The sequence below is a fragment of the Bradyrhizobium sp. INPA03-11B genome (genome assembly GCF_040446015.1).
GTDB lineage: Bacteria > Pseudomonadota > Alphaproteobacteria > Rhizobiales > Xanthobacteraceae > Bradyrhizobium > Bradyrhizobium macuxiense_A.
The window spans coordinates 1-55,690 of sequence record NZ_JASGSR010000050.1; the positions used below are offsets into that span (position 1 = coordinate 1).

The following is a 55,690-nucleotide window of genomic DNA, read 5'->3' on the forward strand; positions in this document are numbered from 1 at the left end:
GCTGAAGAGCTCGATGAAAGACTTTTGCGATCTGCGGCGTGGGATCGACACCATAGAGATTGCGAAGCTTATGGGCTTCGTCGAGCACCAGCATGTCGAAGCGATCGTCGGGAATCTTTTCCAGATGCGAACGCGCCGAATGATAGGTCGTGATGACGGCCCCGACGTCGTCAGGCTCAGCCGAAACAAGTTTGCTTCCGGTGACAACTTCAGCGGGGATATCGAACTTCGTCCCAAGCTCGTCCTTCCACTGAGGACCGAGCAATTTGGGAGCGACAATCAGGATCCTGGCAACGCGGTTTCGGGCGATAAGCTCGCTCGCAACGAGTCCCGCGGATATGGTTTTACCGAGACCGACGTCGTCCGCGAGCAGGGTAACCGGAAGGCGACGGCAAAAGGTAATGAGGTTTTGAACCTGGTGATGGAATGGATCGAGGCGTTCCTTCCAGCGAAATTCCGATTTGAAATCGTCTCGGCTTTCAATGACGATCGGATCAGTCAGCCCCCATTCGAGTGCAGCCCGATAGACGGAATAGTCTTCTGGCGACTTCGCGCGCCGCAAAATCCTGGTCTTTAGCCCCTGCGCCGACCCCATGGCACTCGCCCCCTTTGCAACCAGAGTGACGCTAGGCCCAGCTTACCGCAAGCCCTTCTTTCGCCAAATATCCCAAAGGCTTAAGTGGGCACACCGTACATACTCGTCCATTTGCGACAGGCGCGGTCTGAGCTGCCCACTTGGTAACCCGCGGACCACTCGGCTTCTGAACTTCGGCCTCGCCTCTACCCAACGATGGGTATCACGCACCCCGTACAGATACCCACAGACCTGCACAAGGTCGCACACGGACGAATGCAACGTTGCCAAACCGACGCTTGAAGCCTTTCGGTACGCCGGCATTGATTTTCGATTGAACGAAAGGACCGGATTGCACATCCCATTGTCCCGACTACAGCGTGATCGTCTGCGCCAGTTCAAGGTAACGACAGAACGCATTCGCCAGTTGCATCTGGCGCGGTGTTTTGCATTCGGCCTCAAAGATTGCCGGAGACGCGACCATGATCGCGAGACATTTGGCGCGGGAAATCGCAACGTTCAGGCGATTGGCGCTGTAGAGAAACTCCATTCCTCGCGGCGCATCGGCGTACGATGATGTCGCTAGAGAATAGATCGCGATGGCCGCCTCTTGCCCCTGGAATTTGTCGACGGTGCCGACATGCGCCCCGGGAATGCGCTGCTGAACTTCAAAGACCTGCGCGTTGTACGGAGCGATGATGATAATGTCGGAAAGCTCCAGCTCTTTCGTTTTGCCGTCCCTGTCTGTCCACTGCGTTCGTGAAGACAGCAAGGAGGTCACAATTCGCGCAACCTCTTCGGCCTCTTCAATCGAACTGGACTGGTTTCCGGTGTGAGAAACCGGCACGTACCGCAGCCCCGTTCCGAAAAATACCCCTGTGGAGGTCACGTTCTGCTGCGCGCATTTGGGGACCGCGTGCAGTTTGGTCTCGTAAAACAGCTCCGAATTGAAGATAGTAATCGCCGGATGCATCCGCCAGGTCTCTTCAAGAAAGAGACCTTGATCGGGAACAATCGTCTGGCGACCGGCGAGGATGTGATGAAGCGCTGATACGCCGGTGCCGTCGGGATGCGATCCCTGCATGGGCTGATCCAGCTGCTGGGGGTCGCCGAGCAGAATCATCTGAGGAGCGGCCTGCGAAACGGCCAGAACGTTGGCTAGCGACATTTGCGCCGCTTCATCAACGAAGAGTACATCCACACTGTTCGCCACATCCTCACGCGCCCAGAAGAAGGGCGTGCCGCCCAGGACAGCGATTTCGCCGGAGCTGATCGCCCCAATCGCCTTCGGATTATCAAGATAAGTACGTACGGGATCGGTTTCAGAGCCTTTGTCAGGGCATCGATGACCGGCCCTGGCGGCCTGCCCCGCTTCCAGTGCCACTTTGATGGCCTTGTCGATCAGATTGCGAATGACCTTGTGGCTGTTAGCGGTGATACCGACGCGTTTGCCGTCCTTGAGCAGACGACAAATCATGTGCGCACCGGTGAAGGACTTCCCGGTGCCGGGTGGCCCCTGGATCGGCAGCACACCGCCTGAAAGCGCAGGGGTGATCCGAAGTGCGCCCTCAAGGGTGCTTTCGTGTTCGATATGCAGCTGCGCAGGACCAAGCCGTGGCGGCAATCGAAGGAGTAGGTCACGTGCAGCTTGGAATTCACCCAGCCCCTCGATGCCGTGATCAGCCACGTAGGTGCCAAGGCGCAGAAGCGATCCCTGTTGCTCCTTCGTGGGGATGTGCGTGTGCTCGAACACGGAATCCGGATGGATATCCGCCGTCCTTTTGGACTTCTTGATATCGATCGTACGATCATCCTGTGAGATAGCGATAACCGACCCGAACTTCTCGCCTCCCAGGACATGCAGGTCGGCTTCCTCGCGAATATCCGTGTCCTGCGAAGCAAATCTGTATCGATCTGTGGGAATGCCCTGTTTGCTTCGTTCGACCGTCCTCACGAATTCCAGGCTGCCGAGGCCCGCCTTTTCGTCAAGCAGATCTTCGGCCGTCAGCGCCGCCAACCGGAAATACTCCCACCAGTTCGCTTTCTCTTCCCTCCGATGCCAGTCGAGCGAATGCGCCAGAATAAAGCGACCATGCTGCTCCGGCGTACGTTCGACAGGGTCGATCGGAACATCGTGCGTTAAACGCTCGATCAACTCATTGATGCGCGCCTCGTGCTTGGCAATATCGTCGCTTGGACCATCGCCGCCTGGTACAGGCCGCTCAATTGCGGCACCATTTGCGATCGCCTCCGCGCGCAAATGCTCCAGCCAGTCCCGCAAGGCCGCCGTAGAATTACAGTCGTCCCGATTATACGCTGCCACGGCCTGACGTGCCGTCTCATCGATCGACTGGGCGTCATCCAGTTCCAGACCCGCCTGTATAGCTGCCAGCGCCAGGTTTGCATCCTGGAGCGGCATCACGCGCGTAAACGCGTAAAAGGGTTCCAGCTTCTTGATCGAGTAGCTCTCGACACCTGCGCGGATTGCATTGCGCACAACGGCATAGAGATCCACCATAACTTTACCGCGCAGGAGATCATCCACCTCGGTCTGCCGCGTGGCATAGCGCCCCATGAGGCGCTTCAGCGCGCCGGGCTCGTAGGGCGCGTAGTGATAGACGTGCATCTGCGGGAACTCGGAGCGCCTCGCAGTGACGAAGTCCATAAACGTCTCAAAGATCACCTTTTCGGACGCGCGGTTGAATGCCCACTGCGCTTCGTAATGGTTGCGGCCCACCGCGTCGCGATAGCAATAGCCGAACAGATATTCGAAACCGCCTTCGCCGATGAACGGGTCTCCCTCGATATCAAAGAAGACATCCCCCCGGGTCGGTGAAGGCAAAAGGTAGAGGCCCGTTCCAGGGATCAAATCGAGCAGTTCGTAGCGCAAAGTGCCCGTCTCACGCGCTTCGACCTGAACACGCGCCTGCTCCCGTGCCTTGATGTAGCTGGCAACTGACCCCCGCTTCGGCTTCCATGGCAGGGGAACGGGCATTGTAGAGAGCGTCTTTGCTGTCGCGATACCATTGGTGCGCAGCTCGTTCATCTGCAACGCGGACACGTTGGCCACCAGACAGAGATGGTCATCTGCGCGCCTGCGCGCATCGCATTGCGGCTCCCACCGACATACGTCACAATGGGTCTTCGGATCGGGATAGACGCTGTCGGCAATGTCGGTAGCGCCGTCCACCGCCGTCTGGGCGGCACGCTGCGCCTTGCGAAAAAACGCCATATAATCGGCAACACGGAATTGCTGTGGATGAAAGTCAGACCACGGCGCAACGAAGTAGACGAACTCCGGCTCTACGCCCTGCATGGCCCCGAGGAGCTGCGCGTAGAGGCATAGCTGCAAGACGGTGCCGCCCTTGGTTTCGCGGGCAAGCTTCGTATCAATGATCTCGTAGGACCAGTCCCCGAGGTCGCTCGGCGCCTCCACTCGCCGCAGAATGTCAGCGCGTCCCACCCAGCCCTGGTCACGCAAAGCTGCCTGGACGATGATCGCGCGACCAGCCTGCATCGCCTCACGCGTTTGAGTGACGGCAACATCCGTAACATCGACGCCCTCGATCACGAATGGCTCAAATCCATTCGCCTCGAGATGACCGAGGAAGGCCTGTTCGTGTTTCCTGCCGCGCTCGCGCAAGATATCCAGGAGCGGATCCCAGCGCGCAGGTTTGGGAAGCAATCCATGTGCGACCTTAAGGTCGACGTTTGTCAAATGCGCGCAGTAGAGATTGCCCACGAGATCGTGGGCGCTAAGCACTAATGTTGTGCCGACTTTTTGCACGATTCAAGCCCCTGAAAGCGCGAAGGCAATCGGACACCCGCCCGCGCTTGGCCACGCCGGTCCCGCTGCAGGCCGACTCCGGCCTGCCACTCATGAGACGCCCTCTTCAACGACAATCTCATCGCTGTGGCGCCGCACTGTAAATCCCGTGTCGTATGGCAATGAATTTGGAGAGAAGAAAAGTTCGTAGCCCATCGACACCACATCCGCCTCGCTTTCGCGGACAGGATAAAGCAGCAAAACCCCGGTGTGCGCTGACTCGAGCCCCCTGGTTTCCGAGTTTGGTGTCATAGGATTCTTGCTCTTTATTCCCGCAAGAAAGTCCGCGATGTCGCGGTGTCGAGGTTCGCCGAAAACCTGAAAACGGTCACTCTTGCCGCGGCCACGATGTTTTACCGCCAGCGCTCCCACACCATCAATCGAGACGGCTTTTCCGAACGACTTGCTCCGTTGCGGAGCCACGATCAGCCAGTTCGATATTTCATGCTTCTGCTTCGTCAAAAACTCAATCTGAAGATTGACATCAGCAGGTCTTTCGCTTTCCCCCTTGTACTCGGTCTCCACCCATTGATAGGAATTCAGAAGCTGGACCAGCGACTCGTTCGACGATTTGAAGACGAGCGCATCTGTCTCAAACTGCTTACCGTCGGAGAGCGAGCCACCGAGGGCCATCTGGCCGAGCGCATCTGCATTCCCAAGCAGAGCGGTAACGGCATCAATATTCGCCTTCCGTCTTGCCGGCGTTTCCGGGGTCATCGTCAGCATCGATCGACGACCGCCGAAATTCTTGTTTTTGATCTTCGCGTTGAACATCTTGTTGCGCGCCGTCGGCGGAAGACTTCCCGAGATCGCAATCAACGGCGGAATGTCTCTCGGAGTAATGCGCTTGACTCCCTCAATCCGGATGTATCGCTTGATCTCCTCCCGGAAGCGCTCCTCCATCTGGCAAACGTCCTTGAAGAGGGCGACGAGGTCCGTGTCACCCTTTTTGCCTTCCTTGACACCAAGGAAAACCCGGACAAGGTCGCGATATCCGGGCCGAAACCCGAACCAGCGCCCCATCTGCATCAGCGTATCAGCTGTGTTCGAAACGCGGCGATAATAGCTGACCGTGAGCCCCTCGACGGTGTACCCCCGGGAGAGCTTGTTTCCACCGATCAGTATTTTCCAGACCGGTCCCGCGCCAAAATCCGGCGCATCGTCGGTATCGCTATTAACAACACGGAATATACGATTGCCCTCTTCGATCCGCCCGATCGCCTCCGCAAGATGCCGCCGAAGCTCGCCGAATGAAGCAGGAACCCCCTCACCATCTCCGATCGCCTGGCTTACCTTCCGATGGTCAGCCTCCCACAACTCCTCAAGCTGGCGCAGTCCCTTGGGGCTGTTGAAGGCGCATTTCAGCCAGAGCTCCTCGACGCGACTTGCCGTCGTCACATGCGCCCCCTTGCTCGTAGACGTGTGCACCAGCATCGTGTGATGGCGGAAGTATTCGCTCTTGTATTGTTGCGGCTTTAGCGCGCGCCGGAATAACTTGATTCCTCCAGCCAGCACATAGCTGCGTAGCGCCTTCTGGAGATCGTCATCGTCCTGGTCAGGATCAGATTCGACCCGACGGATGTATGCAATTTCAGGCTGCCCAAAGTCATCCGGATCCAGATCCTCATAGGCAGATAGCGGGTCAAAGAAGTCGGCCACACCCATATATGCGGGCGGCCGATCCAGCGAGACGATGAAGTCCTTCGGGTAGAGGTCCTCGGGATCGTCAGGATCGACAAGCGCGTTGGCGTACGGTGTCGCCGTATAGCCCACGTACTGTCCGCGCGGAAAAAGCTTGAGAAGCTCAACGATGCCCTGATTGGTAGGTGCACGCTTCTTTCCGGTCGCGCGTGGATCAACTGTATTCAGACCGGCCTGGTCCGACTCGTCATCTATGATGAGGACCGGCAGCTCCGCGAGCGATGTACTCAGAAGCGCCAAGTCCTTGATCAGGCCGGAAAGGATGCCCGCGTGCTTCTTGATGACCAGAAGTTTGACAGGCAAGGTATGGAGATTTGACGGATCGTACAGCGGCGCGGCCTTGTTCTTCCTTTCGAATTCAAGGTTGTCAATCGCTTGTTTCAGCCTCTTCAGATCAATGTCAGGACGCGTCAGTCGCTGCCAGGCATAGTGGCCACGCTCCACAGGATCGCCGTCATGTTCAAGAAATTCATCCCAGTCAGACGGCGGCTGCTTTATGTAGGTCTCATCATTCTTGAGTAGCTCCTTGCCAAGGAGCTCCTTGTCCAGGCGCCGCTGCGTCTGATTCCGCAGGATGTTCCATGTGCCGGCGAGAACGATGATCAGACGGTAACCAGCATCCGCCGCGCGCGCGACAACACCGGCAAAGTTTGCAGTCTTTCCGCTCTGGACATAACCCATCACCAGCCCGCGCGACGCATAGGCTTTCGGCGATTCCGGGTTACCAAGACATTCAACGATCGCGCGCGTGCTGTTGTCGATCGTCAGGATCGAGACGTCATTCCAGTGACGTTTCTCTCTCAGATACTGAACATACTTGCTCCAGTAATAGTCCCGGATGCCGGCCTTCGGCTCGTACCAGTCCTGGTGCTTTTCGGAAACAATCAGTGGCTCTTCGAGGCTGTAGAATGGCAGCAACGCGTCGATGCGGCTCTCGTCCTCTGCGCTAGATTTGAGAAGTTCGTGAATTGCCTTCCGCCTGGCCGCGCTGTTTCGGGGGGTCTGTGTCCAGTCGGCGCTCTTTGCGTTGTCCCATGAGCGAAGAAGGTTCGAGAACCGGACGCGCGCCGGTTCGTTCGGATTGGTGGAAAGGAGCAGATCCAGCATCTTGTCAAGATCCGCTGCCGCGGCACTCTCAAAATCCGGACCGGGCTTCTCCAGATAGGCGCGAAGGCCACGAGGCCTGAGACTCATTGCTCCAAGCGCTGTTTCGATTCGCATATTGAAATCACTCATCAAAATATCTCTGCGTTGTCACGATGGAAGCGCCGATTCAAAGGCGGGGGTACCGTCCTCGTGTTCGAGACCTTCGACATTTACGTCGTAGCGCAGCCCCTCAATTCGGGAGGCAGGAGGCCCCAGAACGGCCTGAATTCCTGGACGAGTGATCGCCGGAAACGACGCATCGACATGGACAATTGCAGTCGGTCGCCTGATTGCAAACGAACGCGAGTAGTGCGCGCTGTCTTCCGGGCGAAAATCGTAGCCTTTCAACGCTGTGTTAAACTGCCCGAGCCGGGCCACATCACCGGCGAGAAGATCAGTCAATTCCGCTACCTTCTGAGTCAATGAAAATCCACCTCCAGCTCCTGGGGGCCCAAGGACCGTCGAGACCAGACAGAGCTTGCATTCCTCCGAAGGCAGGAGCTGCTCAATACCGTTGATGGTGTGGATGCGCTGCGCTGAAATGGTGGTCTTGACTTCGTATTCGAGATTGCCGAGACGAAAATCGTGGGGCTCCGGCCTCCAGCCAATCCACCCATCGACGGCACGCGTCCCGATCCTCTGGACCAGGCGCTCAAGAAACATGAGCTCTCCGATCAGACCAATCTGCCTCTCGAGCGCGAGCAGCGGCTTTGTCTCCAGCAGTTCGGCAAAGCAGCCGAGCTCCAGCGTAACCGCCTCCAGCGGAGGACGCTTCTCAACAATGATCCGCTCGGCCACTGCGACCGAAAAGTGATAGAACTGCCGGTACAGTGAGACGGTGGACGTCGCCACCTCGATGCAATTGCGACCGTTGTGGTTCAGCTCCCTCAGCGTCACGGATGCCAGCCTCGACAACTCGGCAGGAATTTCGCTTCCTGATGGTGTTTCCACCCAAAGGCCGATTTTGTTAGTGATCCCGTCTCCAAATACCTCAATAAGGGGAGCATCTGTCACGCGATGCACCCGCTCCTCTCCAGCGATCAGAACGGTGGATTTGAAGTTTTCCCAGGAGAGATATTTAGGCGCTGTCATTCAGGACACCTTTCGAACCGAACTGCACGCACCAGTATTCGATTGATCTGCTCAAGCCGCTCGCGCATCTTCGATCCCATCCGTTCAGACGCAAGCGCGTCTTCGAGCACCAGAAACAGCAGACACTTCAGAACCGGCACATCCGCCGACGAGCCAGCAAGGCCATGCTGCAGCTGCTTTCGATACGCCTGGTTTATGTAGAGGTTTCCTCCATCACGATCGATGTCAAAGAAGAGTCCGTTATCCAGTTTTCTCCAGCCGATCTTCAAGTCGTGATGCTTGGTGGTCGCCTTGATCCTGAGTTCCTTGTGCAAAAAGGTAACCAGGGTCGCAGGGAGGCCAGCCGAAGGGATCAGCGGCAGTTCGGCATCAGTGACGGCCCGCTTTCGATAGGCATCGTTTGCGAGTGAAAGGTACTTCTTGAAATCGATCCCTGTTGTGGTCTGTGCGCGAAGCAAGGCCTTTGCCAGATCAGGCGGCAGCTGGATCTCCATCTTCTTGACGTCAAGGCTAACGTCCACATCCAGCTCGGCTGCAATATCGACCTCAAGGCGCGCGAGAGACGAATGCGCCTCCGCTTCGCGAATGCCATTCCAGCCACCTGCCTGGATCAGGCGGTTGTTCCGGTAGAAATAGAACCCTTGCCGGCTATTGGCTCCGCCAGGAAGCCGGTAGGCAGGGGCGGTCGAATTTGGTGGCCAGATGTGTGCGATCACCTTGATCCTGTCGCTGTAAGATCCGTCTACCAACATCTGAAGCGGAAACGAGGAATTGCCGCTGCGGTCATAACCAAAGGGATCGAGTGGCCTGATCTGCACCGGCAGGCCGGCCGAGCCCGAGTGCTGATCAAACACGTCGAGAGTTATCGCGATTTTGCGAGGCCGGCCGGAAAGAAAGCGATGAAAGGCAATCGCAAGGAAGTTCTCGAGCCTCTTGAGAAGCTTTTGGGCGAACTCTTCGGCAGTATCCTGGTGACGTCGCAACCGATACAGATTTGACCATCTGACAAGGGTGCCGGAGCCCTCCAGTGGTCGCTCAGGTACCGCATCGCGGACCAGGTGGACGCATTCTTCCTCATCGAAGACCTTGCATACAAACCCCTGGGCGATGCCATGCTCCGGCCATTCGCGTCCCGAGATCTTTCCATCCTTGCGCGTGACCACCTGGACTTCGCGCGCCTGGCTGAGAGAGGCGAGTTTCAGACCAAGACCAAACTTGCCAAGACGATCGATGTCGTCCGAAACATCGGCGCCAAATCGCATTGCATCCCGGAGCGTGTCCGGATCCATACCGTGACCATCGTCCCAGACGAACAGGTCGAGTTGCCCGTCTCTTCTGATGTAGATCCGGACGAGAACGTTGGGTGCACGCGCGTCTATCGAGTTGTCGATTATATCGGCAACAGCGCTTTCGAACGTGTAACCAATAGACCGCAACGCCACTTCGAGCTTGCGGTTGATCGGCGGAAGAAGTTCTTCAGTACTCATGCAAATTCGGGGTTCAGTCTGGGAGTTGACTGGCAGTCAGGCCAGTGTGCGAGCGTGGGAAAGGCAATCCTTCAGGAAGAGGTTGATCTCATCCGTATCGAGCACCTCGAAAACAATTCCGCCGCCGAGCCTGTTCAGCGATTTCATGAAAATTCTGAAATTCTTCTCCGCGTCAGTAACCCACGGCTCTGACTTCATCAGCCCGAGAACTCCGGAAGCGATATTGCGGCGACTGGTCATCCAGATCCGCTCGACAAAATTGCTGCGAATGTCCGCGGTCTTCAGGATGAGCGACAGAGCTTCATCCGGATTATCGGGGTTGCAGGTGCGAGCAATCTGGTAGTTCCACCACAGCCGCGAGAGTGCGTGATCGTCACGGATCTTCGTTTGCCCGGATGCGAAGAAATGGTCCTCGACGAGCTTCGGAACAGCTTCGTCCCCGGTCTGCCCTATCCACCGGTCGCGCGCGTAGACGAATGCCTCAACATGCGACAGCCGTACCCAGACGCGTTCTTCGTTAGCGAGCGTAGGTGACAGGTTTGCCAGCGCTTTCCCGACAATGCGGGAATTTGCGAGATCTATTGCAGCAACAGCTCTCGGCATGCTGCGGTCGAGCGTTCCCAGCAGCCCGTCGTCGTACTCAACCCCGAGGCCGATATTCCAGCCGGGGTCATCCGCAAATTCCGGAAAGCCATCTGTCCTGTATCGCACAACATTGGCCGCCACGCCGCTCTTTAGCTGCGCCAGGGCCTTGTCAGAAAGGTATTTGAGCTGGGCGACCATCCTACATTGTCCCCACTACGGCTATTGATTTCCTGAGAGGTGCCCTCAGGAGCTTCTGGGCAATCATGAGGGGGGAGCCGTTACGGTCGGCAGGGTTGATGCCGAGATCATCGCACTTCGCCTTGAACACCCGATACCAGTTCATTCCGGTTGCGGCTGTGTCTCCGCTCTGCAGCAGCGCAAGAACGTCCATGACTGCCGGCATATAGACAGAACTCAGCAGGATGCTGCGACCGGCCGGCATGTTTCGCATGTCCGCCAGATCCTTGTGCGTCTTTGGTTCGGCGAGGATGGTGATACGGTCACGCAAAGGATCGACCTGGACCATGCCCGGTTCGATCCCATCACCCACCCCCAGTTCGAAGATGCTTTCAAATGGTTTGAATTTCTTCTTGTCGATAGAAAAACGGAATTCAGGTCCAAGGGCAACAACCGCCCCCTTCGGAAGACTAACCGACGCGCCGAATTCCTTGTGAATGAGCGGGCTACTGAAGTTGTGTACAGGGTTCAGCGTCCACACAGCCGGACGCAAGGTGACGGCGCCGAACAGCCTTGACCCGTCAAAATGCCTTTCGCTGCGTCCCAGTGGCGCTGATTGAAGAACGTTGAAGTAGGTACGACGGCAAACGACAAAATAGCCGGTCGCAGCCTGCTGGTCCTCGATCAGCTTCCGCAGCTCCTTGGAATCAAGGCTCAGCTCCGCAGTCAGCTTGAGCTCACCCTCTCCGGTCATTTGCTGAACGAAGGAGCATTTGAATTCACCGGTGACATAATCAGAAGAGAAATCGCTCAGGACAGGATGAGGATACCTCATGCTTTCGTTCAGCTTCATGAAGGCGCTCCGTTCGCGAGAGGCACGACCACGGCTGACGTCTCGATGGGGCCTGCGTATGAACTGTCAAACTCGATATCAAGCGCGACGCGTTCACCACGCTTGCAGGCAACCTCGATTTTTCCATCGTTCAGGGTGCCGCCCGAAACCGCTGTCACGACGAGCTGGTCCGGATTGCTGAGGCCTGTGGCCTCCACCGACAGGTTCACCGAGCCCGTAACAGGTGACGTGAAAAAGAGCCTCCGCTTCGTGCCTGAAGTGCCGTCCAGCAGCAGGTTGCGCTCGCCTTGCAGTTCAATGCTCCTCGCCTGCGGTTGCGGTCGGGGTGGCTTCGGGCCGGAGCCAGGATCAGAACCCGGATCGGATCCGGGCCCAGGTGCCGGCTCGGGAGGCAGTGGGCCCGGACCAGGAATCGGCGGGTCGTCATCCTCGCTCGCCGGACTTGCGGCCCGGCGGGGCCTTGGCGGCGATTTCTGGATCACAGTCGGCTTCAGAACGCGTGGGTCGGTTTCAGGGCCGGTATCGTCCCATTCACGGGCCGCGTCCGACGCAAAGAAATCATTCAGCTCGTCGAGCTCCATACTGCTGGTCGGCTCGGATTTCGCGAGCTCCCGGATTCGCTGGCGAATCTGTTTGGCCAACCGTTCAAAGGCCCGCTTTCCCTGCGCCCGGAGTTGAGGATCTGTGATGCGGTCTGCTGAAAGGTCGTCGTGCGCCGGATTCTCCAGTCGCTTGAACCATTCACTTTCACTTGTGCCGTCTGGTTCGATAACGACCGCAAATTCACGGTGCAGGGGAAAGCGCTTGAAGGGCTCGTTGAACTTGGCGAGATTGTCCGTGATGTACATGCCATTGCGGATAATCCCGATGGTGTAGCCGAGTCCGTCTCTCAGGAGCACACGCATCTGCACCTTGCCGAGGCCCTGGACGTCCAGCATGGCCACCGTGGTTTTTTCGTCGATGAGACATCCGTGCAGGGTCCTGGCGGTCTCGAAGGCAACGCCTGCGTTCGTCAGCCTGACGGCCTCGATCACCTTCGGGTTCTGGAAGAGGGATTGCAGGGTGTTCCTGTTGATCTTGATGGTGCCGTTGTCGATCTCGAATTCCATCTCCTGACGCTCGATGGCGCCGAAGAAGTTGATGATGATGGCTGCGGCCATCTCGTATTGCCAGTCAGCGTCATCATCGCGCACACATGCCGAGAAAATCGACGTACCCTGGTTGTCGCGAAGCAGCCACGCCGGGATCTCGGCCTGATTGTCCAGCGGCAGGTATCCGTCCAGCTTGCCCCAGTAGCCTTTGCGTCTCCTCGGATTTCCCTCTGCATCGGTATGAGAAATGAAGAGCGTTTTCCCCATGCACAGCACACGATCGGAACCGTCGGCGTCCCGGTAGCGAGTCGAGATAAATGCGGTCTGGATGTCAGAGACAGCGAGCGCCGCATTCTTGCCGATGCCGAATGAGCCTCCAGAGCCCGCATCCTCCTTGGCACTTACGCTGTCTGACTTCGCAAGCGCATGGAATGGATATCCTTCCTGACAGGGACCGCGAACACCCGTTGTGTTGAAGTCGGCAATTCTCAGAACCCTGATCTGCGGGGCCTCAAGGGCACGAACCGCCTGCTCGAAGAACCCCTTCTCCTTCTCGTTCTTGGGCCGGTCAGCCTTCTTGAGGCACAGTCGTGCGGCCTGCCGAAAGGCAGTGATTGAAGGAAAATCATCGGAGCTCATCGAAAGGACGTCGAAGGTAAGACGCACCGGCCTGGTGTGGTCCTGTCTCGCATCCCTGCTGTTCTGGCCGGTTTCGCGGGCCACAGCTGTAAATGGCTTGTCTCTGAAATTCTCTACGCCGGGATCACTGAGACCTTCGGACTCACCGCCCGTATTCAAAAGAAATTCAAGTCCAATTCTGGGCAACCCTGATGCTCCCCCTGCTCTCCGTGCTGTGCTCGGCCAGCAAATCTCTTTTGGAAACAATAAGCTGGCGCAACGCCCGGTTGCAAGACGCGATATCCAGGCATTTCGTCGGGATCGGCGCCGTACTGCGGATTTCCGTCAGCTTCCGATCCCGCGCTAGCGCCTACAGCGACCAACCAGTCGCGGCGTGAATTCACCGGCAGAAAGCGCGAACCATTCTTTCGACAGGTGAGCGCACACCCGCACTGGCCTTTCGTTCTTCCGGTAAAATGCTGCCAGAGTTGGTGAGGATGATCTGATCAACGTTGTGCGTGTGGTGTCGGGATATGCAGATGAACCGCGCGCAGATGCTCATTCGGCTGCCGCTCTTCCCCCGACCACGGGTCCGCTAATTTTCCTGTGCGCCATCACACAGATAAGAACAAATTAGGAACATTTTAATTGTTCGCTGGGAAGCTTTGTGTCACGGTGAGACTCGCTGACACAGAATCGGGGGACAAACGGTGGCCGGTAAACTGACGCGATTCACAACGTTACGCCAGCAGGCCGGACTGTCCTTCGACGAAGCCATTCACCTGATTGGCGTTTCTCGCAGCACCGGGTTCCGCTATCAGAATGGCAAAAACAGGCTCGAAGGCGCCGAGCTGAAACTACTGGAACAGGCTGCCGCAGCCCGCGTAGCCGACACTCCCGGCTGGTTTCGCTTCATAGACCTGTTCGCCGGCATCGGCGGCCTGCGGAAGGGCTTCGAGAGCATCGGCGGCCGATGTGTCTTCACCTCCGAGTGGGACAAGAACAGCCAGAAGACCTACGCCAACAACTTCCCGGACAATCACCCGATCGCCGGCGACATCCGCGAGTTTTCAGAAAAGCCCGACCTCGTCCCTGAGCATGACGTGCTTCTGGCGGGTTTTCCGTGCCAGCCCTTCTCCATTGCCGGCGTATCAAAGAAAAACGCGCTGGGAAGAAAGCACGGCTTCCTTGATGAGACGCAGGGCACTTTGTTCTTCGACACCGCGCAGATCATCAAGCACCATGGGCCTTCGGCATTCGTGCTGGAGAACGTCAAGAACCTCGAACGCCATGATGGCGGCAAGACCTTCAAGACCATCATCAAGGTGCTGGAGGAGGAGCTGGGCTACCATGTTCAGCATCGTGTCATCAGCTCGGAGCCGTGGGTGCCGCAGAAGCGGCAGCGCATCTTCATCGTCGGCTTCAAGGACCCGACCACATTCGATTTCAAGGCGCTTCAGTTGCCTTCGGCCGAGGATGGGCCGAAGCTCGGCAGCATCCTCGAGCCCGAGGTTGATCCGAAATATACCCTGACCCCCCACCTCTGGAAGTACTTGCAGGACTACAAGAAGAAGCACAACGCCGCGGGTAATGGCTTCGGCTATAGTGTCTTCGGTCCCGACCAGGTGACACGCACCCTTTCGCAGCGCTACTACAAGGACGGCTCGGAGATCCTCGTGAAACAGAAGGGCAATCGCCCTCGCCGCCTCACTCCGCTTGAATGCGCACGCCTGATGGGCTTCGACCGGCCAGGCAAGCCATTCATCCTGAAGGACGTGTCTGACACCCAGCTCTATCGGCAGTTCGGCAATGCCGTTGTCGTGCCGGTTGTTGAGTTCGTGGCCAAGGCGGTGAAGCCGCATCTCGTCGAGGCCGTCAAGCCCGAGCAGGACGCGCAGCGAGCGTTCGACCTTCGCGTCGCAAATGGCTGACGTCGTCTCTCCGGAGGTTCGAAGCCGGATGATGTCCGGCATCCGGGGGAAGAACACCAGGCCCGAGATCTTCCTGCGCAGGGCGCTCCACGCGAAGGGCTTTCGCTTCCGTATCCATGCGCCACTTCCCGGCAAGCCGGACATGGTCTTCCCGAAGTGGAATGCCGTGCTCTTCGTTCACGGCTGCTTCTGGCACGGCCATAACTGCCATCTGTTCAAATGGCCCTCCTCGCGCCCGGAATTCTGGCGGGCCAAGATCAACGGTAACGTCACGCGGGATGAGACCAACGTCACCAGGCTGCTGGAAGCCGGATGGCGGGTCGGGATCGTGTGGGAATGCGCCCTGAAGGGTCGCACGCGTCTTGACTCTTCGCGTGCAATCGAGAGTTGTTCGAGGTGGTTAAAGTCCAACAGGAAACGCTTTGAACTCGCCGGGGCATAGGATGCAGCGCGGGCTTTTGTCCGATTACTTCGAGGGAGTGGCCGTCAAACGCCTCAGCGCTGTGGAGGCCGACCCCAAGCGCTCGCACCAGCACGAATTCCAGGGCGGCCATATCCGCAAGCTTCTGGGCGATGATGACCGGCTGAAGATCCCTGCCCGCTTCATCTGGCTCAGTGACGAACAGGAAGCGATCTCCGAAGACAGCGTCGTGAGCTGGTACGACTCCCGGAGGAAGCAGGCGCACAGGTCCGCGGAGTACCGTCTCTACTATTATGCAAATGGCGTCACAGCGCTGATGGACGAAGGCGACACGTTCTTCGTGGCAATGCGTCCCGACGGGACGGCGATGATCATCATCACGCCGAAGGACAGCACAATCCAGAGCCAGCTCATTTATCTGTTCGGCCTTGAACAACAACCCGACTTCACGTTCAAGGTGAAGGAAATCCCGGAGGACCAGTCATCCCGGCTGGACTTCGCGGCACGATACATCCTTGACGAGCTTGGGATCGATGCCGAGGAGCCGGAAGCCGACAAGCTCGACAGCATCCTTGAGCCCTTTGGCATCAACTTCCCCGCCACGGCCGACTTCTCGAAACTGGCGCGGGACTCGCTGACTAACGTGAACGCCAGCGACAACGCTGACGCCGTCCTGATGGCCTGGATTGAACGCGAGGAGCTTCTGTTCCGGCGTCTTGAGCGACTCGTCGTGGCCGACCGCCTGCGAGCCGGCTTCCTGACCGACAAGGTCCCCGATGTGGACGGCTTCATCTCGTTTTCCCTCAGCGTTCAGAACCGGCGCAAATCGCGTGCTGGCAAATCGCTTGAGCATCACGTCGCCGCGCTGTTCTCCGCCCGCGAGCTGAAGTTCGAGCGTGGTGCCGAGACCGAGCTACGCAACAAGCCCGACTTCCTTTTCCCCGGTAAAGCCGCATACCAGGACATGAAGTTCAACGCCGAGAAGCTGACCATGCTCGGCTCGAAGTCGACATGCAAGGACAGGTGGCGACAGGTGCTGTCGGAGGCCGAGCGAATCCCGCACAAGCACCTGCTCACGCTGGAGCCCGGCATCTCGGAAAACCAGACCGACGAAATGCGCGCGAAAAAGCTGCAGCTTGTGCTGCCGGCCTCTCTACACGCCACCTACCGCGACGCGCAAAGGGGCTGGCTGATGAACGTCGAGGATTTTGTCGGCCTCGTAAAAGCGAGGCAGTCTTAGCCGCCCTTCTTGGCTTTTTTGGCCGTCTTTGCCTGCCTCGCAACGCTCTTCTTTTTCACGAGATTTTTCATATGCCAGGCTAATGCTCTCTTGTCCGGAGCCTTTGAGTGGTTCACAGGCTTTCGAAGCCTCTTTGTTGCGAACGCAGCCAGAGATGCATTCTCGGCGAGCCTGCTGATATCAGCCCGAACAAAGACGGCTCCGGAAGCCAATATGCCCCACATTCCCTTGTCGAAGGCCCAGTGGTGTGATCTGCACAGAGCCAGTCCATTGCGAGCGTCATCCTGTCCCCGCTTTCCGCGAGGTACGATGTGAGCCGCCTCAGCTTCGGACGCTCCACTCGCCGTGATCAGTCCCTGCCCGCACAGTGCACATCTCCCGCCGTAATAGTTAGAAACCAACCTTCTAAACGCGCTGGATCTCGCTAACCGGCGAGTTCGGGATTCATGGTACGGCGCGTTGGCATCGAAGAGGGCAAACTTCTCTTTCTCACGATCAAGCTGCTCACGCTGCGCTTGTTCAAGTTGTCTTTCTGTTACCGGCGATAGTCCCTCGGTCATCTCGCCAGATGGCCGTCCTGCAGAGACAGCATCGACATTCCGGAATTCTCGCGTGCCCTTCCTCAGAAGGGTCAGCCGGTACAAACTCCGGTCGAACAAGCTCCGTTCGATAACCAGAATGTCACCACCACGCGAGAGCTTGTGGAGTGGAGCGATACGTGTAACGCGATACTCGCCGCTCCTCTTGTTCCCTCTCGTCTGCATCTTGTAGCTGGCTGCAACCGTCTCCAGTTCTTTAGTCCCATCAACCAGGATAGCGGTGATCGGGACGGTCGACGACCCCTTGCGTACCGGCCGCGACAGCCTGGGAAAATAGGAGACAAGGTCCTCGGGGATTAGAGGGCCGCCCTGATTACCCTTCGCTTCTCCAGTGTCATTTTTGGCCAGCTTCTTAAAGACAGGCGCGTCAAATTCAGGCAACTCGTCCATTGGCAACTCCCCAGTTGCCAACGGGCTACCTGATTCTCCTCTCGCTGAGTCACGATGGTTGCATTGGTCATTAGTTCAACCCGATTGCTTCCCCCTGTCGGGAAAATCGATCGCGATCAGCTCGATCCACCCTCGGTTTCGGAGCACCGGTCCGTGATATCGGATGACGTTTCGATCAGGACTCCAACGGGACGCTGTCGACTCGCCTGTTCAACGCCAGCTTTAGCAGACGGTGCTCCACGCGATGACAATTCGCACAAAGACATTGCAGGTCTTCAAGCCTGGTCGAATGACTTTCTGCCATTTCCTCTACCTGCACTGAGTGGTGATGGACCTCAATGCACGCAGCACCATGCGCTCCTTTATAAATCACGACCGGGTCCATGCCGCAGCGCTCGCAGAATAGCTTGCCATGCGTACGAACAAACCAATCCTTCTTGGCTTGTGCCAGTCCCGACGCACGTTCTTTCCGCAGATGGGCGACAAGGCGAGGCTTTCCTTCGGTCCACGACCGATCATCTGGAGACTCGGGAACAACTATCGGTCGGCTTTCCTCTCCTTTTGCAACAATGGCGAAGCCGGCGCTCTCGAGAATTCGGAAGCATGGAGTGCCTCGTCCACCCGAGAAATGCTTGGGCAAAATCTCATAACCGAGAGCTTCTGTCGCGGCCAGGCCAAACACGGCTTTTGGCGGAAAGCGTTCTTCCGCATTTGTAATCAGATCAAAGTCGATCGAAGGACCGTATGCATGTCGGAAGTTCGGCTGACGCAATTTTTCCACTGCGTTCCAAACGTGCTCTGCTGTTACCCCGCGAAATGTCTCAGCGGGAAGCCTTTCTGCACTCCTCACATCTTCCTGGACTTGAATTGTCCGAAGCGCCGACTCCAGTTCTGACAACTTCACGTCTGCCGCAAACTGGATGCGAATTTTCTTCGTCGAATTGCCACCCGTTCGGCCTGCTCCCTGGCCCACCAACTTCATTCGCCTAGACATAAGTGTGAAGGCCGATGACCCCTCCGCATCAAGTTCGCCGCTGGACAGAATGATGCGTTGCTCGATAGGCAAGCGCTGAACGTCAAGACTGTCTACCCATGCGCGGTCAAACGGCAACCGAGCGGAGACGATACGCCGGAGAAGGAGACGAAGCGCAGGTCCATACTCGGCATTCGACACATTTCCCTTGGCGGTGCTGCCACCCCGACTAAACAAAGTGATGCCGCTCGTATCGAGCTCGGCGTGAGAGTCCATAGGGAGGCCATCGTCATTCAAAATTTGGTAGGTCATGCTCGTCTGCCACCTCTGATGCTTCCGATAAAATGCACATTGATCGTCCGGGGTATAGGCTTGCTGACAATCGTTCTTTAAGCGGCGCCCTCCTCGCGCAGGCATGATGCGTTTCCTGCTGCCGGCGCGCAAGCGAACTGGCTGCATCACCTTCATATCCGGCACTGCCAAACGTTTCTTTTCATACGACACGCTAGCCAGCCGGTTGCCGGGTGGGGCCCAGAACTCTAGTTGCACAGCACCTATTGGTCTCAATCGTCTGCAGGACAGCTCATGGCACGTCGGGAAATCGCACCCATCAAGCGCACCATCCGGCGAGACCAGCTTCGCGAGATGGTCCCGCTCGCCGACAGCACCATCTATGAGATGGAGCAGCGCGGCGAGTTTCCGAGGCGGTTCGCGCTTTCGGCCCGATGTGTCGTGTGGGACCTCGCTGAGGTCGAAGCCTGGCTGGCTGCACGCAGGTCAAGACCGCCAGCCCGCGCACCTCATCCGGACGTGAGGCAACGCCGGACCCGTCCGGTTAAAGGGCCGGGTCGGGTTGCAGGAGCGGCATCGAAGGCGGAATGAGGACCGGGATGTATTTCTGGCCACCGACCCAGGCATCAATAATGTTCGACCACTCCTGCATCATATGCCGACGCTGCACCTCGTACTCGGCCTTGTTGTAGACTCCCCGCGAGGAGCGACCATCCTCGTGTGCGAGACACTTTTCGATCCAGTCACTGTTGAATCCGAGTTCGTTCAGAAGGGTTGAGCCGGTTCTTCGCAGGTCATGCACTGTAAAGGCCTCCAGCGGAAGGCCGTTCTTGCCGGCTTGCTCGACCACGAGGTACGTCACGCGGTTGAAGGTTGCTCGTGACATTGGAGCATCGGCGTCGTAGCGCGACGGCAGGACGTACTTTGAATTTCCCGCGCAGGTCTTCAGCGCGATGAAGATATCGAGCACCTGGCGCGAGAAATACACGTTGTGCGCCTTTGAGCGCTTCATACGCTCCTTGGGAATTGTCCAGACTGCATTCTCGAAATCGACTTCATCCCATGTGGCATCAAGCAGCTCGCTCTTGCGGACCATCGTGAGCAGATACAGACGCATTCCCAGCCTGATGGTGGGCAGTGTCGCGACATGATCCAGTTGTTTGAGCATGACGCGAATTTCAGTCGGAGAAAGCGAACGGTCTCGCGGGACAAAGTTCGCGATCGACGCGGGCCCCACCTCGTCCGCCGGATTTGCAATCTTCTCGCCGTGCAAGATCGCAAATCCGTAGATCTGCTTCACAATATCGCGGACGTGGATCGCCGTTGCGGGAGCGCCGCGCTCAACGATGGCAGCGCAATGGGCACGAAGATCGTCCGGTGCGATCTCCTTCAGAAGGCGCTTGCGCCAAACGGGCAACAGCTCGCGTTCGAAGATCGATCGCCGCATTGCCCGGGTACTGTCGGCCATGGGTGCCGCGACAAGCCACTTCTCTCCAAGCTCGCCAAAACTCCTTGCTTCAAGAAGACGCCGTTTCTCGCGCTGCTTCTCGATAGCCGGTGACCGCCCCTCGCCCACTGCGCGCCTCGCATCGATGCACTTCTCGCGAGCGCGTGCGAGCGACAACCCTGTCGGGCCGTATTTTCCGAGAACTACAGTCTCGCGTCGACCATGCAGACGGTAGTCGAGCCGGAACGACAGCGTCCCGGCGGGCGATACAACCACGTACATGCCGTCGCGGTCGGTGACCTTGTATGATTTTTCCTTTGGTTTCAGCGCTTTAAGCGCAGCGTCTGTCAGCAAGGACTCCCCCTCCAGGCAAATACCGTCAGCCACTCTTGAGCAGCGTTTGACCAGAGATTTCCTTGTTTTGCAGATACTTAGGCAAAGAAAAATACCGTCAGACGCAGCATCGCGCATGACGGTATTGATCAGGATCGGTAGTTTCAATGGACGGCGGCACCGTCAGGCACTCCGTCAGTCAGGATTTATGCGTGCCGATAGATGTCGAACGTAGATGACGAATAAAGTCGTAAAATCAGTCTGTTAACTCGTGCAATTGGATAGAACGGGATAGTTCCGGACGGGCCCGAATTATTCCCACTCAATCGTCCCCGGCGGTTTGCTCGTCACGTCGTACACCACCCGGTTCACGCCCTTCACCTCGTTGATGATGCGCGTGGCGGTCTCGCCCAGGAATTTCATGTCGAACTGGTAGAAGTCGGCGGTCATGCCGTCGGTCGAGGTGACGGCGCGCAGGCCCACGACGTATTCGTAGGTGCGGCCGTCGCCCATGACGCCGACGGTCTTGACCGGCAGCAGCACCGCAAAAGCCTGCCAGATCGCGTCATAGAGGCCGTGCTTGCGGATCTGGTCGATATAGACGGCGTCCGCGTTGCGCAGGATGTCGAGCTTTTCCCGGGTGATGTCGCCGGGGCAGCGGATCGCAAGGCCGGGGCCCGGGAACGGGTGGCGGCCGACGAAGACTTCGGGCAGGCCGAGCTCGCGGCCGAGCACGCGCACCTCGTCCTTGAACAGCTCGCGCAAGGGCTCGACCAGCTTCATGTTCATGCGCGCCGGAAGGCCGCCGACATTGTGGTGCGACTTGATGGTGACCGACGGGCCGCCGGTGAAGGAGACGCTCTCGATCACGTCGGGATAGAGCGTGCCCTGCGCCAGGAACTGAGCGCCGCCGATCTTCTTCGCCTCCGCCTCGAACACGTCGATGAACAAGCGCCCGATGGTCTTGCGCTTCACCTCGGGGTCGGTGACGCCTTCGAGCTCGCCGAGGAACTGCTTCGACGCATCCACATGGACCAGCGGGATGTTGTAGTGGTTGCGGAACAGGTCGACGACGGTCTTGGCCTCGTCGAGCCGCAGCAGGCCGTGATCGACGAACACGCAGGTGAGCTGGTCGCCGATCGCCTCGTGGATCAGCACGGCTGCGACGGCGGAATCGACGCCGCCGGAGAGGCCGCAGATCACCTTGCCCTTGCCCACCTGGGCGCGAATTTTTTCGATCGCTTCCTCGCGGAAGGCGCGCATGGTCCAGTCGCCGGTCAGCCCCGCGACCTTGCGCACGAAGTTGCGCAGCAGTTTTGCGCCGTCGGGCGTGTGCACCACTTCGGGGTGGAACATCAGGCCGTAATACTTCCGCTTCTCGTCCTGGATGATCGCGAACGGCGCGTTCGGCGAGGTGCCGGCAACGGAGAAGCCGGGCGGCATCCTGGTGATGCGATCGCCATGGCTCATCCACACCTGGTGCTTCTCGCCGTGGTTCCAGATGCCGTCGAACAGCTGGCTGTCGGTCTTCACCTCGACATCGGCGCGGCCGAATTCGCGGTGATGCCCACCCTCGACCTCGCCGCCGAGCTGAGCCGCCAGGGTCATCTGGCCGTAGCAGATGCCGAGCACAGGGACGCCGGATTCGAAGATCAGCTGCGGGGCGCGCGGCGAGCCGGTCTCGTGCACCGATTCCGGGCCGCCGGACAGGATCACCGCCTTCGGCTTCATCTCCTTGAAGGCGGCCTCCGCCTTCTGGAACGGCACGATCTCGGAATAGACGCCCATCTCGCGGACGCGGCGGGCGATCAGTTGCGTCACCTGGCTGCCGAAATCGACAATCAGAATCTTGTCATGCGCCGAGGCCACCGAGGGCGCCGACGATTCACGGTCTGTGTGCTGGGCTGTCATGGCAAGCAGATACGCGACAGCGCCCGCCCCCGCAACCGCGGCCAGCGTTGCGCCCACATTCTTCTTTGGGCATGGACAAATCGATATAGGTCAGTATTATTGACCTAATTTGACCATAACCACCATGGAGGAAACCGATGCCCGATTTTCACGACCCGTCCCGCCTCACCGCGCTCGGCCATGACTGGGTCGCCGCCTGGAACGCGCGCGACCTCGAGCGCGTGCTGGCGATGTATTCGGAAGATACCGAGATGACCTCGGACCGGATCCCGGCGTTCGGCTTCGGCGCGTCCGGCACCGTGCGCGGCAAGGCCCAGCTGCGCGCCTATTGGAGTGCGGCGCTGGCGAAACTGCCGGAGCTGCATTTCGAGCTGATCGATCTCTATGTCTCGCCCGACAGCGTCGTGGTGTTCTACCAGAACGAGCGCGGCAAGAAGATCTGCGAGTATCTGCGGCTCGATGATCAGGGCAAGATCCGGCAAGGTTCGGCGAACCATCTGGTGCATTGAGGTGGTCACGTGCAGTCACCCGTCACCCTGAGGAGCGCGTAGTGCGTCTCGAAGGGCGACGGCCCGGCTCCAACCATCCTTCGAGGCTCGCCGAGCGCTGCTTCCGCACCGCTCGACGCGCACCTCAGGATGACGCCTGCGTTTGTGGATGCAAACGCGTAGAATGATCAAAACTTCAGGACAACGCTCCGATGAAAATCCCGACCCTGCCCTTCACCGTCACCGACTGGAGCAACGTCGAGCCTTCAGTACATCCCGGCGAGACCGGGCAAGCGCTGTGGCGCACGCTCAACATCGGCGATCTCCGCGTACGGATGGTCGAGTATTCGCCGGGCTATCTCGCCGACCACTGGTGCGACCGCGGCCATGTGCTCTACGTCGTCAGCGGCGAACTCGACACCGAGCTGCGCGACGGCCGCAGATTCACGCTGAAGCCCGGCATGAGCTACCAGGTCTCCGATTTCGGCGACGCCGCGCACCGTTCGTCGACGGCGACCGGCGCGACGCTGTTCATTGTGGATTGAAGCGGTACTTAAACTCTCTCCCGTCACCCTGAGGAGGTCGCGAAGCGACCGTCTCGAAGGGCGACAGCCCGACTCCATCCCCGTCATTGCGAGCAAAGCGAAGCAATCCATTTGTCCGCATATGCTGAACGATGGATTGCTTCGTCGCTTCGCTCCTCGCAATGACGTGGAGAGAGCTCGGCGCTCATCGCAGGCGCGCGCCAACTTTCTTCACCTTCGTATCCGCCCAGCCCAGCGGCTTGCCGCTCTTCGACGGCAGGACGAGTTGGCCGACCGCCTGCCCGGCCTGGTCCAGCAGCACCGAATGCGCCTCGCCGCGCGCGTAGAGATGCGCTTCGCCCCATTGCCTGAGACCCACCACGATCGGGAACAGGTCGTGGCCCCGCTTCGTCAGCACATATTCCTGATAGGCGCTGCCATCGGACGCCGCGACCTGCTCGAGCACGCCGAGCTCGATCAGCGTGCGCAGCCGAGTCGTCAACATGCCCTTGGCGATGCCGAGATTCTTCTGGAAGTCGCCGAACCGGCGCAGGCCGTCGAACGCGTCGCGCACGATCAACAGCGACCACCAGTCGCCGATCGCATCCAGCGCGCGCGCCACCGGGCAGTCCGCCTTGGCGAAACCGGTCCGCTTCATCGCGGCCCTCCTCCTCGATCACGATTCCGAACTGGTCTTAAAATAGGACTAGACAGCGTTCGACGCAACTGGTCTCATCATAAGACCAGATTGCAGATACAGCAGAGGCAAGATGACGAACCAGACCATGGCAGAGGCCTCACCGGCCAAGGAGGCCAACACGGCGGATGACAGGGCGGGCCACACGACGGCAGGCGCTCTCCCGCCCGCCGTCGTGCTGCTGTTCGCGGTCGCCTGCGGGCTCAGCGTCGCCAACATCTATTTCGCGCAGCCGCTGCTCGACACCATGGCGCGGGATCTTGCCATCACGCCCGCGGTGATCGGCGGCGTCGTGACACTGACGCAAATCGGCTACGCCTTCGGGCTGATGCTGATCGTGCCGCTCGGCGATCTCTGGGACCGCCGCAGGCTGATCGTCGGCCAGACCGTGCTGTCGGCGCTCACGCTCGCCCTCGTCGGCACCGCGCCGAATGCTGCCGTGCTGCTCGCCGGCATGGTGCTGGTCGGGCTGCTTGCGGTCGTGATCCAGGTGCTGGTCGCCTACGCCGCGACACTGGCGGCCCCCGCCGACCGCGGCCGCACCATCGGCACCGTCACCAGCGGCGTGGTGTCGGGTATCCTGCTGGCGCGTTTTGCCGCCGGCGCGCTGGCCGATCTCGCCGGCTGGCGCGTGGTCTATCTCACTTCCGCTGCGCTGACGCTGGTGCTGGCGGCGCTGCTGGCGCGCGCGCTGCCGCGGCATGCGCCGCAGCCGATGGCCGGATCGTCCTATGCAAAACTGCTGCGCTCGACGGTCGCGCTATTCGCCGAGGAACGGGTGTTGCGCGAGCGCGCGGTGTTCGCGCTCCTGATCTTCGCAAGCTTCAGCGTGTTCTGGAGTTCGGTCGTGCTGCCGCTCGCTGCACCCCCACTGTCGCTGTCGCACACCACCATCGGCATGCTCGGGATCGCGGGCCTTGCCGGCGCGCTGGCGGCGCGTAATTCCGGCCAGCTCGCCGATCGCGGCTGGGGCCAGCGCACCACCGGATTATCGCTGCTCTTGATGCTGGCCGGCTGGGTGCCGATCGCCTGCCTCAACACGTCGCTATGGCTGGTGGTGGTTGGTGTGCTGATGATCGACTTCGCGGTGCAGGCGATCCACGTCACCAGCCAGAGCCTGATCGTCGCCGCGCGCCCCGAGGCCGCGAGCCGGCTGGTCGGCGGCTACATGGTGTTCTATTCGATCGGCACCGGCTTCGGCGCGATCAGCTCGACGATGGCCTACGCGGCGACCGGCTGGATCGGCGTCTGCGTGCTGGGCGCCGCGATCAGCGCCGTCGCGTTGCTGTTCTGGGTGATCGTGGTGAGCAGAACGCCGGTGCGTGTGGGCACGTGCTCGGCTGCGTCATAGCAGTTGGCACACTGCCCGCCCCGTCATTGCGAGCCACCCGGTCGGCGCGAAGCGCCGCCGGATGACAGGCTCCGCGAAGCAATCCATCGTGCCGCATATGCGGAGCCATGGATTGCTTCGTCGCTTCGCTCCTCGCAATGACGGCGGAGAAAGCGTCACGCCTTCTTCAGCACCGAGACGAAGAACCCGTCCGTGCCGGTGCGGCGCGGCGTCATCAGCAGGCCTTCCGCTGATTGCAGCGCGGCCTCTCCAAACGCCTCGGCCTTGTCCCACAGCACCGATGCGGTCTGCTCCGGCGGCTGCGCGGAAAACTCCGGATGCCGCGCGATGAATGCCCTGACCTGCTCGCCGTTCTCCTCCGCCAGCACCGAGCAGGTGATGTAGGCGATGCGGCCGCCGGCCTTCACCAGCGGCACCGCGCGCTCCAGCACCTCGGCCTGGTCCTTCAGCCGCACCTCGAGCGCGCCGGGGCGCATCCGCCATTTGGCGTCGGGATTGCGGCGCCAGGTGCCGGTACCGGTGCACGGCGCATCGATCAGCACGAGGTCGGCTGAGGCCTTGATGTCGGACAGCACCTCCTCCTCGCCGCGCGGCGTGCGGACATCGCAATTGTGCACGCCGGCGCGCGACAGCCGTTCATGGATCGGCGCGAGTTGGCGCTTGTCGCTGTCGGTCGCGATCAGCCGGCCCTTGCCTTGCATCTGAGCTGCAATCGCCAGCGTCTTGCCGCCGGCGCCGGCGCAGAGGTCGATCACCTGCTCGCCGGGCTTTGCCGCCGAGAACAACGCGGCGAGCTGCGAGCCCTCGTCCTGAACCTCGATGGCGCCCTTGATGAAATCCTCCTCGGCATGGATGCCGGGATTGCGGGCGTCGGCGCCGAGCTCGATACGCAGGCCGAGCGGCGACCACGGCGTTTCCCTGGCGCCGAGATGCGACAGCCGCGGCAGCACCTTCTCGCGCTTGCCGCGCAACGTGTTGACGCGCAGATCGAGCGGCGCGCGGCTCGCCATCGCGGTCGCTTCCGCGGCGCGGTCATCACCGAACACCTTGGCGAGATGCGGGTCGAGCCAGTCCGGATAGTCGCCCGCGACGTGGGCCGGCGCATCCTTGAGCGTGCGCGAGGCCAATGCAGCCTCCTCGGCCGCGGTCAGCGGATCCGGCGCGAAGCGGCCGCCATCGCACAGCGCCGAGATGGTCGGGATATCCATGCCGCGCTCGAGCTTGAGCATGCCGAGCACACGCGACCGGGCGCTGTCGTCCTGCATCAACCAGGCCGCCGAGGATTGCCGGCGCAGCACGTCCCAGATCAGGCCGGAGATCGCGGCGCGATCGCCGGAGCCGGCATAGCGGTGCGCGGTGCCCCATTCCTTCAGCGCTTTCGCCGCAGGAATGCGCTGTGCGTCGATGGTGGCGATCAGTTCGATCGCGGCGGTGAGCCGGGCAGCGGGGGTCATTGATCTCTTTCGGTTGGGCGCATCAGATCAGCAGCAGCAGTCTGAGCGCGAAATACAGCCACATCGCCGCCAGCACCAGCACGCCGGCGAACCAGGCGAGCGAGCGCGGCCGCACGTCGTTGGAGGTGACGAACACCCCGGCATGGGCAAACCGCGTCACCACGAACACCCAGGACATCAGCACGATGAACAGATCGGCACGGCGCAGCGGCAGCGCAATGGCGATCAGGACATAGAACAGCACCGGCAGCTCGAACTGGTTGGCAAAGCAGTTGGCGAACTGGGTGGCGCGGGCGGGCCAGTTGGGCTCGCGCAGCGCGATATCCTTCATCCGGGTCTCGCCGCTCGCCAGCGTCCGCGTGCGCGCCGTCGCCATCGCGAACAACAGCGCGAAGGTCAGCCCAATCTGGATGAAGACCGGCAATAGAACCATTTGAACCGACATCGAGAATCTCCCTCGGCCGCGGGCACCCGGCCGCCCTCTTAGCCGCCGCCCGCGGCCCTGACAATGAAGCGTACGCGGTAACCCGTTGAACCATCATCCGAGCCCGGCTGACCAACTCCCGGGACCAATGGCGGTTTCAGTTCCCAGGGATGGCGCGATGCGCATCATCACCCCGATCCTCGACGGCGCGGCCCTGGCGGCGGCGTCCCTCGGCGATCTCCTCAGCTCCCTGCTGAAGGTGATCGACCCCGGCATCGGCTGGTTCGACGATTCGGCGGATGGCGGGCTCGGCATGGTGATGTCGGGGCTCGCCGGCGTCGCCGCAGCGCTCCTCGTCGCGGTCCTGTTCTCGGTCTATTTCCGCTGCGGTTATCGCTCGACGCGCGACATCGTCAGGCACTCCCTCGCCGCGGCGCTGCTGCTCGCCCTGCTTGGCTTTGCGGCCTACGACATGGGCCACGATGCGCTGGCCTATCTTGGGCTCGACGCACAGCCGGCCGTGACGGGAACAAATTCCAACACCGGACTGCTCGGAAGCCGCGTCGGTCCGGCTGCCGCGCCGACGCCTTCGATCATGCAGCTCGCGATCTAGGGCCGACGCCAACGCTTCAAGCAAGACTCTTCAAACAAGACATCAAACAACGCATCAAACGGGGTGGCGAATAAGTCGACGAAATCGTCATCGTTCCGACTTCGCGCCGACCTATCCTCGCGGCGAAAGGAGCGATGCATGCCCCAGTTTCGCCTGACCCAAATCTCCGACACCCACCTCGCGCGCCGCTTCAAGCCGCTCGTCGACAACTTTCATCGCGTCAGCGAGCACATCGATGCGACGCGTCCCGATCTCCTGCTCAACTCCGGCGACGTCTCGTTCGACGGGCCGACCAGCCGCGACGACATGATGTTTGCCAAGGAGCTGCACAACGCGCTGCCGATCGATTGCCTCTATCTGCCGGGCAATCACGACATCGGCGACAATCCGACCGCGGTCGGCCCGGTGCCGGCGCAACTGCCGACCGAACAAACGCGCGGCGCCTTCACCTCGGTGCTCGGCGAGGACCGCTGGCATTTCGACGCCGCCGGCTGGTGCTTCATCGGCCTCAATTCGCTGATCATGAACACCGGCCTCGACAGCGAGGCCGAGCAGTTCGACTGGCTCGCAGGCACGCTCGACAAGGCCGTCGGCCGGCCGGTCGCGCTGTTCGTGCACAAGCCGCTCTATCTCGACGTGCCCTACGATGCCGAGCGCGTCGAGACCGCGATCCGCTACGTGCCGCAGCCGGCGCGCCGCCGCCTGATCGAGATGTTCGGCAAGGTCGATTGGCGCCTGGTCGGCAGCGGCCATGTGCACCAGCGCCGCGACTACACGTTCGAGCATGTCCGGCACATCTGGACGCCCTCGGCCGGCTTCATCATTTCCGATGCGCGGCAGGAAGTGATCGGCGTCAAGGAAGTCGGTCTTGTCGAGTACCGCTTCCAGCCGGACAGCTTCGAGGTCCGCCACGTCAGGGCCAAGGGCCAGGTCGATGTCGATCTGGACATGCTGCTCGGCAAGGAGCCGGCCTAACGGCGAGACTCCTTGCCACCGTCATTGCGAGCCACCCGGTCGGCGCGAAGCGCCGCCGGATGACAGGCTCCGCGAAGCAATCCATCGCGCCGCAAGCGGGCAAATGGATTGCTTCGTCGCTTCAGCGCAAAATTGCTTTGCAATTTTGTCGCGAGCTCCTCGCAATGACGTGGATGGAGCGGTGTGCACCCGGCTCCGCGCATCAGCTCCGCGCGGCGTCGTGGAGGTCCCGCTTGATGACGGTGAGCAGCGCCTGCAGCGAGTCCTTGTTCGGTTGCGGCGCTGCCGGCGCGGGCCGCACGCGAGGCGTGGGTCGCATGAGGCGCGGCGGCTCGGCGGCCGGCTCCTCCTCGACGAATTTTCCATGCAGGACGTCGTCACGGCGGCCCATGACGAACATCGTCGCCCAATAGCCGACGGCGAGAATAATGACCCCGAAAACAATAGCTTCAAAAACCATGGCTACACCTGAAATATAGCCATATTGAATCAACTGCTCCGGGTCCCCGTCAAGCAAATGGGGGCCGGAATGCCCCCAAAAGCCCGCCAATGTTGCGTTTTTGATACTTTGTTGCGCGGAATGGGAGCTGGAAAGCCCCATTTTGACGCATTTTCTTGACGCGAAGCGGTACCCGCTTCGCTCGAAAACGCTATGCGCTCAAGCCTTGTCGGGCCCGACCCGGACCAGCTGCTTGCCGAAATTGGCGCCCTTGAGCAGGCCCATGAAGGCCTCCGGCGCGCTGTCCAGGCCCTCGGTCACGAACTCCTTGTACTTGACCTTGCCCTCGCGCACCCACTGCGACATGTCGCGCAGGAAGTCGCCATGCATGGCGGCGAAGTCGCTGACGATGAAGCCGCGGAAGGTCAGCCGCTTGGTCAGGATGTTGCGCATCATCGCGCCGGCCCATTTCGGCGCATGCGCTTCAGTGTCGTTGTAATGCGCGATCAGGCCGCAGACCGGGATCCGCGCGAACGCATTGAGCAGCGGAAACACCGCGTCGAACACCGCGCCGCCGACATTCTCGAAATAGACATCGATGCCCTTTGGGCAGGCCTCCTTCAGCTTGGCGGCGAGATTGGGATCACGATGATCGAGGCACTCGTCGAAGCCGAGCTCGTTCTTGACGTAGGCGCACTTATCCTTGCCGCCGGCAATGCCGATCGCACGCGCGCCCTTGATCTTGGCGATCTGGCCGACCGCCGAGCCGACCGCGCCGGATGCGGCCGCCACCACCACGGTTTCACCCGCTTGCGGCTTGCCGATCTCGAGCAGTCCCGTATAGGCGGTCATGCCGGGCATGCCAAGCACACCGACCGCAGTCGAGATCGGCGCGATCTTCGGGTCGATCTTGGCGAGGCCCTTGCCGTCGGACAGCACATGCGTCTGCCAGCCTGCGCGCGACAGCACGATATCGCCCTTGGCAAAGCCGGGATTGTTGGAGGCGATCACCTCGCTCACCGTGCCGCCCTCCATCACGCCGCCGACCGGCACCGGCGCGGCATAGGACGGCCCGTCGGCCATGCGGCCGCGCATATAGGGATCGAGCGACAGCCAGATGGTGCGGAGCAGGACCTCGCCCGCGCCCGGTGTCGGCGGCGCGTAATCTTCGAGCCTGAAATTGGCCGGCGTGGGCTCGCCATGCGGGCGCGAGGCCAGAACGATGCGCTTTCCTTGGGACATGATTTTTCCTCTTGAGGTAATTGTTCGTGGCGCACACGTAGTCATGCAATCCAGTTCCCTGCAAGGGAGATGGATTTGCTCTTTTCGTGCGCGCTTGTTTGAAACGCTGTTTGAAATACTTGCGCGGCTTGTTCGGGCATGCCCGAATGACGCCGTTTGCGTCAGCCTTCTCTGGCTTTGTGAAGCAGCCGTTCGATCTCCCGGTGCCATTCCGGATTGCGCGCCCTGAGGGGAGCAAGAATCGCCATGGGGTGGGCTGAGACCTGACGGGCGGCCGCCAGGCACTGTCGGGCTTCATTCGTCTGTCCGCTCGCGGCGCGACATATTGCCATGACTTCGAGCGTGAGACGCGAGTTCGGCCGAATCTTCAGGGCCTGCGTCGCAGCCTCGGCGGCACGGTCGATTTGGCCTGTGAACAGGTGCGCGAGCGCGAACAGATCGAACCAGACGAAATTGTGCGGATCGTGCGAATTGAGTCGCAGCCCGTGCTGCAGCGCTGACTTGGCCTCCTCCGCCTTGCCGAGATAGAGCGTCGCCATGCCGCGGACGAGATAGCCGAGCGCGAAGCTCGGGCTGAGCGCTATCGCTCGCTCTGCAGCGCGCTCGGCCTGCTCCAGACGGTTCGCGCCGCAGCTTGTGATCGCCAGGCCGTAATGGGCATAGGGATTCTTCTCGTCGAGGCTGATCGCGGTCAGCGCGGCGCTGAGACCCTCCTGGCAAACGGCCTCAGGCTCCTGGCTCCAACCCCAGAGCACAATCCCGCCCGACACGCGGGCAAGCCAGATGTGCGGATCGGGCGACTGCGGCTCGAGCTTTGCGGCCGCGCGGAACAGATCGCGCGCCTGTGCGTGCGTCTCCGGCGCGACGTGGTGGAAATACCACACACCCCGCCGCACGAGATCCCATGCTGTCATATCGCCAACGCACGCGACACTCACATGCGACTCCTTCTTGAGCAGTTCCGGCTCGATCGCGCCGACTACGCTGTCGGCAATGTCGTCTTGGATTGCGAAGATGTCAGCGATGTCGCGCTCGTAGCGCTCAGCCCAGATGTGGCTGCCACTCGCGGCGTCGATAAGCTGCGCGGTGATCCGGACACGCTTCCCCGACTGACGGTGGCTTCCCTCCAGCACGTAGCGCACGCCGAGCCGGCTCGCGATCTCCCGTACATCGATCGTGGAATCTCGGAAAGCAAAGCTCGACTGGCGCGCGACGACGAAGAACCAGCGGAAGCGCGTCAGCGCCGTGATAATGTCGTCGGCAACGGCGTCGCCGAAATGCTGCTGATCGCCGGCGCCAGTCAGGTTCACGAACGGCAGCACCGCGATCGACGGCTGCTCGCCTGGCGGATCGCCTGCGACCCGCGCTGCGGCCGCAGTCGTGGCCGGCATTCCGCGGTCGTGCTGGACGGCAGCCACCGGACCGGCGAAGCGGTAGCCACGGCGAGGCAACGTCTCGATCCAGGTCTCGCCGCCTGGCTCCTCGGCCAGCACCCGCCGCAGCGCGGCGATTTGCACCGGCAGGTTGCTCTCCTCGACAACAAGTCCGCTCCACGCAGCGGCCATTAGCGCATCCTTGGAAACTGGCGCCCCGGCATGCTGCACGAGCACACGCAACAAGGCGACGGGCCGCCGTCCGAGCGCGATTACCTCGGTGCCGCGGAACAGGACCTCCGAATCCGCATCAAGGAGAAACGACCCAAACCGATAGTTCGTCGCCATAACCGCTCGATTCAACACCATTTCCGAAATTCTTCAGCGTCATTTCATGACTTCAGGCCCCGAACGGCGGACACTGCGTCAACCACCTTCGCATGGCCATGGAGCACGGCGATGAGCAGCATGAAGGATCGTATCCACAAGACCAAGGACCTGCTAGGCGGATTCCTTTGCCTGATCCCGTCCGCCGTGGTGACACAGGCCATCGCCGCAGCAGGCGCTGATTGGCTCGTGATAGATCAGGAGCATGCTCCGACCGGTATGGAAAATCTCCATGCGATGGTCGCTGCGACTGCCGGCATGGCCTGCTCGCCATGGGTGCGCGTCGCCAAACGCGACGAGGCATACGTGAAGCCCGCGCTCGACGCCGGCGCCGAGGGGGTGATGTTTCCGCTGGTGCGCACCGCCGCGGAGGCCGCCGAGTGCGTCGCCCTGACGCGCTACCCGCCGCACGGACGGCGCGGTTGGGGCCCGTTCATTGCGCACTCGCGCTGGGGCGTCGAGTTGCACGACTACCTGCCCAAGCGCGGACCCGAGATCGTGTGCGGCCTGCTGATCGAGACCAAGGCCGCCGTCGACAACATCGAAGACATCTGCAGGGTCGATGGCATCGACTACATGATCATCGCAACGTTCGACCTGTCGACCGAGCTCGGCGTGCCGGGCAGGTTTGACGCGCCGATCCTGCTTGACGCGGTGAATCATGTGGAGCAAGCGGTGATGAAGGCCGGTATCGCGCTCGGTGCGGCCGCGCTCACGAAGGAGCAGACGCAAGGCAATCTTCGTCGCGGCCATCGCATCCTCGTCCATGGGTTCGACGTGCTGATGCTCAAACAGCACGTGCGGCAGGCGGCTGAGTGGGCGCGCGCCTAGAGACCCGAACGGCAAAGTTCATTTCTGGTCCTTATGCAACCTCGTGCCGGCTCGTTACTCCGGCACAGTTGCGGAGGCCGCGAGCAACGGCGGCGCGCGCAGTTCAGGTTCAATCAGCGCTTGATAGCGCGATGGCTCGGCACGCTCGATGGCCGCGATATCGGGCGCGGCGCCATTGCGCCAGCCAACATAGGCGTCGCTGGCTTCGATCCCCATTGCCTCGGCAACGAGCTGAACCCAGTTCCTGACCCCTATGTTGTCGCGACCGTCGAGCGCTGCGAATTCGCGATGGCATGGATGAAAGATCGTGCACACGGTGTCAGCGCGATTTGCGACCGCCGCCGACCAGGTCACGCCCATCACCTTCTTCAGCGCGCCTGGCACGGCAGCAATGCCGCTGCACATGTGGCCGGGTACCGCAGGTCCATCGATCAGTTCGAGCCCCGGTATTCGCGACAAGATGCTGGCAATCCGATCGTTGATCGGCACGTGGGTTGAAAACCCGAGATGCCGGTGCAGCAGCACGCGGCGCGGCACCGGCACGGTCAACAGCGGCGCCAGCCGATCGATTGATGCTGCCAGCAATTCGGAAATGTGCGCAATATCGAACGCAACCGTGTTGCCCGGCGCCATGATGTCGGACATATGCATGTGGCACGAGGGACACCAGGTCACGACAGTGCCGCGATCGTCCTTCGCGACGGCTTCATTGAAGCGGCCGACGGTCCGGCCCGCCATGTTGCTCGCCGCATGCGGTTGATGGTCGTGGGCGGTGCCGCAGCAGTAGGCCGGGCCGCCAGCGGCGCGGACATCGTAGCCTGCACGCTCCAGCAGCATAATGGACAGCCGGATCATTTCGGCGTGGCGCAGCATGTTGCAGCCGAACCAGAACGTGACGCGATTGTCGCTTACAGCCATGTCTCAAGCTCCTCATCGCTGAGCTGGAGCCGCGCGAAGGTCTTGATACGCGGGAAATACGAGGGATCCTGCTTGGCGCGCAGTTGGCGCGTGTCGTTGATCGCGCGTTGCTTGGCGATCCGGATCAGCAGCATGGCGTCAAGCCCCGCGGCCTTTTGCGGGCAGGCATCGACGCACTGGCCGCTCTTGGTGCAGGCGCCGACCCAGGCCACCGTTTGGTCCGGAGCGGCCTCACCGCTCGCCAACCGGCGCAATCCACCTGTAACGATGTTGGGATCAGCGCCGCGCAAATCGATGTAGTCGACCATCGGGCAGGCGTTGAAGCACGCGCCGCATTCCGTGCACAGCGCGGCAAGCTCCGGGCCGGATTGCATCAGGAAAGCTTCGGTGGTTTCGGCGCGCGCCGGGGGAAGCCTGATCATATCGAGGGCAAAATGCGCCCTCGGGCCTTGTCGGTCAAGGCTGTCGTCTCCGCCAACTCCGGCTTGAGGGTCCAAAGCGATCAGGTCCAGACAGCGCACGGAATCGCGAGACTCCCCGGTGCGCAATTGCGCACCTGAGGTTCGATGCTTCGCTTCGCCCCGGAATGACGCACACAGTGTTTACACCCCGCCCGGATAGTTCGGGGCTTCGCGCGTGATGGTGACGTCGTGGACGTGGCTCTCGCGCAGGCCGGCGCCGGTGATGCGGACGAACTCGGCTTTCTCGTGAAAGTCCTTGATGTCCTTCGCACCGACATAGCCCATCGCGGCGCGGAGACCGCCGGCGAGCTGATGCATCACATTGCCGACCGGGCCCTTGTAGGGCACCTGGCCCTCGATGCCTTCCGGCACGAGCTTGAGCGTGTCCTTGATGTCCTGCTGGAAGTAGCGGTCGGCCGAGCCGCGCGCCATCGCGCCGACCGAGCCCATGCCGCGATAGGCCTTGTAGGAGCGGCCCTGCCACAGGAAGACTTCGCCGGGCGTCTCGTCGGTGCCGGCGAGCAGCGAGCCGACCATCGCGATGTCGGCGCCGGCGGCAAGCGCCTTGGCGAGGTCGCCGGAATATTTGATGCCGCCATCGGCGATCACGGGCACGTCGGCCTTCTTCGCCGCCGCGACCGCATCCATGATCGCGGTGAGCTGCGGTACGCCGACGCCGGCGACGATGCGCGTGGTGCAGATCGAGCCCGGGCCGATGCCGACCTTGATGCAATCAGCGCCGGCATCGATCAGGGCCTGCGCGCCGCCTTCGGTGGCGACGTTGCCGGCCACGACCTGCACCGCGTTGGAGAGCCGCTTGATGCGGTTGACGGCATTGAGCACATGGCGCGAGTGACCATGCGCGGTATCGACCACGACGACGTCGACGCCGGCATCGATCAGCCGCTCGGTGCGCTCATAGCCGGTCTCGCCGACCGTGGTAGCGGCGGCGACGCGGAGGCGACCCTGCGCGTCCTTGCATGCGAGCGGATGGGCGACCGCCTTCTCGATGTCCTTCACGGTGATCAGGCCGACGCAGCGATATTGGTCGTCGACAACCAGCAGCTTCTCGATGCGATGCTTGTGCAGCATCCGCTTCGCCTCGTCCTGACCGACGCCCTCGCGCACCGTGACGAGGTTCTCGTGCGTCATCAGCTCGGAGACCTTCTGCCGGGGATCGCTGGCAAAACGCACGTCGCGGTTGGTCAGGATGCCGACCAGCTTGCCCGGCACATTCTTGGCGCTACCTGTGACGACCGGAATGCCGGAGATGCCGTTTTCCTTCATCAAGGTCAGCGCGTCGGCGAGCGTCGCGTCGGGGCCGATGGTCAGCGGATTGACCACCATGCCGGATTCGAACTTCTTCACCTGCCGCACCTGCGCGGCCTGGCCGTCGGGATCGAAGTTGCGGTGGATGACGCCAAGGCCGCCGGCCTGCGCCATCGCGATCGCCATCCGCGCCTCGGTGACGGTGTCCATCGCGGACGCCATGATCGGGATGTTGAGCGAGATCGCGCGGGTGACGCGCGAGCGGATATCGACTTCCGAGGGAAGGACGTCCGACAGACCGGGCTTCAGAAGCACATCGTCGAACGTGAAGGCTTCTCGGATAGCCGGAAATCCCGTGGCCATTGCCAACTCCTTATCTGCGGCCGCAGCCGCAATGGGTCTTACGGATGAACGCCGCCTGCGGCGACGCTCGCTGCGTCACCGTCGAATCGGTGCCCATCGGTGGGGTTGACGCTGGTCGATAGCATGGCGGCATGACGAATCAAAGTGTTTGCCAGCCATGCACAGGCTTTTTACGGCCCCCGGGCAGCCTGTTTAGCGATAACCCTGCGGCGGCCCGTACCGGCGGATCGCCTCGACCATCTCGCGGTGGCGCCGGTCCTCCCGCTTCATGTGGACCGCGATGACCGCATGGGTCGACGGCACCAGCAGCAAGACATGGAAAAACAGCCCCAAAATCGCGCAAAACACGATCAGGACCAGGTTGAAGATGGCCGAAAACGGCTGTCCGTTCAGGAGCAGCCCGATTGGCGGCAAGAGAGCGGCGAGGACGTAGATCACGGCGAACCTTCCAGAGCGTTTTCGAGCGAAGCCTGTCCCGGACTTGATCCGGGATGGTTACCGGTTCGCGTGAAGAAAACGCGTCAAAACATGAATCCAGAGCCCCGTTCCGACCCTGTCGGAACGGGGCTCGAGCGCGGGCGGATGCATACCAGCGTCACGCTGGATTTAGGTGGTTTGGCCGGTTCCGCAATAGCGTGGCCGGGGGGAGGATGATACAGCCCCCTCGCCCGCCTTTTTCAGCACAACCGTCCCATTTTGATGAACAAACAACGCCTGATCCCGCTCATCGTGGCCACTGCCCTGTTCATGGAAAACATGGACTCCACGGTGATCGCGACCTCGCTGCCGGCGATCGCCGCCGATATCGGCACCAGCCCGCTGACGCTGAAGCTTGCGATCACGTCCTATCTGCTGTCGCTCGCGGTGTTCATTCCGGCGAGCGGCTGGACGGCGGACCGCTTCGGCGCCCGCATCGTGTTTGCCGGCGCCGTCGGCGTGTTCATGCTGGGCTCGATCGGCTGCGCGCTGTCGTCCTCAGTGACCGATTTCGTGTTCGCCCGCATCCTGCAAGGCCTCGGCGGGGCGATGATGACGCCTGTTGGGCGATTGGTGCTATTACGCTCGGTCGACAAGAGCGCGCTGGTCAACGCGATGGCCTGGGTGACGGTGCCGGCGCTGATAGGCCCGGTGATCGGGCCGCCGCTCGGCGGCTTCATCACCACCTACTTCTCCTGGCACTGGATCTTCCTTATCAACATTCCGATCGGGTTGCTCGGCATCTTCCTGGCGCTGAAATACATCGACCCGATCAAGAGCGAGGCCCCCGAGCGTTTCGATCTGATGGGACTGGTGCTGGCCGGCATCGGGCTCGCCGGCATCGCCTTCGGGCTGTCGGTCGCAGGCCTTAACCTGTTGCCGTGGCCGATCGTCGCCGGATTGGTCGGCGTCGGCACGGTGTCGATGACGCTCTACGTCATCCACGCGCGGCGCACCGGTTCGCCGGTGCTCGATTTCGGCCTGCTGCGGCTGCCGACCATGCGGGCGTCGATCGTCGGCGGTTTCATGTTCCGGCTCGGCATCGGCGCGCTGCCGTTCCTGCTGCCGCTGTTGATGCAGGTCGGCTTCGGCCTGTCGCCGTTCCAGTCCGGCCTCGTGACGTTTGCATCTGCGGTCGGCGCCATGGGCATGAAGACACTGGCGGCGCGCATCATCAAGGCCTTCGGCTTCCGCAACATGATGACGGTGAATGCGGTGGTCAGCTCGGCCTTCCTCGCCGCCTGCGCGCTGTTCACGATCTCGACGCCGCTGATGCTGATCTTCACCATCCTGGTGGTCGGCGGCTTCTTCCGCTCGCTGCAATTCACCGCGATCAACACCGTCGCTTACGCAGAGGTCGAGCCGCCGCAGATGAGCCGCGCCACCACCCTCGTCAGCGTCAATCAGCAGCTCGCGGTGTCTGCGGGCGTCGCGGTCGGCGCCTTCTCGGTCGAAACCACGCTGGCGCTGCATCACCAGACCGAACTCTCCGCCGATGTGTTCGGACCGGCCTTCATCGTGGTCTCGCTGATCTCGGCCGCGTCGGCCTGGTTCTTCTGGCAGATGCCGGTCGACGCCGGCAACGAAATCGCCGGCCGCAAGGCGATCGATATCTCGAGCCGCAAGGGCGCCGAGAAGCGCGCCGCCGCCGAAGCCGTCAAGGTCGCGACCGAAGACACCCAGAACGCGCGGGATCAGCGGCTGGGGTAGTCGATCGAGCGAGCTCTTCGCGAAGGCACGGTACAAGCGCGCCGTCCGTCACGACCGGGCCGCTAAGGATGGCCGGTCATTCCGGTTGTCTCTGGTCGATCCGGACGTTCAATAAGTTCGTATGTAGGAACGTGGGTCGCTTCCAGCCACGATTCCAGCGCAGCTCCGCAGACCGTGCAGATCGCGTCACCCGTGTGCGGCACCAAGAACTTCTCTTCAGTGCGTCTGTACTCGGCGCCGCAATTGCATTGAACAATTGTCGCCATTGCCAGGATATGCGCCTGGGAATGTCGCTTTGCCAGCACTTTTTTCTTTCATCAAACGGCCCCAGTGCGCGAAACGCTGCTGCACCAAGGCCGCCAATCCAGTGGGGATTTTCTCCCGGTGGGGCTTGGGGGGCTCGGGCGCCGGGAGCAGGGATTCGACGCCGGCCGTCCTTTCCAGGTTCCTATCGACCACGCCGAAATGTTGGCCTGAGCCGGGTCCTGCAAAAAAATCCCCGCGAGAGTCAGAAAGCGAACGGAAGTGCCGCCGCCGATCCTGCACAGTTCGGCTCAAGCGGGCACGCAGTGGCGCCGCATCAGCAGAAATCATGCAGGAGGAAGCGCTCCGGATTCCCTTCCGTGGCGTCCATGCGCCACGGAAGGTCCGGATTTTCCTCGATTAAGTTTCGCTTGAAAGGATCAGAGCCAGTGAGTGACGCACATACGAACGAAGTGAACGACAATCCGAAAGTCGGCTTCGGCGTGCCCCTGTTTGCCTTCCCCAAGGCCTTCCAGGGCATCGCCCAGCAAAATGCGACGCGCGCAAAAGAACAGTTCGAGAAGGTCAAGGAGGCCTCGGCAGAGATCACCCTCCTGCTCAAGGAAGCCTATTCGATCAATGCCAGCGGCACCGCGGATTACGCAGCCAAGCTGGTCGAGATCACGAGCACCAACGCCAGTTCGGCCCTCGCTTTCGTGGCCGATCTTGCCGGCACCAGGTCACTGTCGGAAGCGATGCAGCTTTCGGCCGAGCATGGCCGCAGGAATTTCGAGGTCACCACCGCGCAGAACAAGGAGCTTTGGGAGCTCACCAGGAAGGTCGCGACCGAGACCTCCGAGCCGCTCAAGAAGAGCCTTGCAAGGGCGTTGAAGACAGCTTCCTGAGGAGCAAGCCCCCCGCTCCCGGAGCCCCGGCTGGAACGAGCGTCTCCCCCAAGAAGAGACGCCGTCCAGCCGAGGGGCGCGGATCCGGCAATACCTGACATTGGAGGAGGACGCCGTGGGCGTGATCATGATCAGATGTCCGCGGACAGGCCGCGCGATCACAACCGACAAGAAAGCCGACCGCGAGACGTTTCGCTGCAGCACGGTGTTCTTTTCGCGCACCTACTGCACGATCTGCCGGGCCACCCACGAATGGTTTGCCAAGGACGCCTGGGTCGACGAACCCGGCGAGCGGATGCTCGAGGCGTCCTGACGCCCACGCCCGCCTGACAGGTTGATCAATGGCTGCGTGATCGCGAGGCCCCCGCCACATGCGGATGTGCCTGAACCTTGTCGCCATTGGCCCATGGTTGAGCGTGCGAACGCTTCGGCCCATGCGCCGCGGCACCGCGACCGGACGGTTTCAATCCTTCGGCCGAAACGATGCGATCGATCCTGTCCCGCATGATTTCGTAGCATTCGCAGGCCGCCGCTTCGAGGCCCTGCCTGTCGACCTCAATCGAGCTGCGTCGGTTGGACCGGATCGCCCCCGATGCGCGAAGCTTCTGCACGACGTGGGTTACGGTCGTCCGCCTGACGCCCAGCAATTCCGACAGCGTCTCCTGCGTCAGCGGGAGTGTGTCCTGGCCGATCTGGTCGTGAATCTGCAGCAGCCAACGGGCCAGACGGGCTTCCACCGAGTGCAGCGCATTGCACGCCGCCATGTGCTGGAACTGCACCAGCAACGATCGCATATGGAGCTGCACCGCATCCGCGAGTGCGTGGCTTCGCACGAGCGCCGCCTGGAACCGCGCCGGGGAGATTTGCCATGCCGTACCGGCGACGCGAACCACCGCCGTCATCGGCGAACGGACCGGCCGCAGCGTCGACAGGATGCCCGCCGCACCTTCGTTGCCGACCATCGTGGTCGCGACGGCCTGTCCGTTCGGCATGTCCATGACGAACGCGATCAATGCCGTGCACGGGAAATAGATCTGTTCGACGGGGTCGCCCGACCGCACCAGCACGAGGTCACGTTCGAGCGATACTTTGCGTAGATGAGGCACAAGCAGATCGAAATCTGCGTGCGGCAGCTCAGCCAGAAGACGATTGCCTATGCGCGTCCTGTACTCCATCGCGGGACATCTCCCAGACGGAGGCGCGGCTCGTTGCACAGATTCCGCGGTGGCGTCAGGCTGAGATACGCAACGAACAGACCGCGCCGGGAAAATAGAATACGCCGCAGGGGAAAGAGTTCCAACAGCTTCAGCTTGGTCCGCGTCCCCTTCTTCCGGGGCACCACCCCACGCATCGCCGGACCTCGGTGGTACCCAGCCCGAAGGCAATCCATCCCACCGCGCATCTGGACGGATTGCTTCGTCGCTACGTTCCTCGCAACGGCTGCTGCCCGCGAAACCCAGTCGCCAGCACGTAGCGCTCCGAGGAGTCCTGCCGGCTGGCGGCGGGCTTGACGTGGCGGACCGTGGCGAAATCGCGCTTCAGCTGCCCGACCAGTTCGGCGTCGGCGCCGCTCTGGAACACTTTTGCCAGGAACGTGCCGCCGGGATTGAGCACCTCGCCGGCGAAATGCGCGGCGGTCTCGACCAGGCCGATAATGCGCAGCTGATCGGTCTTGCGATGGCCCGTGGTGTTGGCGGCCATGTCGGACATCACGATGTCGGCGCGGCCGCCCATCATCGCGATCAGCTTTTCCGGCGCGTCGTGATCCAGGAAGTCGAGCTGCGCGAAGGTGACGCCGGGGATCTCGCCCATCTCCAGGAGATCGATCGCGACCACCTTGCCCTTGCCGTCGGCGGCACCGGTGCGCTTGGCCGCAATCTGGCTCCAGCCGCCGGGCGCGGCACCGAGGTCGACCACGGTCATGCCGGGCTTGAGCAGGCGATATTTGTCGTCGAGCTCGAGCAGCTTGAAGGCCGCGCGCGAGCGGTAGCCCATCGCCTTGGCCTTGGCGACATAGGGATCGTTGAGCTGGCGCTCGAGCCAGAGTTTTGACGACAATTTGCGCTTGCCGCCGCTCTTGACCGTGACGTGCAGCCGCCCGGTGGTGTCTTTCGCCATACTGCTTCTCTACTCCCTCGCCCCGCTCTTGCGGGGAGAGGCATAGGCGGCCTTTCGGCCGCCGTTCTTAAAAGGACGCCGACGCAAAGCGTCGGCTACGGTGAGGGGCTGCCTCGTCAAAGAAGGTGAGAGATGAGCTCGTGGAGAGTCCCCCTCACCCGGATCTTGCGCTTCGCGTAAGATCCGGCCTCTCCCCGCAAGCGGGGCGAGGCAAGAGAAGCTCTAGCACGCCCGCAGCGCGCCGTCCTCGCGCATCATCTCGACCAGCATGCCCTCGCGCAGACCGCGATCGGCGACCCGGAGCCGCGGCATCGGGAACGCGTTGCGGATCGCATCGAGGATCGCGCAGCCGGCGAGCACGAGGTCGGCCCGCTCGACGCTGATGCAGTTGTTGTTGACGCGGGCCTCGTAGCTCATGCCGAGCAGCTTCTGGATCGTCGCCGACACGTCGCCATCGTTCATCCAGATGCCATCGATGCGGCGGCGGTCGTAGCGCGACAGATTGAGGAAGACGCCGGCGAGCGTTGTCACGGTGCCCGAGGTCCCGAGCATGTGCATGTCGCGCAGGTCCTTGCCGTGCTCGGCCGCGAACGGAGCGACATGCCGCGCGACCTCATCGATCATCTGCGCATACAAATCCCGGGTGACGTTCCTGCCGCCGAAATGTTCGGCCAGCGTCACGACGCCAAGCGGAATCGACATCCACGCCTTGATGCGCGGCGGCGCATCGGGTGCGGCGGGATCGCGCTCGATCCGCACCAGCTCGGTCGAGCCGCCGCCGATGTCGAACAGGATGGCGCCCCGCCCCCTGGGATCGAGCAGCGGCGAGCAGCCGATCACGGCGAGCGTCGCCTCGGTCTCGCGATCGATCACCTCGAGCTCGATGCCGGTCGCGGCCGCGACACGCGCGCGAAAGCTTTCGGCGTTGCCGGCGGCGCGGCAGGCCTCGGTGGCGATCAGCCGCAGCCGGCGGGCCTTACGATAGCGGATCTTGTCGCTGCAAATGGCGAGCGCTGCGATCGCGCGCTCGATCGCCGCTTCGCTGATCGAGCCGGTCGCGGCGATGCCCTCGCCGAGCCGGATGATCCGCGAGAAGGAGTCGACCACGCGGAACCCGTCGCCAGTGGGACAGGCTATCAACAGCCGGCAATTGTTGGTGCCAAGATCGAGTGCGGCGTAGACGCCGGTATCCGCGGCTGCCGCAACCAACCCTGACGGGGCTTCGCCGGCCGGAGGGCCGTCGCAAAGCCGCACATGGTCGTTCATCAAAACTGTCTTTCCGCAGGACCCCAAGGTGAATCCATCGGCATCCTTGGGCCCGCCGAATAATTGTCGTTCACAGAAACTTTAGCAGCGTCAAAGCCCTGCGCAAACTCCGTTCACATTGGGTCCATGCCCAATCGGGCGTTGTCGTTAAGGAGGGCGTGCGTTATCTCCTCTGCGCCCCCCAAACTCCAGCAAATCCGGGCATTTCAGGTCATTTTCGATGCAAGATCACACGCCGCCCGCCTCCCTCGACAACGCTATCGCACTGCAAAAATACGGTGTCGGACAGCCCGTTCGACGAAAGGAGGACGACACCCTGGTGCGCGGCAAGGGCAAATACACCGACGATTTCTCCCTGCCCAGCCAGGCCATCTGCTGGATGGTTCGCTCCTCCCATGCCCACGGAATCATCAAGGGGATCGACACCGAAGCCGCCAAGGCGATGCCGGGCGTGCTCGGGGTGTGGACCGGCGCCGACCTCGCGGCCGCCGGCTACAAGCCGTTCACCTGCGGCCTGCCGCTGAAGAACCGCGACGGCTCGCCGCTGCTGCAGACCAACCGCCCGGCGCTCGTCACCGACAAGGTGCGCTTCGTCGGCGATCCCGTCGCCTTTGTGGTGGCGGAGACCGCGGCGCAGGCCCGCGATGCGGCCGAGGCGGTCGAGGTCGATATCGAGCCGCTGCCCGCGGTGACCGACGCCGCCGAGGCGTCGAAGCCCGGCGCGCCGCAGCTCTATGACAACATCCCGAACAACGTCGCGCTCGACTACCACTATGGCGACACTGCCAAGATCGACGCAGCATTCGCTGCCGCCGCGCACGTCACAAGACTCGACATCGTCAACACCCGCGTCGCCGTGGTCTCGATGGAGCCGCGCGTCGCGCTCGCCCATTACGACAAGAAGACCGAGCGCTTCACGCTGCAAGTGCCGAACCAGGGCGTTTCCGGCAACAAGGCGATCCTGGCGCGCCTGCTCAACGTTCCCGCGGACAAGGTCCGCATCCTCACCGGCAATGTCGGCGGCTCGTTCGGGATGAAGAACCTCAACTATCCCGAATACACCTGCATCGCGCATGCGGCGCGGGAGCTCGGCCGCCCGGTGAAGTGGCTGGACGAGCGCTCGACCAGCTTCCTGTCCGACAGCCAGGGCCGCGCCCAGCTGATCCATGCCGAACTCGCGCTCGATGCCGACGGCAAGTTCCTCGCGGTGCGGCTGTCCGGCTACGGCAACCTCGGCGCCTACATCACCGGCGTCGCACCGGGCCCGCTATCGCTCAACACCGGCAAGAACCTCGCCAGCGTCTATCGCACGCCGCTGCTCGGCGTCGACATCAAGACGGTCTTGACCAACACCACGCTGATGGGCGCCTATCGCGGCGCCGGCCGGCCCGAGGCCAATTACTACATGGAGCGGCTGATCGATGCCGCCGCCGACGAGATGGGCATCAACCGCTTCACCTTGCGCAAGCGCAACTTCATCAAGCCGTCGCAGCTGCCGTTCCCGGCCGCCTCCGGCGTCACCTATGACAGCGGCGACTTCGCCGGCGTGTTCCAGAAGGCGCTGGAGATCTCCGACTACGACAACTTCGCCAAGCGCAAGAAGGAGAGCAAGAAGAGCGGCAAGCTGCGCGGCATCGCCGTCGGCTCCTATCTCGAGGTCACCGCGCCGCCGTCCGGCGAGCTCGGCAAGATCACGTTCGAGCCCGACGGTTCGGTGAAGCTCACCACCGGCACGCTCGATTACGGCCAGGGCCACGCCACGCCGTTCGCCCAGGTGCTGTCCGACCAGCTAGGGGTGCCCTTCGAGAAGATCACGCTCCAACAGAGCGACAGCGATCTCGTCCGTTTCGGCAACGGCACCGGCGGCTCGCGCTCGATCACCGCGACCGGGCAGGCGATCGTCGAGGCCTCCGCGCTCGTCGTCGAGAAGGGCAAGAAGGCCGCCGCGCATATGCTGGAGGCTTCCGAGGCCGACATCGAATTCGGCCAGGGCCGCTTCACCATCGCCGGCACCGACCGCTCGATCGGCATCATGGAGCTCGCCGAACGGATGCGCGCCGGCAAGATGCCCGAGGGCACGCCTGATACGCTCGACGTCGACCACGCCACCAAGGAGACCGCGTCGACCTTCCCGAACGGCTGTCACGTCGCCGAGGTCGAGATCGATCCCGACACCGGCGTGACGCGGATCGTGCGCTACTCGGCGGTCAACGATTTCGGCGTCGTGGTCAATCCGATGATCGTCGCGGGCCAGCTGCATGGCGGCGTCGCGCAGGGCATCGGCCAGGCGCTGATGGAGGAAGTCAGCTACGACGCCTCGGGCCAGCCGATCACCGGCTCGTTCATGGACTACGCGCTGCCGCGCGCCGGCGACGTACCCTCGATGCAGGTCGGCGATCACCCCTCGCCGGCGAAATCCAATCCGCTCGGCACCAAGGGCTGCGGCGAAGCCGGCTGCGCCGGCAGCCTCGTCTGCATCGTCAACGCCGTGGTCGACGCGCTGTCGGAATACGGCATCAAGCACATCAACATGCCGCTGACGCCGGAGCGCGTCTGGCGCGCGATCCAGGATGCCAAGGCGAACGCGGCGTAAGGGCGCACTGTCACAACGCATACAACTGTCATCACCCGCGAAAGCGGGTGATCCAGTATTCCAGAGGCAGCTGTTGTTGAGCCGAGAAGCCGCGGCGTACTGGATACCCCGCATGCGCGGGGTATGACACCGGTCAAGTGGGAAACGGCACGCCCCTTCCCTAAGCCGCCGCCTGCTCGCGGGGCTGGGTGATCGCGATGTGCCAGCAATGCGCGAGCGGCTTGCCGTTGCCGAGCACCAGCGCGTCGAGCTCGACGAAACGGTGACCCTTCTTGTCGTAATTGCCGGTCACCTTGGCGCGCGCCGTCAACTCGTCGCCGATCTTGCCCGCCGATAACAGCTGCATGCGGGTGCCGACATGGATCCACGGCCCGAGGATCGCATTGTCGACCAGCACCTTGTTCATCACCCGCGGCAGCAGGCCGGGATGCCCGAGACCTTCACGTAAGTAGATCGGGTCGGTCTCCCTGATGTCGGCGAGATACTCCTTGGCAGCGTCGCCGGACCAGTCGCGCGGGATGACGCCGAGCCACTTGCCCTCTTCATAGGACGACGCGCTGACCGGCTTGCGTTCGGCAACCGCAGCAACCTGCTTGTAGTCGTCGAGCACGAATGTCGGCGCGGACGCCGGCAGCGATGCGGTTCCGGTGGCGCAGGGCTCGCCGCGGCTATGGAGCTCGATCGACAGACCATTGCCGGTCTCCTGGCCGGTCAATTCCGCGATCTCGCCGTCATAGACCGGCTTGACGAAACGCGCCTCGATCAGGCCGCGCGCGAGGAAATCGCGGCCCCATTTCTCCACCGGCAGATGCATCATGTAGGCCATCACATCGACGCCGGGCACCAGCCCACCGGAAAAGCCGAACTTCCGCGCCACCGTGTCGTCGTGGATCTTGTTCTCGGACAGTTTCGAGGTGTTGTAGGCCGAGACGCGGTAGGTCTGCGCAGGCGTCGTCGAAGGCATGGGGTTTCCCCTTATTTCGGTTGTTTTTCTAAGGCAATCGTAGTCGAACCGGGCAGCGTGACAAGCCTCTCGTTTTGCTCGCAATTTTCCGCACCATGGAGTACACGCAGGCCGTGCCTGCGAACCCGGAATCGATGACTGAAACCCCCGCCCTAACCCGCATCTATGTCGACGCCGACGCCTGTCCGGTGAAGGACGAGATCTATCGCGTCGCGATCCGGCTCGGCGTGCCCGTCAGCGTGGTCGCCGGCAATTTCATCCGCGTGCCGCGGGATCCGCTGATCGAGCGCATCGCCGCCGGTTCCGGCATGGATGCGGCCGACGACTGGATCGCCGAACGCGCGCATGAGGGCGACGTCGTGATCACCGCGGACATTCCGCTGGCGAGCCGCTGCGTGAAAGCCGGCGCTGACGTGATCGCACCGAACGGCAAGCCGTTCACCGAACAGTCGATCGGCATGACGCTGGCGGTGCGCAATTTGATGACCGATCTGCGTTCGTCGGGCGAGATCACCGGCGGGCCGAAATCCTATTCGCCGCGCGACCGTTCCAATTTCCTGTCGACGCTCGACCAGACCATCCGCCGCATTCAGCGCCGCCGCGCCGAGCAGGCGCCTGCGAACGGGAGTTAGCGCGATGGCTCCGCCTCCTCTGATCCAGCTCAAGGACATCAGCCTGACCTTCGGCGGCACGCCGCTGCTGTCAGGCGTCGAGCTGTCGGTCTCCGCGGGCGAGCGCGTCTGCCTGATCGGCCGCAACGGCTCCGGCAAATCGACGCTGCTGCGGATCGCGGCCGGCCTGGTCGAGCCTGATGGCGGCAGCCGCTTCGTGCAGCCCGGCGCCACCATCCGCTATCTGCCGCAGGAGCCTGATTTCGGCGAGCACAAGTCGACGCTGGCCTATGTCGAGGCCGGCCTTGGCCCCGGCGACGACCACTACCAGGCGCGCTATCTGCTCGAACAGCTTGGGCTGACCGGCGAGGAAGATCCGGCGCACGTCTCCGGCGGCGAGGCGCGCCGCGCTGCGCTGGCGCGGGTGCTGGCGCCCTCGCCCGATATCCTGCTGCTCGACGAGCCGACCAACCACCTCGACCTGCCGACCATCGAATGGCTCGAAGGCGAACTGGAGAGCCGGCGCTGCGCGCTGGTGCTGATCAGCCACGACCGCCGCTTCCTGACCAATCTGTCGCGCACCACGGCCTGGCTCGATCGCGGCCAGATCAGGCAGATCGAGCGCGGCTTCGGCGCCTTCGAGGCGTGGCGCGACGAGGTGCTGGCGGAGGAAGAGCGCGAGCAGCACAAGCTCGACCGCAAGATCGTCAACGAGGAGCACTGGCTGCGCTATGGCGTATCCGGCCGCCGCAAGCGCAACGTCAAGCGGCTCGGCAATCTGCATGCCCTGCGCGATCAGCGCCGCAACTATCGCGGTGCCACCGGCAACGCCACGCTCGCCGCCGCCGAGGCCGACAAGTCCGGCCGGCTGGTGATCGAGGCGAAGAGCATCGCGAAGGCCTATGGCGAGCGCAAGATCGTCGACGCTTTCTCGACCCGGATCCAGCGAGGCGACCGCGTCGGCATCGTAGGTCCCAACGGCGCCGGCAAGACCACGCTGGTGCATCTCTTGATCGGCAACGATCCGCCTGATTCCGGTTCGGTGCGGCTGGGCGCCAATATCGAGATGGCGACGCTCGACCAGCACCGCGAGAGCCTCGATCCGAAGCTGACCTTGGCCGAAGCCTTGACCGGCGGCCGCGGCGATCACGTCATGGTCGGCGACAAGTCGAAGCACGTCATCGGCTACATGAAGGACTTCCTGTTCGCGCAGGAGCAGCGCGGCACGCCGCTGGAGGCGCTCTCCGGCGGCGAGCGTGGCCGGCTGATGCTGGCGCGGGCGCTGGCCAAGCCTTCGAACCTCTTGATCCTGGACGAACCGACCAACGACCTCGACCTCGAAACCCTCGACGTGCTTGAGGACATGCTCGGCGACTACGAGGGCACGGTGATCCTGATCAGCCACGACCGCGACTTCATCGACCGCGTGGTGACGTCGGTGATCGTGCCCGAGGGCCAGGGACGCTGGATCGAATATGCCGGCGGCTACAGCGACATGCTGGCGCAGCGCGGCACTGATGTGAAGCGCGAAACGGTGAAGGCGGACGCCCCGACTGAGGAGAAGAAGGAAGCCAGGGCCGCCGCACCCGAAGCCGCACCGAGGCGCCGGCTGAGCTTCAACGAGAAGCACGCGCTGGAGACGCTGCCGAAGACGATCGACAAACTGCACGCCGAGATCGCCAAGCAGCAGAAGCTGCTCGACGATCCCGATCTCTATGCAAAGGATCGCAAGAAATTCGACGCGGCTTCAGCGGCGATTGCCAAGGCGCAGGAAGACCTCGCCGCCGCCGAGGACCGCTGGCTCGAGCTCGAAGTGCTGCGCGAAGAGATCGAACAGGCTTGATGCACATGGAAATGATCGTCATTGCGAGGAGCGAAGCGACGAAGCAATCCATGGCTCCGCAGATGCGGAGGGATGGATTGCTTCGCTCCGCTCGCAATGACGGAAATAACTGGAGTTGACCCGATGACCACGCCCCTCGCCGCCAAGATCGCTAGGGAATACGGCACGCCCTGCGCCGTGATCGACATGGACCGGGTCGAGCGCAACATCGCGCGCATCCAGAAAGCCTGCGACGAGGCCGGCGTCGCCAACCGCCCGCACATCAAGACGCACAAGAACCCGATGCTGGCGCAGCTGCAGATCAAGGCCGGTGCCAAGGGCATCACCTGCCAGAAGCTCGGCGAGGCCGAGATCATGGCCGATAGCGGCATCGATGACATCCTGATCAGCTACAATCTGCTCGGCGACGAGAAGATGGCGCGGCTCGGCGCACTGCAAGGCAAGGCCAACGTCACCGTCGCCGCGGATAATTCCGTCGTGATCGGCGATCTGCCGAAGGCCGCCGCGGCCTCCGGCCGCCCGCTCTCCGTCGTGGTCGAATGCGACACCGGTCGCAAGCGCGCCGGCGTCGAAACCCCGGCCGAGGCGATTGCGCTGGCGCGCGAGATCGCGGCCTCCGAGGGCCTGAGCTTCGCGGGCTTCATGCTGTATCCGACCGAGACCGGCTGGGCGGATGCGCAGAAATTCTACGACGAGGCGCTGGCCGGCGTGCGCGCCCACGGCCTCGATGCTGCCATCGTCTCGACCGGTGGCACGCCGAACCTGGTCAATCTCGGCAGACTGAAGGGCGGCACCGAGCACCGCTTCGGCACCTACATCTACAACGACCGCATGCAGGTCGCCGCCGGCGTCGCGACCTGGGACGATTGCGCGCTGCACATCTATTCCACCGTCGTCAGCCGCGCCGGCCCCGAGCGCGGCATCCTCGATGCCGGCTCCAAGACGCTGACGTCTGACACCGGCGGCCTCGAAGGCCACGGCCTGATCCTCGAACATCCCGAAGCCAAGATCGCCCGCTTCGCCGAGGAGCACGGCTTCCTCGACCTCTCGCGCAGCAACACCCGGCCGAATGTCGGCGACGTCGTGCGGATCGTGCCCAATCACGTCTGCGTCGTCGTCAACATGATGGACGAGGTCGTGATGGTGCGCGGCGACGAGATCATCGGCGCGTTGCCGGTGACGGCAAGGGGCAAGTTGCGCTAGCCGCGTTCGGTAGGATGGGTGGAGCGCAGCGATACCCATCGCTTTGGACCGCGTGGCGAGATGATGGGTATCGCTTCGCTCCACCCATCCTACGCAGCTACCCGCTGATCAGCGCCTGCAACTCCTGATCCAGCGCGGAGCGAAATACCTCGATCGGCCGCGCCAGGCGGCCGGCGGGCGGGCGGTGCACGATCCAGGCCCGCACCGCCGGATTGAAATCCGCGATCTTCACGATCTTCAGCCGGCTGCGGATCGGGCTTCGTTTCAGCGCCACCGGCGTGACGAGGCCGATGCCGAGCCCGCGCGCCACCAGCGACAGGCGCAGCTCGCTGTCGAGCGCCTCGACCGCGATATTGAACGGCAGATGCGCCGCATCGAAATGCCGCTTCAAGGTCTGGCGAAAACCGCAGCCATCCTGGTTGATCACCCACCCCGTTCGCGACAGCCATTCGAGGTCGACGAACTTCGGCGTCTTCATCTCGCGCGCGACGACGAACACCACCGGCTGCGCGCCGAGATCGGAGGCGGCGAGATCGTCGGGCGGCGCGGTGCCGTCGGGCAGGCAGATTGCAGCGGCGTCGAGCTCGTTGCGGCTGACCCGCTCCATGTGATTGGGCGACCAGCCCGAGACCACGCGCAACGCAAGCGCGGGAAATTCGCCGCGCACCGCATCGAGCGGACCCGTGAGCCCGGCCTCCGACAAGAACGGCGTCAGCCCGAGCCTGAACTCGCCGCGCACCACGCCGTCATTGGCGACGCCTGACTTGAGGTCGTCGAGCATGCGCAGCACGCGGCGGCCCTGCTCATAGGCCTCGACGCCCGCCGCCGTCGGCTTCAGCGGCTTCGACAGCCGGTCCAAGAGCTGCGCGCCCAGCATCTCCTCGAGATTCTGGATCCGCCGCGTCACGCCGGGCTGGGTCAGGTTCAACCGCGCGGAGGCCGCGACGATCGATCCGGTCTCCACCACGGCGACGAACGCCACGAGGTCATGGGTGTTCATAACAATCTCGCATATTCTTCATCATCTTATTTGAATTGTAGCATATTAGCCCGATCCCCTAAAGGGGGCCTCGCCACTTCCTCGCGAGGTCCCATGACCATTTCCGAAGCCACCAAACTCTCCCCGGCCCGCACCGTCTCGGTGCGTCCCCTGATCTGGATCGGCGCCATCACGACCGGCACCGTCGTCACCAACCTGTTTGCCCCGCAGATCCTGGTTGGCCTGATGGGCCGCTCGCTCGGCATGACCGAGCTGCAGGCCGGCCTGATCTCGACGCTGACCCTGCTCGGCTACGCGCTCGGGCTGTTGCTGCTGGTGCCGCTGGTCGACCTCGTCGAGAACAAGCGGCTGATCCTGCGCACGCTGGCCTGCGCCATCGTTGCCGCGCTCGGCACAGCGATGGCGCCGACGCCGCTGATCCTGCTCGCCGCAACCTTCATCCTCGGCGCGTCCTGCGCCGCGATCCAGATGGTGGTGCCGCTGGTGGCGTCGATGGTGCCGCCGGAGCGCCGGGGCCAGGCGATCGGCGATGTCATGAGCGGGTTGATGATCGGCATCCTGCTGTCGCGGCCGGCGGCGAGCCTGATCGCCGACAGCTGGAACTGGCGCGGCTACTATCTCACCTCGGCCGTGTTGATGACGGTGCTCGCCGGCGCGTTGGCGCGCTATCTGCCGATCTTGCAGCCTGCCGCGAAGGTCAGCTACGGCGCGCTGCTGCGCTCATTTCCCAAGCTGCTGCGCGAGGAGCCGGTGCTGCGCGTCCGATCCTGGACCGCGGCGCTGGTGATGGCATCGTTCACCGCGTTCTGGGCCGCGGTGGCGCTGCGTCTGCCGGACGCGCCGTTCAAGCTCGATGCCAAGGGGATCGCGCTGTTCGCGCTGATCGGCGTCGCCGGGGCGGCAGCGACACCGATCGCCGGGCGCTGGGGCGACAGAGGCTTCGCGCGGCCGTTGCTGATCGTCTCGCACCTTCTCATCGCCAGTGCGCTCGCGCTGTGCGCCTGGGCCGGCATGATCGAGTCGCGGATCGCGGCTCTCTCGCTGCTTGGTGTCGGCGCCGTGCTGCTCGATTTCGGCATCACCACCGACCAGACGCTCGGCCGCCGCGCCGTCAATCTGTTGCAGCCGGAGGCGCGCGGCCGGATCAACGGCCTGTTCGTGGCGCTGTTCTTCATCGGCGGCGCGGTCGGCGCAGCGGCTGCGTCCACGGCGTGGAGTTATGGTGGATGGACGGCGGTCTGCACGGTCGCCGCCACGTTCGGCCTGCTCGGCTTCATCACCGACATCGCAACGAAGACCGGCTCGGAATGAGCCGCATCTCGTATGATGGGTGGAGCGCAGCGATACCCATCAACCTTTTCCAGCGCGGCACCATGATGGGTATCGCTTCGCTCCACCCATCCTACGAAGCTACGACTTCAACCATTGCAACGCGCCCTTCCCGGCGGCCACACCGGTCGCGAACGATGCCTGCAACAGATAGCCGCCGGTCGGCGCTTCCCAATCGAGCATCTCACCGGCGGCGAAGGCACCGGGCAGTTTGCGCAGCATGAAATGCGCGTCGAGCTCGCTGAACGCGATCCCGCCCGCGGTCGAGATCGCGCGATCGATCGGCGCGATGCCCGTGAGCTGAACCGGAATCGCGTTGATCAGCTGTGCGAGCTCTGCCGGCGAGAACGATGTCAGTGGCCGGCCAGACGCAATCGCCGCCTCCTGCATCAGGCCGATGCCAACCGGAGAGAGTTGCGCCGCCTTGCGCAGGAAATTCGAGAGCGACTGCTTGCCGCGCGTCCCGGACAGGCGGGTGGTCAGCGCGGCGGCGTCGAGGTCCGGCCGCAGCGCGATCGTCAGCGTCGCCTGCCCGATACCCAGCACCGCCTCGCGCAATTCCGCCGACAGCGCATAGATGGCGCCGCCTTCGATGCCCGTGCGGGTGACGACAGCCTCACCGCGCACGGTGTGCCGCCCGATCGTGAGGGCGACGCCCTTGAGCGGCTGCCCCTCAAATCGGTCGCGGAAGATATTCGACCACGCGACGGTGAAGCCGGAATTGGCCGGTCGCATCAGGGCGACGGCAACGCCCTTGGCCGCAAGGAGCTCCGCCCAGGCGCCATCCGAGCCGAGCCGCGGCCAGCTCGCGCCGCCGAGCGCCAGCACGGTCGCGTCAGCATTGACCGCGCGTGGGCCGTCGGGCGTCTCGAACAGCAGTGCGCCCTGCGCGTCCCATCCGATCCAGCGATGCCGAAATGCGAATGCAACCCCCGCAGCATTGAGCCGCCGCAGCCAGGCGCGCAGCAGAGGCGAGGCCTTGAACGCCTTGGGGAACACGCGGCCGCTGCTGCCGACAAACGTCGGCTCGCCCAGCGCCGCGCACCAGGCGCGCAAGCTGTCGGGCGGAAACGCCTCGACTGCGGCTTTGAGGTGCGGCATCGCCTCGCGATAGCGCGCAAGGAAATCCGGCAGCGGCTCGGAGTGGGTGAGATTGAGCCCGCCGCGCCCGGCCATCAGGAACTTGCGGCCGGCCGACGGCATCGCGTCGTAGACGGTGACCGGTGCACCGCCAGCCGCAAGCACCTCCGCCGCCATCAGGCCGGCGGGGCCGGCTCCGATGACGGCGACGGTCATGCTCAGAGCTTGATCCCGGCTCGCGCGGCGGCCTGGGCGACATACTTCTGCGTCTGCTCGAACGCGCCCTGCAGCGCCTTCGCGGTCGACATGTCGCTGATCGCGGCAAAATGCGCGGCGACGCCGTCCGGCGTCCACTCCGACTGCGGCAGGTTGACGCCTTCGGTCTCCAGCACGCGGATCACCGCGAACGAGCCGGCGCCGGCGCCCATGATGGTGCGGGTCGGCGCATCCTCGCTGAGCAGGAATTCGACCGCCGGCGTGATCGCTTCCGGCTTCATCAGCTGGAGCGCCTGCGGCGGCAGCAGTTCCTCGGTCATGCGGGTCGCCGCCGTCGGCGAGATGGTGTTGACCTTGATGTTGTTCTTGCGGCCCTCTTCGGCGAGCACGTTCATCAGGCCGACCATGCCGGCCTTCGCTGCACCGTAATTGCCCTGGCCGAAATTGCCGAACAGGCCGGATGACGAGGTCGTCAGCACGATGCGGCCGTAGTTGCGCTCGCGCATGCCGGCCCACACCGCCTTGCAGCAGTAAAAGGTGCCGGTGAGATGCACGTCGAGCACCTTCGCCCAGTCGGCGACCTCCATCTTGGCAAACGACTTGTCGCGCAGGATACCGGCATTGGCGCACAAGAGATCGACGCTGCCCCATTCCTTGGTGGCGCGCTCGACCATCGCGGTGACCTGCTCGAAATTCGAGACATCGGCGCCGTCGGCCATCGCGGTGCCGCCCGCTTTCCGGATCTCCTCGACCACGGTCTCGGCCGGCGACAGCGAACCGCCGGTGCCGTCGCGCGCGCCGCCGAAATCGTTGACCACGACCTTGGCGCCGCGGCTGGCGAGCCCCAGCGCATGCGCCCGCCCAAGACCATTGCCCGCGCCGGTGACGATAGCGACGCGTCCGTCAAACCTGATTGCCATGCCGTAAATTCCTGTTCTTCCCTTCTCCCCTTGTGGGAGAAGGTGGCGCGCAAGCGCGCCGGATGAGGGGTTCTCTCCACGGATGAGCACGCGGAGAGAGACCCCTCACCCGGCTTCATCTCGCTCCGCTCGATTTCGCCACCCTCTCCCACAAGGGGAGGGGGTGCATGCCCGAGCGGCATGAAAAGGTTGGGGACTTTTGAGCAGCGATGGATGGCCGGGTCAAGTGCGGCACTGACCGGCCAAGGGGGCCGCGTTAGACCGCAGGGGTCATCGATCCGCAGGGCTTCAGGCTTTTGAGCAGGTGCCCGCTCCAGCACTCGTGATGCTCCTGGGCGTAGCTCATCGAGCCAATCAGAAGCAAACCGACTACGACTAGTCCGGCGACGATGTTCTGCACCATGGCTGCCACTCCCGGGACCGCACCGCCTAGAGGCGACATGATGGACACCAGGGATCGAAGCCGTCAATGCACTACTTGGACGAGGCGGGCTCGCTCCACCTCTCCTGCTTGTACGAAAGGTGGAGTTACTCAACCATCTGACAGAGCCCCGTTCCGATTGAATCGGAACGGGGCTCTAAATTCCAGTTCGGACGCGTTTTCTTCACGCGAACCGGTGTCCACGTCGCTGGAAAACGCTCTAGCAGGCTGTTGAAGAAGTCTTTGAGCGGCGCGCGATGAATGGGATGTTGTCGCCGTTGAGGAGGCAGATCTCC

48 protein-coding genes and 1 pseudogene are annotated in these 55,690 nt (G+C 62.6%); 18 read left to right on the forward strand and 31 right to left on the reverse strand.

Features of this window, described 5'->3' with window-relative positions:
• The 8 genes from QMZ05_RS21295 to QMZ05_RS21330 all read right to left on the reverse strand — a co-directional run.
• A partial coding sequence (locus QMZ05_RS21295; RefSeq protein WP_353702515.1) for an SNF2-related protein occupies positions 1-595 on the reverse strand: 595 nt, incomplete at its 3' end.
• Positions 596-947: 352 nt separating this feature from the next.
• Positions 948-4,361 carry a TM0106 family RecB-like putative nuclease gene (locus tag QMZ05_RS21300; RefSeq protein ID WP_353702516.1) on the reverse strand — a complete coding sequence of 1,138 codons (3,414 nt, stop codon included), beginning with the start codon at positions 4,359-4,361 and terminating at the stop codon, positions 948-950.
• A gap of 90 nt (positions 4,362-4,451) precedes the next feature.
• A complete protein-coding gene (locus QMZ05_RS21305) occupies positions 4,452-7,337 on the reverse strand; it encodes a Z1 domain-containing protein (protein WP_353702517.1) in 2,886 nt (961 codons plus the stop codon).
• An 18-nt stretch (positions 7,338-7,355) separates the two neighbouring features.
• Positions 7,356-8,339, reverse strand: a complete 984-nt coding sequence (locus QMZ05_RS21310) for a PD-(D/E)XK motif protein (protein WP_353702518.1) — start codon at positions 8,337-8,339, stop codon at positions 7,356-7,358.
• On the reverse strand, positions 8,336-9,826 hold the full coding sequence (locus QMZ05_RS21315) for an ATP-binding protein (protein WP_353702519.1): 1,491 nt from the start codon (positions 9,824-9,826) through the stop codon (positions 8,336-8,338). The genes QMZ05_RS21310 and QMZ05_RS21315 overlap by 4 nt, the downstream gene beginning before the upstream one ends.
• Positions 9,827-9,862: 36 nt before the next feature.
• Positions 9,863-10,609, reverse strand: a complete 747-nt coding sequence (locus QMZ05_RS21320; protein ID WP_353702520.1) for a DUF6339 family protein — start codon at positions 10,607-10,609, stop codon at positions 9,863-9,865.
• A 1-nt stretch (position 10,610) separates the two neighbouring features.
• Positions 10,611-11,441 (reverse strand): hypothetical protein, encoded by an 831-nt coding sequence (locus QMZ05_RS21325; protein WP_353702521.1) that lies wholly within the window; start codon positions 11,439-11,441, stop codon positions 10,611-10,613.
• The gene (locus QMZ05_RS21330; protein WP_353702522.1) at positions 11,438-13,357 is read right to left on the reverse strand and encodes a hypothetical protein; all 1,920 of its coding nucleotides are present in this window, start codon (positions 13,355-13,357) and stop codon (positions 11,438-11,440) included. The genes QMZ05_RS21325 and QMZ05_RS21330 overlap by 4 nt, the downstream gene beginning before the upstream one ends.
• 503 nt (positions 13,358-13,860) lie before the next feature.
• Between QMZ05_RS21330 and dcm the strand changes: the two genes are divergently transcribed.
• The 3 genes from dcm to QMZ05_RS21345 are packed head-to-tail and all read left to right on the forward strand — an operon-like array spanning position 13,861 to position 16,742.
• Positions 13,861-15,081, forward strand: a complete 1,221-nt coding sequence (gene dcm, locus QMZ05_RS21335; RefSeq protein WP_353702523.1) for a DNA (cytosine-5-)-methyltransferase — start codon at positions 13,861-13,863, stop codon at positions 15,079-15,081.
• A complete protein-coding gene (locus QMZ05_RS21340) occupies positions 15,074-15,523 on the forward strand; it encodes a very short patch repair endonuclease (protein WP_353702524.1) in 450 nt (149 codons plus the stop codon). Before dcm ends, QMZ05_RS21340 begins: the two co-directional genes overlap by 8 nt.
• Before the next feature lies 1 nt (position 15,524).
• A complete protein-coding gene (locus QMZ05_RS21345) occupies positions 15,525-16,742 on the forward strand; it encodes a type II restriction endonuclease (RefSeq protein ID WP_353702525.1) in 1,218 nt (405 codons plus the stop codon).
• Here QMZ05_RS21345 and QMZ05_RS21350 read toward each other — a convergent pair.
• Positions 16,739-17,731 carry an HNH endonuclease gene (locus QMZ05_RS21350; RefSeq protein WP_353702526.1) on the reverse strand — a complete coding sequence of 331 codons (993 nt, stop codon included), beginning with the start codon at positions 17,729-17,731 and terminating at the stop codon, positions 16,739-16,741. The genes QMZ05_RS21345 and QMZ05_RS21350 overlap by 4 nt on opposite strands.
• 175 nt (positions 17,732-17,906) lie before the next feature.
• Positions 17,907-19,208: a hypothetical protein gene (locus QMZ05_RS21355; RefSeq protein WP_353702527.1), complete on the reverse strand. Its 1,302-nt coding sequence runs from the start codon at positions 19,206-19,208 to the stop codon at positions 17,907-17,909.
• Between the two features lie 81 nt (positions 19,209-19,289).
• Between QMZ05_RS21355 and QMZ05_RS21360 the strand changes: the two genes are divergently transcribed.
• Positions 19,290-19,586, forward strand: a complete 297-nt coding sequence (locus QMZ05_RS21360) for an AlpA family phage regulatory protein (RefSeq protein WP_353702528.1) — start codon at positions 19,290-19,292, stop codon at positions 19,584-19,586.
• On the opposite strand, the gene QMZ05_RS21365 is transcribed toward QMZ05_RS21360, so the two are convergent.
• Positions 19,540-20,796 carry a tyrosine-type recombinase/integrase gene (locus QMZ05_RS21365; RefSeq protein WP_353702559.1) on the reverse strand — a complete coding sequence of 419 codons (1,257 nt, stop codon included), beginning with the start codon at positions 20,794-20,796 and terminating at the stop codon, positions 19,540-19,542. The genes QMZ05_RS21360 and QMZ05_RS21365 overlap by 47 nt on opposite strands.
• Positions 20,797-21,087: 291 nt before the next feature.
• Positions 21,088-22,686, reverse strand: a complete 1,599-nt coding sequence (guaA, locus tag QMZ05_RS21370) for a glutamine-hydrolyzing GMP synthase (protein ID WP_353702560.1) — start codon at positions 22,684-22,686, stop codon at positions 21,088-21,090.
• 137 nt (positions 22,687-22,823) lie between these two features.
• Between guaA and QMZ05_RS21375 the strand changes: the two genes are divergently transcribed.
• Positions 22,824-23,195 carry a nuclear transport factor 2 family protein gene (locus tag QMZ05_RS21375; RefSeq protein ID WP_353702529.1) on the forward strand — a complete coding sequence of 124 codons (372 nt, stop codon included), beginning with the start codon at positions 22,824-22,826 and terminating at the stop codon, positions 23,193-23,195.
• 191 nt (positions 23,196-23,386) lie between these two features.
• Positions 23,387-23,719: a DHCW motif cupin fold protein gene (locus tag QMZ05_RS21380; protein WP_353702530.1), complete on the forward strand. Its 333-nt coding sequence runs from the start codon at positions 23,387-23,389 to the stop codon at positions 23,717-23,719.
• A gap of 184 nt (positions 23,720-23,903) precedes the next feature.
• On the opposite strand, the gene QMZ05_RS21385 is transcribed toward QMZ05_RS21380, so the two are convergent.
• Positions 23,904-24,356 (reverse strand): helix-turn-helix domain-containing protein, encoded by a 453-nt coding sequence (locus QMZ05_RS21385; protein WP_353702531.1) that lies wholly within the window; start codon positions 24,354-24,356, stop codon positions 23,904-23,906.
• A 112-nt stretch (positions 24,357-24,468) separates the two neighbouring features.
• Between QMZ05_RS21385 and QMZ05_RS21390 the strand changes: the two genes are divergently transcribed.
• Positions 24,469-25,746, forward strand: a complete 1,278-nt coding sequence (locus QMZ05_RS21390; protein WP_353702532.1) for an MFS transporter — start codon at positions 24,469-24,471, stop codon at positions 25,744-25,746.
• A 155-nt stretch (positions 25,747-25,901) separates the two neighbouring features.
• On the opposite strand, the gene QMZ05_RS21395 is transcribed toward QMZ05_RS21390, so the two are convergent.
• Together QMZ05_RS21395 and QMZ05_RS21400 are read right to left on the reverse strand one after the other, a co-directional pair.
• On the reverse strand, positions 25,902-27,200 hold the full coding sequence (locus QMZ05_RS21395) for an RsmB/NOP family class I SAM-dependent RNA methyltransferase (RefSeq protein WP_353702533.1): 1,299 nt from the start codon (positions 27,198-27,200) through the stop codon (positions 25,902-25,904).
• A gap of 22 nt (positions 27,201-27,222) precedes the next feature.
• Entirely contained in the window at positions 27,223-27,645 is a 423-nt protein-coding gene (locus QMZ05_RS21400) for an MAPEG family protein (RefSeq protein ID WP_353702534.1), read from the reverse strand.
• Positions 27,646-27,802: 157 nt separating this feature from the next.
• Here QMZ05_RS21400 and QMZ05_RS21405 point away from each other — a divergent pair, with 157 nt between their 5' ends.
• Both QMZ05_RS21405 and QMZ05_RS21410 read left to right on the forward strand, forming a co-directional pair.
• Positions 27,803-28,237: a hypothetical protein gene (locus tag QMZ05_RS21405; RefSeq protein WP_353702535.1), complete on the forward strand. Its 435-nt coding sequence runs from the start codon at positions 27,803-27,805 to the stop codon at positions 28,235-28,237.
• 138 nt (positions 28,238-28,375) lie between these two features.
• On the forward strand, positions 28,376-29,212 hold the full coding sequence (locus QMZ05_RS21410) for a metallophosphoesterase (protein WP_353702536.1): 837 nt from the start codon (positions 28,376-28,378) through the stop codon (positions 29,210-29,212).
• A 202-nt stretch (positions 29,213-29,414) separates the two neighbouring features.
• On the opposite strand, the gene QMZ05_RS21415 is transcribed toward QMZ05_RS21410, so the two are convergent.
• The 3 genes from QMZ05_RS21415 to QMZ05_RS21425 form a co-directional block, all read right to left on the reverse strand.
• Positions 29,415-29,813: a hypothetical protein gene (locus QMZ05_RS21415; RefSeq protein WP_353702537.1), complete on the reverse strand. Its 399-nt coding sequence runs from the start codon at positions 29,811-29,813 to the stop codon at positions 29,415-29,417.
• 57 nt (positions 29,814-29,870) lie between these two features.
• Positions 29,871-30,893 (reverse strand): NADP-dependent oxidoreductase, encoded by a 1,023-nt coding sequence (locus tag QMZ05_RS21420; RefSeq protein WP_353702538.1) that lies wholly within the window; start codon positions 30,891-30,893, stop codon positions 29,871-29,873.
• Positions 30,894-31,054: 161 nt separating this feature from the next.
• Positions 31,055-32,614, reverse strand: coding sequence for a winged helix-turn-helix domain-containing protein (locus QMZ05_RS21425; protein ID WP_353702539.1), 1,560 nt, complete (start codon positions 32,612-32,614; stop codon positions 31,055-31,057).
• Between the two features lie 111 nt (positions 32,615-32,725).
• Between QMZ05_RS21425 and QMZ05_RS21430 the strand changes: the two genes are divergently transcribed.
• Complete coding sequence (locus QMZ05_RS21430) at positions 32,726-33,484, forward strand: aldolase/citrate lyase family protein (protein ID WP_353702540.1); 759 nt, start codon at positions 32,726-32,728, stop codon at positions 33,482-33,484.
• 54 nt (positions 33,485-33,538) lie between these two features.
• Here QMZ05_RS21430 and QMZ05_RS21435 read toward each other — a convergent pair whose 3' ends face one another.
• From QMZ05_RS21435 to QMZ05_RS21450, 4 genes are all read right to left on the reverse strand, one after another.
• Entirely contained in the window at positions 33,539-34,402 is an 864-nt protein-coding gene (locus QMZ05_RS21435; protein ID WP_353702541.1) for a (Fe-S)-binding protein, read from the reverse strand.
• Positions 34,393-34,950, reverse strand: coding sequence for a (Fe-S)-binding protein (locus QMZ05_RS21440; protein WP_353702542.1), 558 nt, complete (start codon positions 34,948-34,950; stop codon positions 34,393-34,395). Before QMZ05_RS21440 ends, QMZ05_RS21435 begins: the two co-directional genes overlap by 10 nt.
• Before the next feature lie 54 nt (positions 34,951-35,004).
• Complete coding sequence (gene guaB / locus QMZ05_RS21445; RefSeq protein WP_353702543.1) at positions 35,005-36,495, reverse strand: IMP dehydrogenase; 1,491 nt, start codon at positions 36,493-36,495, stop codon at positions 35,005-35,007.
• Between the two features lie 192 nt (positions 36,496-36,687).
• The gene (locus tag QMZ05_RS21450) at positions 36,688-36,933 is read right to left on the reverse strand and encodes a hypothetical protein (protein WP_353702544.1); all 246 of its coding nucleotides are present in this window, start codon (positions 36,931-36,933) and stop codon (positions 36,688-36,690) included.
• 261 nt (positions 36,934-37,194) lie between these two features.
• Here QMZ05_RS21450 and QMZ05_RS21455 point away from each other — a divergent pair, with 261 nt between their 5' ends.
• From QMZ05_RS21455 to QMZ05_RS21465, 3 genes are all read left to right on the forward strand, one after another.
• A complete protein-coding gene (locus QMZ05_RS21455; protein ID WP_353702545.1) occupies positions 37,195-38,682 on the forward strand; it encodes a DHA2 family efflux MFS transporter permease subunit in 1,488 nt (495 codons plus the stop codon).
• A gap of 692 nt (positions 38,683-39,374) precedes the next feature.
• Entirely contained in the window at positions 39,375-39,830 is a 456-nt protein-coding gene (locus tag QMZ05_RS21460; protein ID WP_353702546.1) for a phasin family protein, read from the forward strand.
• Positions 39,831-39,945: 115 nt separating this feature from the next.
• Positions 39,946-40,143, forward strand: a complete 198-nt coding sequence (locus QMZ05_RS21465) for a hypothetical protein (protein WP_279709083.1) — start codon at positions 39,946-39,948, stop codon at positions 40,141-40,143.
• A 25-nt stretch (positions 40,144-40,168) separates the two neighbouring features.
• Here QMZ05_RS21465 and QMZ05_RS21470 read toward each other — a convergent pair whose 3' ends face one another.
• The 3 genes from QMZ05_RS21470 to QMZ05_RS21480 all read right to left on the reverse strand — a co-directional run bounded on the left by QMZ05_RS21470 (position 40,169) and on the right by QMZ05_RS21480 (position 43,214).
• Positions 40,169-41,005 (reverse strand): Crp/Fnr family transcriptional regulator, encoded by an 837-nt coding sequence (locus QMZ05_RS21470; RefSeq protein WP_353702547.1) that lies wholly within the window; start codon positions 41,003-41,005, stop codon positions 40,169-40,171.
• Between the two features lie 247 nt (positions 41,006-41,252).
• On the reverse strand, positions 41,253-41,948 hold the full coding sequence (locus tag QMZ05_RS21475; protein WP_353702548.1) for an RlmE family RNA methyltransferase: 696 nt from the start codon (positions 41,946-41,948) through the stop codon (positions 41,253-41,255).
• A 222-nt stretch (positions 41,949-42,170) separates the two neighbouring features.
• Positions 42,171-43,214, reverse strand: a complete 1,044-nt coding sequence (locus QMZ05_RS21480; RefSeq protein ID WP_353702549.1) for a Ppx/GppA phosphatase family protein — start codon at positions 43,212-43,214, stop codon at positions 42,171-42,173.
• A gap of 220 nt (positions 43,215-43,434) precedes the next feature.
• Here QMZ05_RS21480 and QMZ05_RS21485 point away from each other — a divergent pair, with 220 nt between their 5' ends.
• A complete protein-coding gene (locus QMZ05_RS21485) occupies positions 43,435-45,807 on the forward strand; it encodes a xanthine dehydrogenase family protein molybdopterin-binding subunit (RefSeq protein WP_353702550.1) in 2,373 nt (790 codons plus the stop codon).
• A 160-nt stretch (positions 45,808-45,967) separates the two neighbouring features.
• On the opposite strand, the gene QMZ05_RS21490 is transcribed toward QMZ05_RS21485, so the two are convergent.
• Positions 45,968-46,771, reverse strand: coding sequence for a hypothetical protein (locus QMZ05_RS21490; protein ID WP_353702551.1), 804 nt, complete (start codon positions 46,769-46,771; stop codon positions 45,968-45,970).
• Between the two features lie 134 nt (positions 46,772-46,905).
• On the opposite strand from QMZ05_RS21490, the gene QMZ05_RS21495 reads away from it, so the two are divergent.
• The 3 genes from QMZ05_RS21495 (at position 46,906) to QMZ05_RS21505 (ending at position 50,428) form a co-directional block, all read left to right on the forward strand.
• Positions 46,906-47,403, forward strand: coding sequence for a YaiI/YqxD family protein (locus QMZ05_RS21495; RefSeq protein ID WP_353702552.1), 498 nt, complete (start codon positions 46,906-46,908; stop codon positions 47,401-47,403).
• A 4-nt stretch (positions 47,404-47,407) separates the two neighbouring features.
• Positions 47,408-49,225 (forward strand): ABC-F family ATP-binding cassette domain-containing protein, encoded by a 1,818-nt coding sequence (locus QMZ05_RS21500; RefSeq protein ID WP_353702553.1) that lies wholly within the window; start codon positions 47,408-47,410, stop codon positions 49,223-49,225.
• 123 nt (positions 49,226-49,348) lie between these two features.
• Entirely contained in the window at positions 49,349-50,428 is a 1,080-nt protein-coding gene (locus QMZ05_RS21505) for a D-TA family PLP-dependent enzyme (RefSeq protein ID WP_353702554.1), read from the forward strand.
• Positions 50,429-50,525: 97 nt separating this feature from the next.
• Here QMZ05_RS21505 and QMZ05_RS21510 read toward each other — a convergent pair whose 3' ends face one another.
• Complete coding sequence (locus QMZ05_RS21510) at positions 50,526-51,428, reverse strand: LysR family transcriptional regulator (RefSeq protein ID WP_353702555.1); 903 nt, start codon at positions 51,426-51,428, stop codon at positions 50,526-50,528.
• 93 nt (positions 51,429-51,521) lie between these two features.
• Between QMZ05_RS21510 and QMZ05_RS21515 the strand changes: the two genes are divergently transcribed.
• Positions 51,522-52,739: an MFS transporter gene (locus QMZ05_RS21515; RefSeq protein WP_353702556.1), complete on the forward strand. Its 1,218-nt coding sequence runs from the start codon at positions 51,522-51,524 to the stop codon at positions 52,737-52,739.
• Between the two features lie 99 nt (positions 52,740-52,838).
• On the opposite strand, the gene QMZ05_RS21520 is transcribed toward QMZ05_RS21515, so the two are convergent.
• The 4 genes and pseudogenes from QMZ05_RS21520 to QMZ05_RS21535 form a co-directional block, all read right to left on the reverse strand.
• Positions 52,839-54,053, reverse strand: coding sequence for a TIGR03862 family flavoprotein (locus QMZ05_RS21520; protein WP_353702557.1), 1,215 nt, complete (start codon positions 54,051-54,053; stop codon positions 52,839-52,841).
• 2 nt (positions 54,054-54,055) lie between these two features.
• Positions 54,056-54,973: an SDR family NAD(P)-dependent oxidoreductase gene (locus QMZ05_RS21525; RefSeq protein WP_353702558.1), complete on the reverse strand. Its 918-nt coding sequence runs from the start codon at positions 54,971-54,973 to the stop codon at positions 54,056-54,058.
• Positions 54,974-55,229: 256 nt separating this feature from the next.
• Positions 55,230-55,376, reverse strand: a complete 147-nt coding sequence (locus QMZ05_RS21530; protein ID WP_245321174.1) for a hypothetical protein — start codon at positions 55,374-55,376, stop codon at positions 55,230-55,232.
• A 125-nt stretch (positions 55,377-55,501) separates the two neighbouring features.
• Positions 55,502-55,690, reverse strand: a pseudogene (locus QMZ05_RS21535) (hypothetical protein); the annotation flags it as partial.

Excerpts from the sequence above, each read along its gene's own strand:
- guaB (WP_353702543.1), bottom strand. The coding sequence starts at position 36,495 with ATGGCCACGGGATTTCCGGCTATCCGAGAAGCCTTCACGTTCGACGAT.
- QMZ05_RS21430 (WP_353702540.1), top strand. The coding sequence starts at position 32,726 with ATGAGCAGCATGAAGGATCGTATCCACAAGACCAAGGACCTGCTAGGC.
- QMZ05_RS21325 (WP_353702521.1), bottom strand. The coding sequence starts at position 11,441 with ATGAAGCTGAACGAAAGCATGAGGTATCCTCATCCTGTCCTGAGCGAT.
- QMZ05_RS21425 (WP_353702539.1), bottom strand. The coding sequence starts at position 32,614 with ATGGCGACGAACTATCGGTTTGGGTCGTTTCTCCTTGATGCGGATTCG.
- QMZ05_RS21515 (WP_353702556.1), top strand. The coding sequence starts at position 51,522 with ATGACCATTTCCGAAGCCACCAAACTCTCCCCGGCCCGCACCGTCTCG.
- QMZ05_RS21410 (WP_353702536.1), top strand. The coding sequence starts at position 28,376 with ATGCCCCAGTTTCGCCTGACCCAAATCTCCGACACCCACCTCGCGCGC.
- QMZ05_RS21385 (WP_353702531.1), bottom strand. The coding sequence starts at position 24,356 with ATGAAGCGGACCGGTTTCGCCAAGGCGGACTGCCCGGTGGCGCGCGCG.
- QMZ05_RS21390 (WP_353702532.1), top strand. The coding sequence starts at position 24,469 with ATGACGAACCAGACCATGGCAGAGGCCTCACCGGCCAAGGAGGCCAAC.
- QMZ05_RS21350 (WP_353702526.1), bottom strand. The coding sequence starts at position 17,731 with ATGGACGAGTTGCCTGAATTTGACGCGCCTGTCTTTAAGAAGCTGGCC.
- QMZ05_RS21490 (WP_353702551.1), bottom strand. The coding sequence starts at position 46,771 with ATGCCTTCGACGACGCCTGCGCAGACCTACCGCGTCTCGGCCTACAAC.
- QMZ05_RS21395 (WP_353702533.1), bottom strand. The coding sequence starts at position 27,200 with ATGACCCCCGCTGCCCGGCTCACCGCCGCGATCGAACTGATCGCCACC.
- QMZ05_RS21340 (WP_353702524.1), top strand. The coding sequence starts at position 15,074 with ATGGCTGACGTCGTCTCTCCGGAGGTTCGAAGCCGGATGATGTCCGGC.
- QMZ05_RS21345 (WP_353702525.1), top strand. The coding sequence starts at position 15,525 with ATGCAGCGCGGGCTTTTGTCCGATTACTTCGAGGGAGTGGCCGTCAAA.
- QMZ05_RS21500 (WP_353702553.1), top strand. The coding sequence starts at position 47,408 with ATGGCTCCGCCTCCTCTGATCCAGCTCAAGGACATCAGCCTGACCTTC.
- QMZ05_RS21320 (WP_353702520.1), bottom strand. The coding sequence starts at position 10,609 with ATGGTCGCCCAGCTCAAATACCTTTCTGACAAGGCCCTGGCGCAGCTA.
- QMZ05_RS21525 (WP_353702558.1), bottom strand. The coding sequence starts at position 54,973 with ATGGCAATCAGGTTTGACGGACGCGTCGCTATCGTCACCGGCGCGGGC.
- QMZ05_RS21305 (WP_353702517.1), bottom strand. The coding sequence starts at position 7,337 with ATGAGTGATTTCAATATGCGAATCGAAACAGCGCTTGGAGCAATGAGT.
- QMZ05_RS21505 (WP_353702554.1), top strand. The coding sequence starts at position 49,349 with ATGACCACGCCCCTCGCCGCCAAGATCGCTAGGGAATACGGCACGCCC.
- QMZ05_RS21415 (WP_353702537.1), bottom strand. The coding sequence starts at position 29,813 with ATGGGGCTTTCCAGCTCCCATTCCGCGCAACAAAGTATCAAAAACGCA.
- QMZ05_RS21380 (WP_353702530.1), top strand. The coding sequence starts at position 23,387 with ATGAAAATCCCGACCCTGCCCTTCACCGTCACCGACTGGAGCAACGTC.
- QMZ05_RS21510 (WP_353702555.1), bottom strand. The coding sequence starts at position 51,428 with ATGAACACCCATGACCTCGTGGCGTTCGTCGCCGTGGTGGAGACCGGA.
- guaA (WP_353702560.1), bottom strand. The coding sequence starts at position 22,686 with ATGACAGCCCAGCACACAGACCGTGAATCGTCGGCGCCCTCGGTGGCC.
- QMZ05_RS21405 (WP_353702535.1), top strand. The coding sequence starts at position 27,803 with ATGCGCATCATCACCCCGATCCTCGACGGCGCGGCCCTGGCGGCGGCG.
- QMZ05_RS21315 (WP_353702519.1), bottom strand. The coding sequence starts at position 9,826 with ATGAGTACTGAAGAACTTCTTCCGCCGATCAACCGCAAGCTCGAAGTG.
- QMZ05_RS21480 (WP_353702549.1), bottom strand. The coding sequence starts at position 43,214 with ATGAACGACCATGTGCGGCTTTGCGACGGCCCTCCGGCCGGCGAAGCC.
- QMZ05_RS21435 (WP_353702541.1), bottom strand. The coding sequence starts at position 34,402 with ATGGCTGTAAGCGACAATCGCGTCACGTTCTGGTTCGGCTGCAACATG.
- QMZ05_RS21420 (WP_353702538.1), bottom strand. The coding sequence starts at position 30,893 with ATGTCCCAAGGAAAGCGCATCGTTCTGGCCTCGCGCCCGCATGGCGAG.
- QMZ05_RS21360 (WP_353702528.1), top strand. The coding sequence starts at position 19,290 with ATGGCACGTCGGGAAATCGCACCCATCAAGCGCACCATCCGGCGAGAC.
- QMZ05_RS21400 (WP_353702534.1), bottom strand. The coding sequence starts at position 27,645 with ATGTCGGTTCAAATGGTTCTATTGCCGGTCTTCATCCAGATTGGGCTG.
- QMZ05_RS21375 (WP_353702529.1), top strand. The coding sequence starts at position 22,824 with ATGCCCGATTTTCACGACCCGTCCCGCCTCACCGCGCTCGGCCATGAC.
- QMZ05_RS21530 (WP_245321174.1), bottom strand. The coding sequence starts at position 55,376 with ATGGTGCAGAACATCGTCGCCGGACTAGTCGTAGTCGGTTTGCTTCTG.
- QMZ05_RS21495 (WP_353702552.1), top strand. The coding sequence starts at position 46,906 with ATGACTGAAACCCCCGCCCTAACCCGCATCTATGTCGACGCCGACGCC.
- QMZ05_RS21470 (WP_353702547.1), bottom strand. The coding sequence starts at position 41,005 with ATGGAGTACAGGACGCGCATAGGCAATCGTCTTCTGGCTGAGCTGCCG.
- QMZ05_RS21455 (WP_353702545.1), top strand. The coding sequence starts at position 37,195 with ATGAACAAACAACGCCTGATCCCGCTCATCGTGGCCACTGCCCTGTTC.
- QMZ05_RS21520 (WP_353702557.1), bottom strand. The coding sequence starts at position 54,053 with ATGACCGTCGCCGTCATCGGAGCCGGCCCCGCCGGCCTGATGGCGGCG.
- QMZ05_RS21475 (WP_353702548.1), bottom strand. The coding sequence starts at position 41,948 with ATGGCGAAAGACACCACCGGGCGGCTGCACGTCACGGTCAAGAGCGGC.
- QMZ05_RS21310 (WP_353702518.1), bottom strand. The coding sequence starts at position 8,339 with ATGACAGCGCCTAAATATCTCTCCTGGGAAAACTTCAAATCCACCGTT.
- QMZ05_RS21485 (WP_353702550.1), top strand. The coding sequence starts at position 43,435 with ATGCAAGATCACACGCCGCCCGCCTCCCTCGACAACGCTATCGCACTG.